Source organism: Lysobacter sp. Root916 (assembly GCF_001429785.1).
GTDB lineage: Bacteria > Pseudomonadota > Gammaproteobacteria > Xanthomonadales > Xanthomonadaceae > Lysobacter.
This window is the reverse complement of sequence record NZ_LMJF01000014.1, coordinates 57,672-111,354: the sequence shown is the minus strand read 5'-3', so window position 1 is coordinate 111,354 and position 53,683 is coordinate 57,672. Positions and strand designations below refer to the sequence as shown.

Genomic DNA, 53,683 nt, shown 5'->3' with positions numbered 1-53,683 from the left:
CACCGCAAGCGGCATGCCCGACACGGTGACGGTGCCGCTCCAATAGCCCAGAGGTAGGGGGTGCGTGGAAGTGCGCTGTCGGTAGGCGCTGGATTCGGGCCTGTTCAAGGGGCATCGCTCTGGAAATCCGGACGCGCGATTCGCGTGCGGAAACTTTATCAATCGCATGAATTTGCGCGCGTTTCTTATCGACAGCCGTTCACCGAGGGTCGTAAAATGAATCGTATGGGGAGCGAGAAACGCGGGCGCGTTTCCAGCAAACGAAAGCCCAGGCGGCGCAAGCGCGATGCGGCTCTTGTACGATTGAAATACCGAAGTTCGGCCGGGCAGTCGCCATGCGTAACGGAGTCTGTGTGAGATCCCGCAAGCTATCGATGCTGTGCGCGCTGCTCGCCCTCTGCGCGAGCCCGTTGCTGCACGCGGGCGACGACGATTGCAGTTTCGACCAGGGCTACCAGGTCAAGCGGTTGGCCGAGAGGGCGGCGCGCCATCCCGGCGGTCGAGTGAGCGCTGACAGACACGAAGTGTCTTGGCGCATGGCCGATGGCGGCGTGCTGAGCGTGGAATACGCGGGTTGCGTCGATCTGGCGGCGAACGTCACGCTCCGCTATCCCTCCGATCGACGTCCCGACAACCGGATCGCCTTGCGCCGATTGTTCGCGGCGGTATCGACGTATTGGTCGCCTGCCGACGCCGAGCGCATGGTGGCCGCGTTCGCGAGCCATGCGTTCAGCGTCCGAGCCGACAACCGCGACCTGGTCGAGCTGGACCTCACGCGCGATGAGGGCTCGCAGTTCCCGCTGGGCTTGACCCTTTCGATCACGCCTACAGAGCTTGCGGTCACTTGGAGTGATGGTTGATGCACTCGTTCGCGATCCAGGCACGCACATGAGCGTCGCATCGGAACGCGACTACCCTCAGCTGGTCGAGAAATCCATCCTGATCCAGGCGCCGCAGGCCGTGGTCTGGGCTGCCCTGACCGAAGCGCATGCGCTCGAAGCCTGGATGTCGGACGAGGAGTTCGCGGTGCAGACTGACTGGACACCAGGCGGTCCGGTGGTCTTCCGCGGCCTGCTACACGGCCGCCTGCGTTTCGAAAATCGAGGTGTGGTCCAGGCCTTCGAGCCGCCGCGCCTGCTGCAATACACTCACTGGAGTTCGCTGTCGCGGCGGGTGTTTCCCGATCTGCTTGAGCGCCATGTCGTGCTGCGCTTCGCGCTGGCTCCCTCGGGCGGCGCCACGCGCGTGGACCTGACCTTGAGCAACCTGGGCAACTACGCCGTGTACGGGCACATCAACTACTACTGGGAAATCGCGTTGCCGGCATTGCGGCGTTACTGCGAAGCCACGGTCTGCACGCAGACGCAGCCACCCTGATGCGCGGATTCGATTCGCTGCGGCGCGCCCTCAAGTCGATACGGTCTGCCGCTGCGCGGCCAGGAACGCGCGCAGCGAAGCTGGCTTGATCGGCTTGGTGAGCACGTGGCAACCGCGTTCGCGCGCGGCCAGCTTGAGCGCATCGCTGCCGTCGCCGGTGAGCAGCGCCGCCGGCAGGGTACGTCCGGCGCGCGCGCGCAAGGCATCGACCACGCCCAGGCCGTCGAGCCGGTCGTGCAGGTGGAAGTCGACCAACGCGACATCGGGTTTCTGATCCATCAGGGCCAAGGCCTCGTCGACCGTGGCCGCGATCAGCGCGGTGGCCTGCCAGCGGCTGAGCAAGGTGCGCATGCCGTCCAGGATCTCCAGGTCGTTGTCGACGCACAGCACGCGCAGGCCGGACAGCGAGTCGGCGATGGCCGGCGCGGCGGCGATGCGCGCGCGCGCGGTGCGCCCGCAAGGCACGGCGATCGAGAACACGCTGCCGCGTCCCACGCGCGAGCGCACGCGCAGCGGATGGTCGAGGGTGCGCGCGATGCGTTGGCAGATCGACAGGCCCAGGCCCAGGCCGCGCTCGCCGCCGACGCCGGGCTGATCGAAGCGCCGGAACTCGTCGAAGATCTGCTCGAGGTGATGCTCGGGTATGCCGGGGCCGGTATCCCAGACCTGCAGTTCGACTTGGCCCTGGCGCGCGCGCGCGGCCATCAGCACGCCGCCCTCGCGGGTGTAACGGAAGGCGTTGGCGATGAAGTTCTGCAGCGCGCGCCGCAGCAGGCGGCGGTCGCTGCGCACCGGCATTTCCTCCAGCGGTACGCGCACGCGCAGCTGCAGGCCGCGGCCGGCCGCGCTGGGCGCGTATTGCGCGGCCAGTTCGCGCAACAGTTCGCCGGCGTCGAAGTCGGTGGGCTCCGGGCGCAACGCGCCGGCGTCCAGGCGCGAGATGTCGAGCAGGCCGTCTAGCAGATCCTCGGCCGCGCGCAGCGAGGCATCGACGCGTTCGGCCAGGCGGCTCTGCTCGTCGGCGTCGGTGGTTTCGCGCAGCGCGGTGGTGAACAGGCGCGCGGCGTTCAAGGGCTGCAGCACGTCGTGGCTGACCGCGGCCAGGAAGCGGGTCTTGGATTGCTGCGCGGCCTCGGCTTCCTGGGTGCGTTGTTCGACGCGCTGCTCCAGGTTCTCGTTGGCTTCGCGCAGGGCCTGCTCGGCGCGCTTGTAGTCGGTGACGTCGCTGTAGCTGGTGACGTAGCCGCCGCCCAGCAGCGGGCGGCCGACCATCTCGATCACCTGGCCGTTGGCGCGCACGCGCTCGAACACGTGCGAGGCGCCCGCGCGCAGGTGGGCGAGACGGCGCCGCACTTGCGCGTCGATGTCGCCGGCGCCCATCTCGCCGCGCTCGGCGTTCCAGCGGATCAGGTCGCTGACCGGGCGGCCGACGTAGAGCATGCCGTCGGGGTAGTCGAACAATTCCTGATAGCGGCGGTTCCAGGCCACCAGGCGCATGTCGCGGTCGACCACGCTCACGCCCTGGCTGATGTTCTCCAGCGTGGTCGACAGCACCTGGCGGTTGAAGCGCAGTTCCTGATTGGCCTCGTCGAGCAAGGCCACGACCTCGCCCAACTCCATGCCCGAACCGCGCAAGGCGCTGGTCAGAGTGAGGCGCGCGGAGGCGGCGCCGATCGCCGAGGCCAGCAGGCGTTCGGTGAATTGCGCCAGCGCGCGGTCGGCGGGTTGGTCGGGCAGCCAGGTGCGGCCCTGCGCCTGCGCGTATTCCTCGAACGCGCGCCGCGCGTGGCGCTCGCCGACGATGCGTTCGGCCAGGGTCAGCAGTTCGCCGCTGCGCACGCTGCCGGCCCAGCCGCCCGGGCCCAGCGCGGGGCGCTGCACGTAAGGATCCAGATAGGTCGCGGCCAGCAGTTGGTCCTGCAGGCGCGGACGCTGGCGCACCGAAACGAACAGGAAGAAGCCGATGTTGAACAGCAGCGACCAGAAGGTGCCGTGGGTGAGCGCGTCCCAGCCGGTGAGCCCGAACAACTGCTCCGGACGCAGCCAGGACACGCCCAGCGGGCCGTGTTCGATCCAGGCGGTGTCGAGCCAGCCCACGCGCGCGAGCGCAGGCAGCAGCAGGGTGTAGAGCCACAGCAGCGCGCCCGCGAGCAGGCCCGCGAACGCGCCGGCGCGACTGGCGCCGCGCCAGTACAGGCCGCCGATCAGCGCGGGCGCGAACTGCGCGACCGCCGCGAACGCGAGCAGGCCGTGCTGGGCCAGGCTGTCGGCGCCGATCGAGGCGCGATGGTAGGCGTAGGCCATCATCGCCAGCACCAGGATGGTCGCGCGCCGCACCCACAGCACTTGGCGGTCGATGCCCTGGGTTTCGCGCAGGGCGCCGCTGCGCAGCAGCAGCGGCACGACCAGGTCGTTGCTGACCATGGTGGCCAAGGCGACGCTGGCCACGATCACCATGCCGGTCGCGGCCGAGAAACCGCCGATGTAGACCATCAGCGCCAGGGTTTCCTGCTTCAGCGCCAGCGGCAGGGCCAGCACGTAGGTGTCCGGCGATACCGAAGTGCCGCCCAGCACGGCCTGACCGGTCAAGGTGATCGGCACCACCAGCAGACTGATCAGGGCGAGATAGCCGCCGAACAGCCAGCGCGCGGGGCGCAGGTCGTTCGGGTCCTGGCACTCCACCACGGCGACGTGGAACTGGCGCGGCAGGCACAGGATCGCGGCGAAGGCCAGCAAGGTCTGGGCGACGAAGCCCGGCGGCAGGCCGGGCGCGGTGACCACGCGCGCGGCCTGGCCCACGCGCGCGGCCAGGTTGCCGTCGCCGGGCAGGTGGGCGAGCGCGAACACGCCGATGGCGACGAAGGCGACCAGCTTGACCAGCGATTCCAGCGCCACCGCCAACACCATGCCGTGGTGGTGTTCGGTGGCGTCGATCTGGCGGGTGCCGAACAGGATCGCGAACACCGCCAGCATCAGCGCGACATAGAAGGCCGGGTCGGCGAGCAGGCTGGCGTCGGAGGGCACGCCGGCCAGCACTTCCACGCTCATCGCCACGGCCTTGAACTGCAGGGCGACGTAGGGCACCGCGGCGGTCAGCGCGACCGCCGCCACCAGCGCGGCCAGGCCGGGCGCGCGGCCGTAGCGCGAGGACAGGAAGTCGGCGATCGAGACGATACGGTGCTCGCCGGAGATCAGCACCAGGCGTTCGAGGATGCGCCAGCCGAAGGCCAGCATCAGCAGCGGGCCCAGATAGATCGGCAGGAAGCCCAGGCCGGTGCGCGCGGCGGTGCCGACCGCGCCGTAGAAGGTCCAGGACGAGCAGTACACCGCCAGCGCCAGCGAGTACACGGCCGGACGCAGCCAACGCAGCTTCGGGGTACGCGCGGTGCGCTGGTCGCCGTAGTAGGCGACCGCGAACAGCAGGCCGACGTAGCCGGCCGACACCAGCAGCAATATCCAGCCTGGGATCACCGCAGGGCCCCTCTGCGTTCGGACAGTCGAGTGTACGGCGGTGGGGGCGGGGCAGGCTGGGGGGCTACGAAAGTCGTAGGTGGGCGCGGCCCTCACCCCAACCCCTCTCCCGCGAGCGGGAGAGGGGCTAAAAAGAGGCGGCTCGTCGAAGGCTCGTTGCGGGGCGGTGGTACCGCTTTATGTCGTCATTCCCGCGAAAGCGGGCGCCGCTTTACTTCGGCGTAGCCGAACCTCCAGCGACTTCAGCGAGAGGTTCGCTGGCCTAAATGCTGCGAGGAACTCAAATCGCGGACAAAAAGAAACCCGCCTTGCGGGCGGGTTTCTCGGAGGCCTGGATCCCCGCCTGCGCGGGGATGACCTTCCGGCAAAGCCGTTCGCGCGCTGCGCGAACGGGCCGGAAGGTCACTTGATCTTGCCTTCCTTATAAATCACGTGCTTGCGAACGACGGGGTCGTACTTCTTGACCTCCATCTTGTTCGGGGTGTTCTTCTTGTTCTTGTCGGTCGTGTAGAAGTGACCGGTGTTGGCCGAAGAGATCAGACGGATCTTGTCGCGCTTGGAAGCCATGATTCAGGTCCTCAGATCTTTTCGCCGCGGGCGCGGAGATCGGCCAGAACGGCGTCGATGCCGTTCTTGTCGATGGTACGCATGGCGTTGGCGGAAACACGCAGCTTGACCCAACGGTTCTCACTGGCGACCCAGAAGCGGCGCTCGTGCAGGTTGGGGAGGAAGCGGCGGCGGGTTTTGTTCATGGCGTGCGAGACGTTGTTGCCGGTCGTCGTTCGCTTGCCCGTAACTTGGCATACGCGGGACATGTGCACCTCGAAAGGATTGGATGCTTCCCTTGGCCAGGGAGGCGGCGGCCCCGCCGTCGGCGCGGAAATCCGCGGACAGCGCGCGATACGGGTGGAAACCTCAGCCGATCGAGGCGGCCGGAATCGCGCTTCCGGAACCGCTCGGACCTGCCCCTAAGGGTGGGTCGGACACAGCGAGCCGCGCATTATGCCGGCAAATTCGAGCCCAGACAAGCACTTGGGCGCCGGGCAGGGGCGTCCGGGCCGGCCGTCGCGGTATCTTTGCGCCGTAGCCCCCTCCCAGACCGACCCGAGGCGCCCATGATCCGTCTAGCCACCTGTTCCTGCGGTCAGCTGCGCGTGGCCTGCGAGGGCGAGCCGGTGCGGATCTCGGTCTGCCACTGCCTGGAGTGCCAGCGCCGTACCGGCAGCGTGTTCGCGGTGCAGGCGCGCTACCCGCGCGAGCGGGTGCGGCGGCTGGAGGGCGAGTCCGGGCGTTTCGAGCGCACCGGCGACAGCGGCACCACGGCCCGCTTCCACTTCTGCCCCGCCTGCGGCTCGACCGTGTACTGGGAGCCGCAGTCGATGCCGGACTCGATCTCGGTCGCGGTGGGCGCCTTCGCCGATCCGGGGTTTCCGCCGCCGCGCCACTCGGTCTACGAGGTCCGCCGGCACGCCTGGGTCCGGATGCCGGACGAGATCGAGCACTACGACTGAGGGGCGCGCGATGGCGCGGTAAGCCGTAAGCCCCCCGCGCCGGCGGGGCTCGCCGAACTCAGTGCCCGGCGCGGTCGCGGTGCCAGCCGCGGTGCTTGATGTCCAGGTACAGGCTGTAGGCGGCGGTGAAGGCCGGGAACAGGTTCTGGATCACGCCCACCGAGTCCTGCTTCTGCGAGAACACGAAGTAGCTCAATGTCATCGCGCTGCCGACCAGGCTCATGTACCAGAACGCGCGCGGGATCACCGGCTTGCCGTGGCGCTTGCTGGCCACGAACTGCACCAGCCAGCGGCCGCCGAACATGAAGGCGCCGGTCAGGCCGATCAGCTTCCATGGCGACATGTGCAGGCCGGTCCAGGCCAGCCACTCGATCGGCGAATTCATGAAGTCCATATGGCTCAGACCTCTTCGGTGGCGGTGACCTTGCCGCGCTTGATCAACCAGGCGACGCCGCGCAGGTCGCTGATGCCGACCAACGCGCGGTTGAGATTGTTGTACTTGGACACACCGGTGGAGCGCGCGCGATGGTTTACCGGCACGCTCACCGTCTTCCAGCCCGCGCGCTGCATCAGCGCCGGCAGGTAGCGGTGCATGTGGTTGAAGTGCGGCAGATCGAGGAAGGCCTCGCGCTCGAACAGCTTGATGCCGCAGCCGGTGTCGGGGGTGTCGTCGCGCAGCATGCGGCTGCGGATCGCGTTGGCCCACTTCGAGGCCCAGCGCTTGCTGCCCGAGTCCTGGCGGTTCACCCGCCAGCCCGCGAACAGCTTGATATCGGGCGCCGATTCGGCGCGCTTGGCCAGCAGCTTGGGGATGTCGGCCGGGTCGTTCTGGCCGTCGCCGTCCAGGGTGGCGATCCAGCGCCCGCGCGCGGCCTTGACGCCGTTGCGGATCGCGGTGCTCTGGCCGCTCTGGGTGACGTGATGGACCACGCGCAGCTCGGGCACCTGCGCCTTCAGCGCGCGCAGCGCGTCCAGGGTGCCGTCGCGCGAACGGTCGTCGACGTAGACGATCTCGAAATCGCCGCCGTCCTCGGGCGCGCGGCCGCGCAGCGCGGCGGTGATCTCGTGGATCAGCGGGGCGACGTTGTCCTGCTCGTTGAACACGGGGACGACGACGGACAGGTGCGGCGTGTGGCTTGCGGTCATCTAACGGACTCGTCGCGGCTCACCGGAGCCGGGATTGGCGGTGCGAACCCCTCGCGCGGAGGGGTGGAAAGAGCGTACGGCGCCTGCGCGGGAGCGCAAGCGTCCTGGCGGGGCCGCCGCGAGGGTTCAGGCCCTGGCGCCGAAATAATCCCGGCACCAGGCGACCACCTGCGGCAGCCCGGTCTCGATCGAGGTGGTCGGCTCGAACCCGAACGCCGCCTTGGCGCGCGCAGTATCGGCCATCGTCTCGACCATGTCGCCCGGCTGCATCGGCTTGTAGACCTTTTCGGCCGCCTGGCCGGCCGCGGCCTCGATCACGCCGATGAAATGCTCCAGCTCGACCGGGGTGTGGTTGCCCAGGTTGAACACCCGGTGCGGCGGATCGTCCTGGGCCGGATGCGCGAGCGCGCCGAGCACGCCGGCGACGATGTCGTCGATCCAGGTGAAGTCGCGGCGCATGCGGCCGTGGTTGAAGACCTCGATCGGGCGCCCCGCCAGCACCGCGCGCGAGAACAGCAGCGGCGCCATGTCGGGGCGGCCCCAGGGGCCGTAGACGGTGAAGAAGCGCAGGCCGGTGGCGTGCAGGCCGTAGAGGTGGGCGTAGGTGTGCGCCATCAGCTCGTTGGCGGCCTTGGTGGCCGCGTACAGCGAACGCGGCCGGTCCACGCGCTGGTCTTCCGAGAACGGCGCCACCGCCGAATCGCCGTAGACCGAGGATGAGCTGGCGTAGACCAGATGCTGCACGCCGCGGTGGCGGCACAGCTCCAACAGGTTCACGAAGCCGACCAGGTTGCTGTCGACGTAGGCGTGCGGATGGGTGAGCGAGTAGCGCACGCCGGCCTGCGCGGCCAGGTGGATCACCTGGGTCGGCGCGACCTCGTCGAACAAGGCAGCCAGGCCGTCGCGGTCGCCCAGGTCGAGGACGCGGATGTCGACGTCCGCGCACAGCGCGGCGACGCGGTCGCGCTTGAGCTGCGGGTCGTAGTAGTCGTTGTAGTTGTCCAGCCCGACCACGGCCTGGCCGCGGGCGCGCAGGGCGCGGCAGACGTAGCTGCCGATGAAACCGGCGGCGCCGGTGACGAGGATGGTCATGGGGCGATGGTGACGGGTTCGGAGGCGGAAAGCATGCGCGGGCGGAGGTTACCGTTTCGACAGCGTCCGCGAACCCGTGTCGGAATCGCGTGCGCGCATCGGCGGCCGCACGCGTCCTGGACGCAGCGCGGGCGACAGCTTGGCCGCCCGCGCCTGAAGCGCAGCAGACTCCGCGCCTGCGCCGGAGTCCGCCGCGCCGCGCGCGATCACTTCACCGCGAGCTGCTTGGCCAGGCCGAAAGCCTCGTTGAGCTCGGCCTGGCTGGCCGCGTCGATCCAGACGTAGACCCGGACCTTGCTCTTGGGCTTGTCGCCCGGCAGCGCGACGATCGCCTCGCGCGAGAACGGACGCGTGGCGCTGGCCTTCTTGTACCAGACCACCTGCTGGGTGCCGACCGTGCCCTTCTCGGCGCGGTTGTTCTTTTCGGGCTTGAAGCTGCGCGTACCCAGGTACACGCCCAGGCCCTTGCCGGCGGCGACCGCCGAAGGCAGCTCCAGGTAGCACAGGGTGTAGTCGTCGCCCTGGCGCTGGGTCCAGGCCAGGTCGGCGTTGTTGAGGGTGGGGCAGTTCGCGCCGGCTTGGGCGAACGCCAGGGACGGGGCCAGCAGCAGGGCCGCGAGGGCTATCCGTTTCATATGCATCTCCTTCGGTGGGGTACGGTTGATTAAAGCGGTGGAACGTGGCGGCCGTGAAGCCCGAGCTTATCGCGCCTGCGCGTCAGAACAGACCGAAGCGCTTTTTGGCGACGTTGCGCCGGTTCGGGGCGATGAGGTCGTCGAGATCGGCGAACTTGTCCAGCAGGCCGTCGGTGCCCTTGCGCAGCTTGAGTTCGCGTTCCTCCGGGTACAGCGGCACCACGGCGAGAAAGTGGATCTCCTTGTCCTCGTCGATGCGCAGGCGGTGGAAGCCGTCTGGCACGGTGACCGAGGGCAGCAGGATCGCCGAATCCAGGCGCGTGTTGGCGGCGTAGGCTTCGGGCGGATCGCCGTTGGCGATGGAATGGCCCCAGCCCAGCCAGGTGCGCTGCTTGTGCGGAAAGCGCGCGAGCATCTTCAGCAGCCGCACCGGCCAGTACCAGCGTTCGTCCTGCATCGATTCCTGATCCAGCCGCCAGTCCGCCGGCAGGGTCGCGATCAGTTCCAGATGGCGCGGCGCGTCGGAGCCGGCGGGCACCGTCATCGCCAGATCGCTCATGCCGGAGGTCACCAGCCGGGTATAGGGGTAGGCGTCGTTGGCCGACAGGAAATGCACGTCGATGTGGACCAGGTCCGAGACCAGCTCGTGGAAGACGCTGCCGATCGGGCCCAGATGGGCTTCGATGTGATCGGAAATCCGCTCCAGGCAGATCTCGCCCTGGACCGGTTCCCACCCGGGCGCCTGATCGTAGTGGTAGATCGGGCTACCGCTGAGGCTGACCACCTCGGCCTTCTTGTCCGTCATCCCCGCCTCCCCCTGAGGCTGGTCCGCGCCGCGGCGCGTCCGTCATTGCGTATCCGTCATTCGACCTTGCCGCGCAGCTTTTCCAGCACGCCGTCCAGCGAGTCCAGGTCGCTGTAATGGATCACCAGGCGGCCCTTGCCGCCGCGGCCGTGCAGCACGTTGACCTGGGTGTTGAGCGATTCCGACAGCTCGCGCTCGAGCGTGGCGATGTCGGCCTGCGGCTTGGCCTTGGCCGGTTTGGGTTTGCCCGTGGTCGGGACCTTGCCGGCGGCCAGCTGCTGCACGCGGTGTTCGACGTCGCGCACCGACCAGCCCAGTTCGGCGGCCTGGCGCGCCAGCGCGATCGCGGCTTGCGGGGCCAGGGTCAGCAGGGCGCGCGCGTGGCCCATGTCCAGGGCTCGGGTCTCGACCAGCACCCGGATCTCGGCCGGCAGTTCCAGCAGGCGCAGCAGGTTGGACACCGCCACCCGCGAACGGCCCACCGCTTCGGCGGCCTGGGCGTGGGTGAGGTCGAATTCGTCGATCAGGCGCTGCAGCGCGTTGGCCTCTTCCAGCGGGTTGAGGTCCTCGCGCTGGATGTTCTCGATCAGCGCCATCGCGACCACGGTGCGGTCGTCGACTTCGCGGATCACCACCGGAATTTCGGTCAGCCCGGCCAGTTGGGTCGCGCGCCAGCGGCGTTCGCCGGCGATGATTTCGTAGCGCTTGCCGCCGATGTCGCGCACCACGATCGGCTGGATCACGCCCTGGGCCTTGATCGACTCGGCCAGCTCGGCCAGCTTGTCGTGGTCCCAGGTCTTGCGCGGCTGGTACTTGCCGGCGATCAGCGCGTCCACCGGCAGCTTGCGCATCACGTCGGATTCGGTGGCTTCCAGGATCGGCGCCTCGGCGGCCGCCTTCGGGCCGAGCAGGGCTTCCAGCCCGCGGCCGAGGCCGCGCTTCTTCGCCGCGCTCATGCCACGGTCTCCTTGTGGTCGCGTTGCGCCGTCTTGGCGGCCTGCTCGCGCTCGCGCTGGCGGCGCAGCACTTCGCCGGCCAGGCCCAGATAGGCGATGCCGCCGCGGCTGGCCTTGTCGTAGCCGACGATGCTCTGGCCGTGGCTGGGCGCCTCGGCCAGGCGCACGTTGCGCGGCACGATGGTGCGGAACACGCGGTCGCCGAAGTGGTTGGTCAGCTCGGCCGAGACCGCGTTGGCCAGGTTGTTGCGCACGTCGAACATGGTGCGCAGCACGCCTTCGATCTCCAGCTCCGGATTGAGCTTGGCCTTGAGCGCGTTGATGGTGTCGAGCAGGGCGCTGATGCCTTCCAGCGCGTAGTACTCGCACTGCATCGGCACGATGATCGAATCGGCCGCGGTCAGCGCGTTGAGCGTGAGCAGCGACAGCGCCGGCGGGCAGTCGATCAGGATGTAGTCGTAATTGGCGCGCAGCGGCGCCAGCGCGGTCTTCAGACGCTGCTCGCGCGCGTCCTCGCCCATCAGGCGGATTTCGGCCGCGGTCAGCTCGATGTTGGCCGGCAGCAGGTCGAAGTCTTCCGGCGCGCGCAGCAGGATCGAAGCGGCGTCGGCTTCGCCCAGCATCACATCGCAGATCGAGTCCTCGATCGTGCGCTTGTCGATGCCGCTGCCCATCGTGGCGTTGCCCTGCGGGTCCAGATCGACCAGCAGCACGCGCTTGGGCGTGCGCGCGAGCGCGGCGGCCAGGTTGACCGCGGTGGTGGTCTTGCCGACCCCGCCTTTCTGATTGGCGACGGCGATGATGCGGGCCATGCGGCTCGTCCCCTGGCTATACGGGCTGTGAAAAGTGGCCGCTCGGCGCCGGGCGCCGGTCGGACTGGGGATTATGCCCGGACGGGGCGCGTTCGCGCTCCGTCATGCGGGAATTGGGTCCGCGTCCGGGCTCGTGTCCGGATCGGGACCGGCCCCGGCGCGGGCGACCACGACCAGGTGGCGCTCGGCGTCCAGCCCAGGCACGGCCAGCGGATGCGAGGCGCGCACGCGCCAGCCCTCGGGCAGCGCGGCGATTTCGTCGGCCGGGTGGGCGCCCTTCATCGCCAGCAGCACGCCCTCGGGCTTGAGCAGGTGGCCGCCCAGTTCCAGGATCAGCGGCAGGGTCGCCAACGCGCGCGCGGTGATCGCGTCGTAGGCGCCGGGCTCGTCGAAGGCCTCGATCCGCGACTCGGCCACGCGTGCGTCCTTCAGGCCCAGGGTGCGCAGGGCTTCGCGCATGAAGCGCGCCTTCTTGCCGGCGCTCTCCACCAGGGTCACGCGCAGCCCCGGCTTGACGATCGCCAGCGGGATCCCGGGCAGGCCGGCGCCGGTGCCCAGATCGGCCAAGGCCCCGCCGCGCTGGGCGATCGCATCGACGTAGCGATGCATGGCCAGCGAGTCGAGCAGGTGCTTGGTCACCATCTCCTGCGGGTCGCGCACGGCGGTGAGGTTGTAGGTGCGGTTCCAGCGCGCGAGCAGGGCCAGGTAGTCCAGCAGCGGCGCGGCCAGGGCCGGATCCAGGGCCAGCGCGGACAGGCCCGATTCGAGCTCGCGACGGAGCCCGGGCGGAAGGGGAGCGGGTGCGTTCATTGGCGACAGTATCGCCGATGGCGGCGATGGGCTCAGCGCGGGTCGCCGATGGAATCCGCGGGCGCGCCCGGGCGCGGGCGCCAGGCCAGCGCGCCGACGTAACCCGCGGCGGGCGCCAGTTCCTGCAGCCGCCACTCCTCGGGCGCACCCAATTCGGGGTCGCTGTCGACCAGGCGCAGCGCGCCCGCGCGCTCCTCGAAGCGCAGCCGGTGCAGGCCGAAGGACAGCCCGTGCCCGTGCGCCTTGAGCACCGCTTCCTTGGCGCACCACAGGCGCAGGAAGGCGCGGTCGCGCTCGGCCTGGGCGTCCAGCCAGGCGGTCTCGGCGGCGGTGAAGTAGCGTTCGGACACCGCCAGCGCGCGCGGCCGCGCGCGCAACCGTTCCAGATCGACTCCGACCCGGCCCTGCCCGGTCAAGGCGATCAGCAGGCTGTCGCCGCTGTGGCTCCAGTTGCAGTCCCAGCCCTGGTACGGCGGTTGCAACGTGGGGCGCTGGCGGCCGTCGCGGACCAGCGGCAGGGCCTGCGCGCTGGTGCCCAATTGCGCGGCCAGCCAATGGCGCGCCTGCGCCTCGGCGGCGCGACCGGGCGTGTGCGGCTGCCAGGTCCAGCGCGGCATGGGAGGCGGATCGGGCGAAGTCATGGCGAACTCAGGGACATGAACGAGGCGTTTGGCGGAACGCCGGCGCGCCAGCGTAAGCTAAAGCAGGGGACGCGGCGCTGGCCGCGATCGATGCCGCGGCCGTAGGGCCGGCGCTCAGGGGAAGGCGGCCGATGCCGTCGGCGCCGGGTCATGCGCGCGCGGCCGGAGTAACCAATGGCGAACGATGTCAGCAGTTGTTGATCACGATGCGGTACCGGGCGGCGAGCGCGTCGCCTTAGTGGCCGGCGCGCAGGCGCGCCTGCTCGCGTACGCGCACGACGATGCGATCGCGCAGTCGCGTTTCGAACGCGAGGTGCGCGCGCTGGCCGCGGCGCTGCCGGCGGCGCGCTATGCGATCAATCTGTGCGAGGACCGTTACCGCTTCCTGGTCGCGTTCTGCGCGGCCGCGCTGCGCGGGCAGACCACGCTGCTGCCGTCCTCGCGCGCGCCGGCGGTGATCGGCGACGCGCTCGCCCAGCACGCCGACAGTTATTGCCTGGGCGACATCGCCCTGGATCCGCCGCCGCCGCAGTACTGGCGCCTGCCCGAGACCCTGGCGCAGGCCGAGGGCGCGCCGCCGACGATAGCGAACGACGCGCTGGTCGCGATCGGTTTCACTTCCGGCAGCACCGGCCAGCCCAAACCCAATCCCAAGACCTGGCGTGCGTTCCGCGCCAGCACCGCGCAGAACCTGGCCGCGCTGGCCAACCTGCTCGCGCCGAACCGGGTTACCCCGCTGGTCGCGACCGTGCCGCCGCAGCATATGTACGGCATGGAGATGTCGGTGCTGCTGCCGCTGCTGGGGCCGATCGCGGTGCATGCGGCGCGGCCGTTCTTCCCCAGCGATGTCGCCCAGGCCCTGGCCGACGCACCGGCGCCGCCCTTGCTGGTGACCACGCCCGTGCACCTGCGCGCGCTGGTCGAATCCGGCATCGCGCTGCCGCCGCTGGCCGGCATCGTTTCGGCCACCGCGCCGCTGGCGCAGGATCTGGCCCTGGCCGCGGAAACGCGCTACGGCTGCGAGGTCCGCGAAGTGTTCGGTTCCACCGAAACCTGCGTGATCGCGCGCCGCCGCACCGCGCATGAATTGGCTTGGACACCGCTGCCTGGCGTGCGCGTGTTGCCGCAGCCCGACGGCACCGCGGTGTACGCCCCGCATCTGCCCGAGCCGGTGGTGCTGGCCGATCTGATGGAAGTCGGCGCCGACGGCCGCTTCGTGTTGCGCGGGCGCAGCGCGGATCTGCTGGAGATCGCCGGCAAGCGCGCCTCGCTGGGCGATCTCACCCGCAAGCTGCTCGCGATCGAGGGCGTGGAGGACGGCGTGGTGTTCCAACTCGACGCCGCCGAGGGCGCGGTGCGCCGGATCGCGGCGCTCGCGGTCGCGCCCACCCTGGACGAAGCCGGCATCCTGCACGCGCTGCGCGCGAGCATCGATCCGGTCTTTCTGCCGCGCCCGCTGCGCATCGTCGAGGCCTTGCCGCGCAACGAAACCGGCAAGCTGCCGCGCGATCGCCTGCTGCGATTGCTGCAGGGCGACGCCGGCTGAGTCAGCGCTGTGAATTCGCGCGCGGCGTGTCTACGTTGCGTGAAGCGCACCGGGTCTGCGCTGACATCTCCGTCACGAAGCCACGCCCAGACTGCCTGCGTCCCGAGGCGGCAGAGGCTGCGTATTCGTCGGTGCGAATGCGTATCGGGCGTCATTGGAACGGACAGGAGACAGCATCATGATGGGCATCATTATTTGGTTGGTCGTAGGCGGCGTTATCGGTTGGCTCGCAAGCATGATCATGAAAACCGACGGCCAGCAGGGCATTTTCCTGAACGTGATCGTCGGCATCGTCGGCGCCTTCCTCGGTGGTTGGCTGGGCGGTTTGCTGGGTCTGGGCGCGGGCGACATCAACGACGGCAATTTCAGCCTCAACGGGCTGCTGCTTTCGCTGGTGGGCGCGATCGTGCTGTTGGGCATCGTCAATTTGTTCCGGCGCGGCCGCGTGCGCTGATCCGCTCCATGTTCGACGAAAAAGCCCGGCGATGCCGGGCTTTTTTTTATGGGCCGGGCGGACGTGGAGCCGTGTTGCTTACTAGCCACAGGCTCGTGCGTCGCTGAACGCCAGTAGGCTCTTGCTCTTAGCCCCCTCCTTTGAAAAAGGGTGAAGCCGCGCAGCTTACGAACCGCAGGTTCGTGCGCGGCTGAACGCCGGCAGGCTATGCCTGCTGGCCGGGCGGGTTGGGGAGTCCGCCTGCTGCGCATGCGGGTCACTTTCTCTTGCTAGCCCAAGAGAAAGTAACCAAAGAGAAGGGCTAGCGTGACCAACCCTCCCTTGCGAGTTCGGTGCGTGCGCCGGGATTTTTCGATAGGACATCCTTGTCCTATCGAAAAACGGCGCGCGTCCTGCGCGCCGCCCTTCGGGTCTACGGCTGATCGGCGAGTGCGTTGCAATGGATTCCAATGCCGGGGCAACTGCAACGGCGTCTGCCTGATCTTGCTGCGCGCGGAGCTTTAACCCGATGTGGCGGTCGGAGATTCGACTGCGGGATTGAGCCCGCTTGCGTCTACGTCGAAGGACCGAGGCGGTCTCGCTCGTTTCTCATTGCTCCAGGCTTACTTCAGCCTCGCTCAGCCCAACTCCACCCAAGCCGGCGCGTGATCGCTGGGGCGCTCCCAAGTGCGGGGTTCGCGGTCGATGCCGGCGCCGGTGCAGCGGGCGCGCAAGGCGTCGGAAATCAGGGCCAGGTCGATGCGCAGGCCGAGGTTGCGGCGGAACGCCGCCTGGCGGTAGTCCCACCAGCTGAATTCGCCGGCGGCATCGTGGTGCATGCGGTAGCTGTCGTGCAGGCCCAGCGCGTACAGGCGCTGCAGGGCGTCGCGTTCGGCGGTGGAGGTGAGTATGTGCGTCTCGTTCCACACTGCCGGGTCGTACACGTCGCGCTCGTCGGGGGCGATGTTGAAATCGCCCAGCACCACCAGCTGCGGATGCGCGCGCAGTTCCTCGGCCAGCCAGGCGTGGACCGCGTCCAGCCAGCGCAGCTTGTAGGCGTACTTGTCGGTGCCCACGTCCTGGCCGTTGACCACGTACAGGTTGACGATGCGCACGTCGCCGACGGTGGCCGCGATCACGCGCTTTTGTTCGTCGTCCAGGCCGGGCACGCCGATCTGCACGTCTTGCGCCGGTTCGCGCGAGAGGATGGCCACGCCGTTGTAGGTCTTCTGCCCCGCGAATACGCTGCGGTAGCCCAGCGCCGACAGCTCGGTGTCGGGGAAGCGGTGGTCCTCCAGCTTGGTTTCCTGCAGCGCGACCACGTCCGGCGCGCGCAGGCCCAGCCAGGTTTCCAGGTGCGGCATGCGCACGTTGAGCGAGTTGACGTTCCAGCTGACGATTTTCATGGCCGCGAGTGTAACCACGGCCGCCGCGTTTTGGCCTGTGCCGGGCTTGCGCGCCGGCGCCGGCTCACTTGGACAGCAAGCGGATCAGGCGGTCGATCTTTCCGGTGTACGGCGGCTTGAGCCAGTCGCTGGCGGCCATGCGGCGCTGGCGGAACACCGGCAGCAGCTTGCTGAAGGTGTCGAAGCCGTTGCGGCCGTGGATCGCGCCGATGCCGCTGGGGCCGATGCCGCCGAAGGGCAGGTCGTGGGCGCCGAAGTGCAGCAGGGTGTCGTTGACGGTGACGCCGCCGGCCAGGGTCTGGCCGAGGATGCGCTCGACCTGGGCGCGGTCGTAGCCAAACGGGTACAGCGCCAGCGGCCGGTCCAGGGCGTTGATGCGCGCGATCGCTTCGTCCAGGTTGCGGTAGGACAGCACCGGCAGGATCGGGCCGAAGATCTCGTGCTGCATGACCTGGGCGTCGGCGCCGGGTTCGATCACCAGGGTCGGCGCGAACAGGCGTTCGCGCGCGGCGGTGTCCGGATCGATCGCGAAGGGTTCGATCACCTGCAGGCCGCGTGCGCGCGCGTCGTCGAGGTAGCCGCGCAGGCGCGCGTACTGGCTGTCGTTGATGATGCGGGTGTAGTCCTGGGGCGCGTCCAGTTGGCCGTAGCGCCTGCGCAGTTCGGCCTGCAGCGCGGCGACCAGGGCGTCGCGGCGGGCCGCGTCGACCAGCACGTAGTCCACGCCGATGCAGGTCTGGCCGGCGTTGAACCATTTGCCGCTGGCGATGCGCGAGGCCGCCAGTTCGATCGGGAAATCGTCGCAGATCACCGCCGGCGCCTTGCCGCCTAGCTCCAGGGTGACCGGGGTCAGGTTGGGCGCGGCCGCGGCCATGACCTTGCGCCCGACCGCGGTCGAGCCGGTGAACAGCAGGTGGTCGAAGGGCAGGGCCGAGAACGCCGCGCCGACTTCGGCGCCGCCCATCGCCACCGCGACGCGGTCGGCCGGGAACACCTCGGCCAGCAGCTCGCGCAGGTAGGCGCTGGTGCGCGGGGTGTGTTCGGAGGGCTTCAGATAGACGTGGTTGCCCGCCGCGATCGCCGACACCAGCGGCACCAGGGCCAGGTTCACCGGGTAGTTCCACGGCGACAGGATGCCGACCACGCCGACCGGCTCGGGCCGGATCTCGGCGCGCGCGGGCCAGAAACGCCAGCCCACCGCGGCCCGGCGCGGGCGCATCCAGCGGCGCAGGTGGCCGATCGCGTGGTCGATCTCGGCCAGGGTGATCATGGCCTCCGACAGCAGGTTCTCGTGGCTGGAGCGGTGGCCGAAATCGGCTTGGATCGCCGCGTCCATTTCCGTCACCCGGGCCCGAAACGCGTCGCGCAGGCGCAGCAGGTCGGCGCGGCGCTGGGCGTAGTCGGGCTTGCGCGCGCGCCAGGCCGAGCGCAGACGCTCGCGGGTGGCGGCCAGTTCGCTGGGGGTGGTGTCGGCGGTGATGTCCATACGCCGCAGTGTAGTCGCGCCGGGGGCGCCAGGGGGCGTCGCCGGTGGGGCGGAACAGGCCAGGCGTGGGGGGCGACGCGGCCGTCCTTGGCGCCGGGGCCGGCACGGTGCCGGGATCGGCCGGGCGCGCGAGCGCCGGCGCCGATGCGTGCCGGAACGGACGCGCGCGCGGCCAGGTCGGCCTGCGCCGCCATGGCCATCGATGCGTGCGTGTTCGCCCGCACGCGCAGCCAGCATCGCGCGACGGCAAGCGTTGAAACGACCGCGCTTGCGCCCAGCCGTGGCCATGGCGTCGGCGCGCGCGGCTTACAATCCGGGCATGAGCCTGCGTCCCTATCTTGAGCACACCCCCGAACTCGGCGAGCGCGTCTACGTCGATCCCGCCGCCACCGTCATCGGCCAGGTCGCCCTGGGCGACGATGTGTCGATCTGGCCCGGCTGCGTGGTGCGCGGCGATGTGAACTTCATCCGCATCGGCGCGCGCACCAACATCCAGGACGGCACCATCGTCCACGTCACCCACGAGGGGCCGTTCACGCGCCCGGGCGGGCTGCCCACCCTGATCGCCAACGACGTCACCATCGGCCACGGCGCGATCGTGCACGCCTGCCGGATCGAGGAATTCGCCCTGATCGGCATGGGCGCCAAGATCCTCGACGGCGCGACCGTGCAGCGTTTCGGCTTCGTCGGCGCGGGCGCGGTGATCGCGCCCGGCAAGACGGTCGGCGAGGGCGAGCTGTGGCTGGGCAATCCGGCACGTTTAGCGCGCAAGTTGAGTGAGCGCGAGATCGAACAGCTGCAATACAGCGCCCAGCACTACGTGCGCCTGAAGGATCGTTACCTGGGTATGGCGGACGCGGGCTAGGCACGGCCCTGGGCCGCGTTTACAGTCGTCGCAGGGGAGAAGCCGGAAACCGCATGGACGAGTTGCACCGAACACAGGCCGCGCGCTGCCCGACGCGACCGACGCCGCCCGCAGGCGCCGCGCCGCTGTGATGCTGGATACCTACCGCGAAGTGGTGACGCCCGAAGGCGTCGCCCTGCGACTGCCCGCGGCCGGGCCGGTGCCGCGCGCGCTGGCCTGGACCATCGATTTCTGCATCCGCCTGGCCTTGCTGTTCGTCGGCTCGCTGGCGTTCGGCCTGCTCGGCAAGGGCGGCATGGGGTTTTATCTGGTGCTGATGTTCGTGCTGCTGTGGTTCTACCACGTCGCCTTCGAGGCGATGTGGGACGGCCGCACGCCGGGCAAGCGCGCGCTGGGTCTGCGCGTGGTCGCCGAGAACGGCGCGCCGGTGGGCTGGATGCAATCGTTCGTGCGCAACCTGCTGCGGGTGGTCGACATGCTGCCGTTCGGCTACGCCTTCGGCCTGATCGCCAGCTACGCCGATCCTTACGGCCGGCGCCTGGGCGACATGGTCGCCGGCACCCTGGTCGTGCACGAGGCGCGCCGCCACGAAGCGGCGGCCGCGCCGGCCGGGGCGGCGAGCGCGCCGGCGGTGCCGCTGCTGCCTTACGAACAGGCGGCCATGGTCGCCTTCGCCGAACGCGCGCCGCGCTTGGCCGCCGCGCGCCAGATCGAACTGGCCGACCTGGTGCAGCCCCTGACCGGCGCGCGCGGCGAAACCGCGGTCGCGCGGGTCTACGGCATCGCCAACTGGCTGCTGGGGCGCAGATGAGTCAGGTCTCCGTGGTCAAGCAGGAACGTTTCGTCGAGCGCCACCAGGCCGAATGGAACCAGTTGGAGGCGTGGCTGGACGCGCGCGGCGACAGCGCCAAGCGCGCGCGCGCCGATCGCCGCAGCTGGCAAGGCCTGCCCGACTACGAAGTGCCGGCGCGCTATCGCCGCCTGTGCCAGCAGCTCGCGCTGGCGCGCCGTCGCGGTTACAGCGCGGCGGTCACCGATCGCCTGCAGGATCTGATGCAGCGCGGTCACGGCCTGCTGTACCGCGCGCCGCGGCCGCGTTGGCGGCGCGCGCTGGAATTCCTGTTCGCCGGCTTCCCGCGCCTGGTGCGCGCCGAGCGTGGCTGCATGGCCGCCGCCGCGGCCCTGTTCTGGCTGCCGCTGATCACCATGTTCGTGGCGATCCAGATCCAGCCCGAGCTGGCCAGTGCGCTGTTTCCGCCGGAGCAGCTGGCCGAATTCGAGCACATGTACGACCCCAACAGCCCGCTGCAGAAGCTCGGCCGCGGCGCCGAGACCGATCTGGCGATGTTCGGCTACTACATCCTCAACAACGTCAGCATCGGCTTTCGCACCTTCGCCAGCGGCTTCCTGTTCGGCCTGGGCTCGATCGCGGTGCTGATCATGAACGGCGTGGTGATCGGCGGCGTGGCCGGCCATCTGCAGGCGGTCGGTCACGGCGATCCGTTCTGGCGCTTCGTCGCCGGGCACTCGGCGCCGGAGCTCACCGCGATCTGGATCGCCGGCGGCGCCGGCCTGCGCCTGGGCTTGAACCTGGTCGCGCCCGGCCAGCGCCGGCGCATCGACGCCCTGATCGAAGGCGGCAAGCGCGGCGCCAAGATCTGCGTGGGCGTATTGGCGATGCTGGTGTTCGCCGCGTTCGTGGAAGCGTTCTGGTCGTCGATCGCGACCATACCGGCGGCGGTCAAATACGGCGTGGGCGCGTTGCTGTGGGCGGCGGTCGGCGGCTGGCTGTGGTTCGGCGGCCGCAACCAGAACGTCGCGATCGAGGACCGGATCGAGTCATGAAGATCGAGTCGCTCACCGTCGCGTTGCGTCCGCGCACGGCCTGGGAAGCGGTCGAGTTGGGCACCGCGCTCACGCGTCGGCATGCCGTCGCGATCTGGAAGCCCTACCTGCTGCTGACCCTGCCGCTGTTCGTCGCGCTCAACGCCGCGGCCTGGGCGCTGGACATGCTGTGGCTGGCCGCGCTGCTGATGTGGTGGCTCAAGCCGGTGTTCGACCGCATCCCGCTGTACGTGCTGTCGCGGGCGGTGTTCGGCGACGTGCCCAGCACCGGCCAGACCGTGCGCGCACAGCTGCGTTGGGGCGCGCGCTGGGCCCTGCCTTATCTGACCTGGCGTCGGCTCAGTCCGGCGCGCTCGCTGTACCTGCCGGTGGATCTGCTGGAAGGCGGGCGCGGCGCCGAGGCGCGCCAGCGCCGCAGCGCCCTGGGCGCGCCGGTGTACGGCGTGGCCGCGCTGCTGACCCTGGTCTGCTTCCATTTCGAAGGCGCGCTGTACCTGGGCATCGCGGCCGGCGCGGCGATGTTCATTCCCGCCGAATACCTGTCCGAATCCGCGCAGAGCATCTGGCAGGCGCTGTTGGCGGAAGCGACCTGGGTGCAGCTGGCCGGCAACATACTGGCCTGGGCCGCGACCTGTCTGATCGAGCCCTTCTACGTCGGCGCCGGTTTCGGCCTGTATCTCAACCGCCGCACCGAGATCGAGGCCTGGGACATCGAGATCGTGTTCCGGCGCCTGCGCGCGCGCCTGAGCGCCGCCAGCGCGCCGCTGCTGCTGGCGCTGTGTTTCGGCTTGGGCGTGTTGCCGGACGCTTCGGCGCAGCAGGCCGCGCCCAGCGCGCCGAGGGCGCCTTCGGCCGAGGCCGCCGCGATGGACGACGCGGCCGTCGACGAAGAGGCCGTCGACGAAGAGGCCGTCGACGAAGAGGCGGCGGACGAGTCGAACGAGGAATTCGTCGAGGCCGCGGATGCGGCTTCGATCGGCGCACCGCTGCGCGATCCGGTGGGGTCGGACGATGTCGAGGCATCCGAGGACGGTGAGGAGGCACTGCAGAAGGCCGTCGCCGCCAAGGAAGCGCAGGCGCCGCCGACCCTGGACGAGGTGTTCGGCGACGCGCGCGCCGAGGAGGCCGACTTGCGCGAGGCGGTCGATCAGGCCTATCGGGATCCGACGGTCACGCCCAAGCGCAAGGTCACCACCTGGAAAGCGCGCAACCCGGATAAGCCCCGCGAACCCAAATCGCCGCCGGCGCTGGAAGGCCTGGGCGTGGTCCTGGCGCTGATCGGCAAGTACGGCCTGTGGCTGCTGCTCGGTACGCTGGTGGTGCTGATCCTGGTGACCGCGCCGCGTTGGCTGCGTTGGCTGCGCGACAGCGCGCGCGCCGAGGAGCGCGAACCCAAGCCGGTACAGACCGGCGTGGTGATCGAGGTGGAACCGCTGCCCGACGACATCCCCACCGCCGCGCGCCGGCTGTGGCAGTCCGGCCGGCAGCGCGACGCCCTGTCCCTGCTGTACCGCGCCAGCGTCGAAGCCATGGTCGCGCGCGCCCAGGTCGTGCTGGTGCCCGGCGCGACCGAGGCCGAATGCCTGCGCGCCTCGCGCAAGATGCCGCTGGCCGAGGACCGCGAAGTCTTCGCCAGCGCTGTGCGCACCTGGCAGTACGCGGCCTATGCCCAGCGTCTGCCCGCGCTCGATGAGTTCGACGCCTTGCTGCGCACGCTCAGCCAACGTTTCGGGTGGGCCGCATGAATCTGCGTACCGCATTGGCGACCGCGCTGGTGGTCCTGCTGTTGGCGGGCCTGGGCTATTGGTGGTGGCGCACTCACGAGCGGGTCGAGGAATGGATCGATCTGCCGCGCAGCGGCGAGGCCGCCAGCAATCCGCTGTACGTGCTCAAGCTGGCCCTGAAGAAGGATGGGGTGAAGGCGCTCTCGCGCCAGCGCCTGCAGCCGGATCGGTACCCGCTGGGCGCGCGCGACACCGTGCTGCTGCTGCGCGATCCGCGCCAGCTGTCGGCGTCGGACGCCAAGGCCCTGTTGGCCTGGGTGCATGGCGGCGGCCACCTGATCGTGCGGACGCCGCCGCTGGGCGAGCTCAGCGCGGCCGCGTCGATCCCGGTGCTGACCGAGCTGGGCGTGAAGTTCTTCCCGCAGCGCGAGACCGACTGCGTGGCGATGTACGTCGAGCACCAGGATTCGCACGTCGAGTTCTGCCAGGGCCGGCGCTTCCTGTTGATGGAGCGCGCGCCGGTGCCGCTGCGCGCCTGGGGCGCGGACGACACCGGGTATGTGTTCGCGCGCCTGCCGCAGGGGCGCGGCAGCGTCGACGTGATCGCCGACCTCGACTTCGCGATCAACGCCGCCGGCGAGGAGCACGAGGAAGCGATCAAGGACGCACCGCACATCGCCCTGCTGCGCCAGCTGCTGGCGCCGAACTATCGCAGCGGCGGCACCGTGCACCTGATCTACGCGGCCGACGTGCCGTCCCTGTGGATGACCCTGCTGACCCGCAGCTGGATGGCCTGGGGCCCGATGCTGTTGGCCCTGCTGCTGTGGCTATGGCGGCGCGCGCAGCGCTTCGGGCCGCTGCTGCCGTCGCCGGCCAGCGAGCGCCGGTCCTTGCTCGAACACGTGCTGGCCAGCGGCGAGCATGTCTACCGCTACGGCTACGGCCATCTGCTGCACGCGGCCGTGCGCAATGCCTTCCTGCTGCGCCTGCGCCGCCGCGACCCGCAGGCCGCCGCGCTCGACGGCGAGCCGCAGGCGGCCCTGTTGGCCGAACGTTTCAAGCTCACGCCCGCGGAAATCCGCGAAGCGTTGGCCACGCCGGTCGCGCGCGATCACGCCGCGTTCCGTTCCCGCATCGCCACTTTGATCCGACTGAGAAACTCGCTATGACCACGCCCGCGAACGTGCCCGCACCGATCACCGGTACCGAACTGGCGCAACGCGCCGCCGCCGTGCGCGACGAGGTCGGCAAGGCCTTCATCGGCCAGGCCGAGGCGCTGGATCAGATCCTGATCGCCCTGCTCGCCGGCGGCCACGCCCTGATCGAGGGCGTGCCCGGCCTGGGCAAGACATTGCTGGTGCGCGCCCTGTCCAAGGCGCTGGACTGCGGCTACGCGCGCGTGCAGTTCACGCCCGACCTGATGCCCAGCGACATCAGCGGCCACGCGGTCTACGACCCCAAGACCGAAAGCTTCAACATCCGCCGCGGCCCGGTATTCACCAACCTGCTGCTGGCCGACGAAATCAATCGCGCCCCGGCCAAGACCCAGTCGGCGCTGCTGGAGGCGATGCAGGAACTGCAGGTCACCATCGAAGGCCACAGCTTCGAGCTGGCGCCGCCGTTCCTGACCTTGGCCACGCAGAACCCGGTCGAGCAGGAAGGCACCTACCCGTTGCCGGAAGCGCAGCTCGATCGTTTCCTGCTCAAGGTGTTGATCGGCTACCCCAGCCGCGCGGATGAGAAGCGCATGGTGACCGCGGTCAGCCAGGGCCGCAGCGCCTCGGACTTCGATCTCTCGCAGGTGCAGCGCGTGCTCGGGCCGGAGGAGATCGTGGCCATGCAGCACGGCACCTCCCTGATCACGGTCGACGACGCGGTGATCGACTACGCCGTGCGCATCGCCGCGGCCACCCGCGAGTGGGCGGGCATCGCGCTGGGCGCCGGCCCGCGCGGCAGCCTGGCGCTGGTGCGCGCGGCGCGTGCGCAGGCGGTGCTGTCGGGCCGCGACTTCGTCACTCCCGACGACGTGCGCGAGATCGCCAAGCCGGCCCTGCGCCACCGCATCGCGCTGTCGCCGGAAATGCAGATCGAGGGCCAGTCGCCCGACGACGTGCTGCACGCCTTGCTGGCCAAGGTCGAAGCGCCGCGGCAATGAGCGCCGTCGTCGCCCCGGTTCCCGCCACGCCCGCGCGCAGTCTGCCGCGGCCGGCGCCGGCCTTGCTGGCGCTGCTGGTGCTGTGGGGCGCGTTCGGCCTGGTCGCGAGCATCGGCTGGGCGCCGACGCGCGCCTGGTGGATCGCCGGTGCGGCGCTGGCCGCGATCGCCTTGTTCGATGCCTGGCGCGTGACCCTGGTGGCGACCCCGCGCGTGCAGCGGCACATGCCCGATACCTGGCCGATCGGCCTGGAGCGCGAGGTCGGCCTGACCCTGGACGGCGATGCGCGCCAGCAACCGCTGGACGTGTTCGACCTGCATCCGGGCGGCTGGTCCATGCAGGGCCTGCCGCGTCGCCTGACCCTGCGCCGCGGCGAGAGCAGCAGCATCGACTACCGCCTGCGCGCCAACGCGCGCGGCGATTTCGCCTTCGAAGGCGTGCAGTTGCGCCTGCATTCGCCGTGGCGGCTGTGGTGGCACTCGCGCGTGGCCGGCGCCGCGCAGCCGGTGCGCGTGTTCCCCAATTTCGCGCCGCTGGCCAAGTTCGCGATGTTCAGCGCCGAACAGGCCTCGCGCCTGGTCGGCGCGCACCTCAAGCGCCGTCGCGGCGAAGGCACCGACTTCCATCAGATGCGCGAGTACCGCGTCGGCGACAGCCTGCGCCAGATCGACTGGAAGGCGACCGCGCGCGCGCGCCGCCTGATCTCGCGCGAGTACCAGGACGAGCGCAACCAGCAACTGGTGCTGATGCTGGACACCGGCCGACGCCTGCTCGCGCGCGACGGCGAGTTCTCGCATTTTGATCGCGTGCTCGACGCCGCGCTGGTGGTGGCCTATCTGGCGCTGCGCCAGGGCGATGCGGTCGGCCTGCTCGCCAGCGGCGGGGCCTCGGCCTGGGTGCCGCCGCGTCGCGGCGTGGGCGCGATCGACAGCTTGCTGCGCGCGAGCTACGCGCTGCAGCCGAAGCCCATCGCCACCGACTTCCTCGCCGCCGCCACCGAGCTGTCGCTGCGCCAGCGCCGACGCTCGCTGGTGATGCTGGTCACCAATCTGCGTGACGAAGACATGGACGACGTGCTGACCGCGGTGCAGATGCTGCGCAAGCGCCATCTGGTGTGCGTGGCGTCCCTGCGCGAGGATTCGCTGGACACCGCCTTGGCCGGCGAGGTCCACGACCTGCGCGACGCGATCCGCGCCGGCGCCACCGCGCAATACCTGGAACAGCGCGCCGCCGCCCACGACGCCCTGCGCAACCACGGCGTGATGGTGCTGGACGTGTCCTGCGATCAGCTCGCCGCGTCGCTGGTGGAGAAGTACCTGGCGGTGAAGCGCGACGGCTTGTTGTAACGGCCGCGCCACTTCGGTGCCGCGCTCGTACTCCGCGTTCGCGTCGCCGGCACCTGTGGAGCGACCTAAGTCGCCATTGGAGCCAGACGCGCAAGCGAATCGTCGAATCCAGGTGGAGTTCGATCGCGACTTAGGTCGCTCCCACAGAAGGCGGCGCCGCCGCGTCGGGTTGGGTGGCGAGCTCCAGGGCCGACAGCAGCGCCATCGCTTCGCTGCGACTGGCGCCGCACATGTCGGCCGATGGCCGCAGCGAGGCGCAGAACGCGGGGCGTTCGGGCCGGCCGAACAAACGGCAGCGCAGCTGATCGTCCAACTGCACGCAGGGCATGCCGGCGGGCTTGCCGTGCGGCATGCCGGGAATGGGCGAGGCGATCGAGGGCGCGGTGCAGCAAGCCGCGCAGCCGCCGCGGCAGCTCAGCGCGCTCACTGCGGTGCCTGGAACGGTTCGGCCGTGCGCACCGCCGTCAGCGGGATCGGTCCGTAGACATGCGGATAGGCTTCGCCGCTGCGAGGGCTGAGGTCGTAGCGCAAGGCGTCGCCGAGTGCGACCGCATCGAGGTGCAAGAGGACCAAAGCGCCGCGTCCGCGCTGATGGCGTTGGATCACGCCCGCCAGTTGCGCGGCGGTAGCGCAGTGCAGGAAGCCTTCGCGTTGCAGGCCTGGGTTGCGGTACGCGCCGGTGTCCTGCGCGCGCGCCCAATCGGCCGGATCGGCGAAGTGATAGACGGTGTGCGGATGCGTCGCGTCGTGGTGGCTGGCGGTCGACATGGCTTCAATCGGATGCGGCGTGTTCGGCCGCGCTCAGGCCGCGCGCGCCGGCCGCCGCACCAGGATCGCGGCGATCAGCAGCCCCATCGCGATCGTGTGCAGCAGGGTCGCGAACGCACTGAACATGCCCATGCTCATCGCGATGGAAGCCGCCGAGGGATCGCCGTTCTGGCGCATCCACAACAGCCAGGCATGGCCGCCCAAGCCCAGCAGCGAGCCGAAGATGAACAAGCCGAAGCCCGCGCAGGCGTAGGTGCCGGCCGCGCCCAACGCGGGGCGACGCATCAGGCACAGCACCAGGCCGACCGCGCACACCAGCAGATGCGGCGTGGCGTACAGCACGGGGCCTAGCAGCATGGCGAACAGAGCACTGGAATCCATCGGCGTTCCCGTTGCGTGCCCGCACGTCGACACGGCCGCGCAACGCGGCCGCACGCCGTGCGCGGCGGATCAGTCGGCGGTGACCAGGGCGTCGTCGCGCTCGCGCAGGGCGGCGTACACGGGGTCGGTTTCCGGACGCACGCGGTGCCAGCGTTCGAAGCTCTCCGCCGCCTGTTCGACCAGCATGCCCAGGCCGTCGATGCGGTCGTGGGCGCCGGCCGCCTTGGCCCAGGCCAGGAATGGGATCGCGACTTCGCCGTAGCTCAGGTCCACCGCCGCGGTGCGCTGGGTGACCAGGCCCATCGGCAGCGACGGCAGCTGCGCGTCGCGCGCGGCCGAGGTCGCGTTGACGATCAGGTCGAAGGCGCCCAGCGCGACCGCGTCCTTGAAATAACGCGGATGCACGCGGCCGGGCTGGCCCAGCGCGTCGGCCAGGGCGTCGGCGCGCTCCGGGGTGCGGTTGACGATGTAGAGGTCGCCGATGCCGGCGTCGAGCAGGGCCGGCGCCACGCCGCGCGCGGCGCCGCCGGCGCCGATCAGCAGGGTGCGGCGTTCGCGCAGGTCCAGGCCGTGGCGCTCGGTGAGATCGCGCACCAGACCGACGCCATCGGTGTTGTCGCCTTCCCAGCCGGTGGCGCTGCGGATCAGCGTGTTGGCGGCGCCGGCGCGGCGCGCGCGTTCGCTCAAGTGGCTGCAGATGCCGGCCGCGCGGGTCTTATGCGGCAGGGTGATGTTGGCGCCCAGGCCGCCCTCGGCGGCGAACTCGGCCAGCAAGGCGTCGAACTGCTCCGGGGCGGCGTCGATGGCGACGTACTCCAGGGCGATCCCGAGCTGGCGTCCGAATGCGGCGTGGATCCGCGGCGACAGCGAGTGCGCCACCGGGTGGCCGATCACCGCAAAACGTGGAATGGACATGGGCAGCCTCGTTGGTGATGCTGATAGGGAATACTCAAGGGAGACGCACTATGCGGCGCGCCGCGGCCTGGTCTGGCCTCAGTCTACTCTCCGGCCTGCTGCTGGCCATGCCCGCATCGGGCTTTCTGTCGGAGTTCGGCATCGAGGGCATGGGCGTGGTGTCCACCCCGCACTCGGAGGTGCGCGCCAGCGTGAGTCCCGACGGGCAGCGCATCGTCTGGGGCAGCACCGACCGTCCCGGCGGCGCGGGCGGTTGGGATCTGTGGCAGGCCCGCCTGAAACAGGGGCGCTGGCAGGACCCCACGCCGCTATCCCTGAACACCGGCGCCAAGGAGTTCGACCCGGCCTTCAGCGGCGACGGCCGTTGGCTGTACTTCTTTTCCAACCGCCCCGGCGGCCGCGGCGGCGACGACCTGTACCGCGCGCCGGTGCTCGCCGACGGCGGCATCGGGCCCGCCGAACACCTGGGCGGGGGCGTGAACGGCCGCGGCGACGAGTGGGCGCCCACGCCCAGCCGCGACGGCCGCCACCTGCTGTTCGCCAGCGACAGTTTCGGCGGCGCCGGGCGCCACGATCTGTTCGTCGCGACCTGGAACGGCAAGGCCTACGTCGATCCCAAGCCGGTGGCGGGCGTGAACACCGCCGCCGACGAATTCGATGCGGCCTGGCTGGGCGACGGTCGCGCGATCGTGTTCGCGCGCTCGCAAGACGTGGAGCAACAGCCGATCCGGCTCTACCTGGCCCAGTGCGACGGCGCCAAGTACGCCGCCGCCACGCCGCTGGCGCTGTCGTTCAACGGCGAGGACGGCACCACCCTGGGCCCGGCGATCGACTGGAACAAGCCCGGCGAGCTGTTGGTCACCGGCAGCGCTAAATCGCCGAAGGCCGGCAAGCTGGACCTCTATCGCATGAAGGCGCCGGCGGCGACGGGGCAAGGCGGTTGCGTCGCGCCATGAGCGGTGAGAAGAAGATCGTGTTGCATTCCTTGAGCGGTTATCGGCCCGAACTGAACGTGATGGTCCAGGAATGGATCGACGAGGGCGTGGTCTACGTGGGCGTCGTGGGAGTGAGCGCCGCGCACCTGGAGGACTGGATCGACGAGTGCTGCGTCGAGCGCGAGTACTTCATGCTCACCGCTTCGCACGAAGGCGAAACGCTCGACGATGCGAATCCCTCGCATCCATGTTGACCGGCGAGTATGCGGGGCCGTTTCGACTGGTCGAGTTCTAGTCGTTGGAACTGCCAGCGATCACGGTTGGTATGGGCCTTTGGTGCGTTGCGGCGATGTGATTCACCGTCGATTCACCGCGCCCTGCGAAGCCATGCGGCGCAAGGGTGCTCGAGATCGATGCGCTGAATGTTATCGATAAGGGTTTGGCGGTGAATGCAAGAAAAGCCTGCTTTTCAGCGCTTTTCTCTTAATTATCGATAAATTCCGTCGGTCTGTTCCGAGTCGCCGGGCATCCGAAAGCCCGTGACAGCACGCAACGCGGCTTGCTTATCTGCGCGAGCTACATGACGTAGCGAAAAAAAGGAATTCACCATGCGTATGGATCGCAAAGCAAGCCTGCTGCTTTCTTCGTTGTTGTTGGTCGTTGCCTTGCCGCTCAATGCCACTCAGGTTGGCGGGCCTCGCCCGTCCTTGCCCCCGTTGCAGCCTCTGGAAGGCGTGTGGGAGGCCACCGTTCGATCCTGGCAATACAACTCGGTCACTGGGGGCTACATCGAAGTATTTACGCCCATCAGTGCGTCGACCAGAGAGGGCTGCGAAGCGCAGCTCAGTAATATCGATTCCAGCGCGACGATAGTGAAGTTCTGTACGTTCAGGGCCTACTGATGCAAGCGGCCGCGAGGCTCATCGAGCCTCGCGGCCGTCACCGTAGGATGCGGCCAGCGCAGCGAACCGCATCGCGGTCCGCGCCGGTTATTTCGCTTCGCGCAACCAGCGCGCGGCATCCAGCGCGAAGTAGGTGAGGATGCCGTCGGCGCCGGCGCGCTTGATCGAGGTCAGCGCTTCCAGCACGCAGCCGCGCTCGTCCAGCCAGCCGTTCTGGATCGCCGCGCGCAGCATCGCGTACTCGCCGCTGACCTGGTAGACGAAGGTGGGCGCGCCGAACTCGTCCTTGGCGCGGCGCACGATGTCCAGGTAGGGCATGCCCGGCTTGACCATGATCATGTCGGCGCCTTCGTCGAGGTCGAGCGCGATCTCGCGCATGGCTTCGTCGCTGTTGGCCGGGTCCATCTGGTAGGTGTACTTGTTGCCTTTGCCCAGCGCGCCCGCGCTGCCGACCGCGTCGCGGAACGGGCCGTAGAAGCTGGACGCGTACTTGGCGCTGTAGGCCATGATGCGGGTGTGGATGTGGCCGTCGAGCTCCAGCGCTTCGCGGATCCGGCCGATGCGGCCGTCCATCATGTCGCTGGGCGCGACCACGTCGGCGCCGGCGACCGCGTGCGACAGCGCCTGCTTGACCAGGGCCTCCACGGTCTCGTCGTTCATGACGTAACCGCTGTCGTCGATCAGCCCGTCCTGGCCGTGGGTGGTGTAAGGGTCCAGGGCGACGTCGGTGATCACGCCCAGTTCCGGGAAGCGCTGCTTGAGCGCGCGCACCGCGCGCTGGCACAGGCCGTCGTCGCGCCAGGCATCCTCGGCGGTCAGCGATTTGGCGTCCGGCGCGGTGACCGGGAACAGGGCCAGGGCCGGCACGCGCAGTTCGCTGGCCTGTTCGGCCACGCGCAGCAGCTCGTCGATCGACAGACGCTCGATGCCGGGCATCGAGGCGACCGCGGCGCGGCCCCGCAGTTCGTGCACGAACACCGGATAGATCAGGTCGTTCGCGGTGAGGACCGTCTCGCGCATCAGGCGGCGCGAGAACTCGTCGCGGCGCATCCGCCGCGGGCGTACGTAGGGATAGCTCATGGGCGCTAGTTTACTCCCGGCTGCGCGCGGGCCGGCTGCTGAGGGCACGGGTGGGACGTTTTGTCATAGGCGGCAAGGCGGCGCTGCCTTTAGCCCCTCTCCCTTCGGCGTGAGGGCCGGGGTATGGGTTGGGGTGAGCGTCCGGCGCGAGCATGTAGCTCCAACCTCATCCCGGACCCTCATCCGGCCCTAGGGCCACCTTCTCCCGGTGGGAGAAGGGAAAAGCCGCAGCACTACTTATGCCGAATACACCCGGTACCGCAGCGGCCGCACCCCGACCGTCCCGCCGATCGCCGGCACCACCGCATCCGGCGTCGCCACCAGGTCCAGTTCCAGCGCGCGCGCCTGCCCGTCCAGCTGCAGTTCCACGGTGATGCGGTCGGCCAGACGGTGCAGCGCCAGCACGCGTGCGGACAGCCCGTCGCCGGCGGCGGTCAGGGCCAGGTCGTGCGGACGCAGATACAGCTTGGCCGCGCCGTCGGCGATGCCGTCGGCCGGCAGGCGCAGGGCGTGGCCGTCGATCGCGAACTGGCCGCGCTCGACCCGGCCTTCCAGGGTGTTGGCGCGACCGATGAAATCGAACACGTAGGCCGACGCCGGCTCGCGGTAGATCTGCTCGGGCGTGCCGACCTGCTCGATGCGCCCGTCGCGCAGCACGACGACGCGGTCGGCCAGCTCCAGCGCTTCTTCCTGGTCGTGGGTGACGAACAGCGTGGTCTGCCCGGTCTGCTCGTGCAGGCGCCGCAGCCAGCGCCGCAGCTCGACCCGGACCTTGGCGTCGAGCGCGCCGAAGGGTTCGTCCAGCAGCAGCACGGTGGGATCGATCGCCAGCGCCCGCGCCAGGGCGACGCGTTGCTTCTGGCCGCCCGACAGCTGCTCGGGATAACGGCCGCCGAGTTCCGGCAACTGGATCAGGCTCAACAACTCCTGCACCCGGCGCGCGATCGTGGCCTTGTCCGGGCGCCGGCTGCGCGGGCGGCTGCGCAGGCCGAAGGCGATGTTCTCGGCCACGGTCATGTGCTTGAACAGCGCGTAATGCTGGAACACGAAGCCGACGTTGCGCTCGCGCAGGCTCAGCCGCGTCGCGTCCTCGTCGCCGAACAGCAGGCGGCCGCGGTCTGGGTGGAGCAGGCCGGCGATCACGCGCAGCAGAGTGGTCTTGCCCGAGCCCGACGGACCCAGCAAGGCGACCAGCTCGCCGGACGCGATATCCAGGTCGACCGCGTCCAACGCGGCGACGTTCGCGTACTGCTTGCTGATGCCTTGGATATGCAGGTCCATACCCTTGCCCTGAACCGTTCCGCGGCCATCATGACCCAAGGCCGGTGTCGAGGGTACGGCCTCGACCGGCAGGGCCGTGTCCAGGTCGGCCGAGCGCCACAGCGCGGGATCGTTCACTCTCGCAAGATTCATATCAATGCCGCCTGTGTGATTGCGCCAGGGCGTCGCCATGACGCGCTTCCAGCCAGAACTTGATCACCAGCGTGACCAGGGCCAGGCCGGCCAGCAGCGACGCGGCCGCGAAGGCCGCGGTGCTGTCGAATTCGTTGTAGAGGATCTCGATGTGCAGCGGCAGGGTGTTGGTCAGGCCGCGGATGTGGCCGGACACCACCGACACCGCGCCGAACTCGCCCATCGCGCGCGCACCGCACAGCAGCACGCCGTACAGCAGGCCCCATTTGATATTGGGCAGGGTCACGCGGCGGAACATGGTCCAGGCGCCGGCGCCCAGCGAGCGCGCGGCCAGCTCCTCGTCGGCGCCCTGCTGCTGCATCAGCGGGATCAGCTCGCGCACCACGAAGGGGAAGGTGATGAACAGCGTCGCCAGTACGATGCCGGGGCGCGCGAACAGGATCTTGATGTCGTACTGCGCCAGCAGCTCGGCGAACCAGCCGTGCGAGCCGAACAGCAGCACCAGGCACAGGCCCGCCACCACCGGCGAGACCGCGAACGGCAAGTCGATCAGGGCCAGCAGCACGCGCTTGCCGGTGAACTCGAAGCGGGTGACCGCCCAGGCCGTGAACACGCCGAACACCGCGTTGAGCGGAATCACGATCGCGGCGGTGAACAGGGTCAGCTTGAGCGCGGCGACCGCATCGGGTTCCTTGAGCGCGGCGAACCAGACGCCGACGCCCTTGGCGAAGGCCGCGCCCAACACCATCAGCAGCGGCATCACCACCAGCAGCGCCATCACCAGCACCGCCGACAGGATCAGCAGCCAGCGCAGCCATGCCGGTTCCTGCAGGTCGTCGCGCTCATGGGCCATGGCGGCGCTCCCGGCGTTCGTGCGCGAACAGCGACGGAATCGCGTTGATCGCCAGCAGGCAGATGAAGGACGCCGCCAGCAGCAGCGCGGCGATCGCGATCGCGCCGTTGTAGTCGTATTCCTCCAGGCGGATCGTGATCAGCAGCGGCGCGATCTCGGTCTTGTAGGGCAGGTTGCCGGCGATGAAGATCACCGAGCCGTATTCGCCCAGCCCGCGCGCGAACGCGAGCGAGAAACCGGTCAGCAGCGCCGGCAGCAGTTCGGGCAGGATCACCCGGCGCAGCGTGGTCAGGCGCGAGGCGCCCAGCGAGGCGGCGGCCTCTTCCTGTTCGCGCCCCAGCGCTTCCAGCACCGGCTGCACCGTGCGCACCGCGAACGGCAGGCCGATGAACACCAGCGCGATCACGATGCCGGCCGGCGCATAGGCGATCTTGAAGCCGGCCGGTTCCAGCCAGCGCCCGACCCAACCGTTGGAGGAATAGATCGCGGTCAGGGCGATACCGGCCACCGCGGTCGGCAGCGCGAACGGCAGATCGACCAGGGCGTCGAGCAGCCGCCGGCCCGGGAAGCGATAACGCACCAGCACCCAGGCGATCAGCGCGCCGGCGAACAAGGCCAGCACCGAGGCCGCGAACGCGGCGCCGAAACTGAGCTTGAGCGCGGCCTGCACGCGCGGGTCCTGCACCGCGCGCAGCCAGCCTTCCGCGCCCAGTCCGGCGGCGCGGATGGTCAGCGCCGCCAGCGGCAGCAGCACCACCAGGCTCAGCCAGGCCAGGCCCAGGCCGATGCTGAGGCCGAAGCCCGGCAAGGGGCGTCGCCAGCGCGAGGCGGTTAGGGGTGGGAGGGCGATGGTGCTCATGGGTGGCGTGTATTCGTCTGCTTCGGTATGCGTGTTTGCGTCTGCTCTTTCTTGCTCGTCATTCCCGCGAAAGCGGAGCCCGCTTTCGCGGGAATGACGGTGACGGAGATGCGATAGGTCGGATGCATTCGTCCGTATCGGGTTCGACTGGCTTCGCAACCATCGCGCCTCACTTCACCGCACCACTGGTCATCGATCCGCGCTGGGTCCAATAGCCCAGCGCGGCATGCCATCCACCAACCCTCACTTCGGCTGATAAATCCGATCGAAGAACCCGCCGTCGGCGAAATGCTCCGCCTGCGCCTTCTTCCAACCGCCGAAGGCACCGTCGATCGTCACCTGCTTGACCTGGGCGAACTGGCTCAGCTCGGCGGCCGGCACCTTGTCCGGCTCGGCTGGGCGGTAGTGGTGCTTGGCGGCCAGGCGCTGGCCCTGCGGCGTGTACAGGAAGCGCAGGTAAGCCTCGGCCTGCTTGCGCGTGCCGTGCTTGGCCACGTTCTTATCGACCCAGGCCACCGGCGGTTCGGCCTTGATGCTCAGGCTGGGCACGACGATTTCGTACTTGCCGCGATTGCCGGGCTCGTCCAGGGTCAGCAGGGCTTCGTTCTCCCAGGCCAGCAGCACGTCGCCGATGCCGCGCTCGACGAAGGTGGTGGTGGCGCCGCGTGCGCCGGTGTCCAGCACGGGCACGTTCTTGAACAGGCGGGTGAGGTAGTCGACGACCTTGCCGCCGTCGCGGTACTGCTGCGAGGCCCAGGCCCAGGCCGCCAGATAGTTCCAACGCGCGCCGCCGGAGGTCTTGGGGTTGGGCGTGATCACCGCCACGCCCGGCTTGACCAGGTCGCCCCAGTCGCGCACGCCCTTGGGGTTGCCCTTGCGCACCAGGAACACGATGGTCGAGGTGTAGGGCGAGCTCTGGTGCGGCAAACGCGACTGCCAGTTGGCCGGCAGCAGCTTGCCGTTGGTGGCGATGGCGTCGATGTCGGCGGCTAGCGCCAGGGTGACCACGTCGGCTTCCAGGCCGTCGATCACCGAGCGCGCCTGCTTGCCCGAACCGCCGTGCGAAGCGCGGATCTTCAGGGTCTCGCCGGTGTCTTGTTTCCACTGCGCGGCGAAGGCGGTGTTGACCTCGGCGTAGAACTCGCGCGTCGGGTCGTAGGAGACGTTGAGCAGTTCCACGTCCTTGGCCACGGCCGAGCCGGTGACCAGGGACAGGGCGACGACGAGGGAGGAGAGTAGGGTTTTCATGTGGGGGTCTCTTTGCGTCGTGACGGGCGCGGTCTAAGCGCCGGTGAGGAGCATGCTCAGAAGGAGAATTGCGCCCGCGTGAAGAAAGCCTTTTCGTCTTCGCGATCGGCGCCGGCCGGCGCGCCGCCCTCGAAGTCGGTCTGGGTGTAGTTGGCGACCAGCTTGAAGTTGCTGGTCAGATACCAGTTCAGGCCCAGGCCCCAGCTGTTGGCCTCGGACGCGACCGCGGCCGGATCGGCGTAGCGCGGGAAGGCGTCGTCGTCGATATCGAGGCGGCCGTAACGCGCGACCAGTTCGAACGCGCCCCAACCGGCGCCGCCGGGCGTGAACGGCTGACTGGGCTTGACCACGCCCTTGTAGCTGGCGTCCTCGCCGGTGAGCACCCAGCCGGCGGTGAGCTGCCAAGCCTCGTGATCGAGCGCGGCGCGCGCGCCGCTGGCCGGCAGCAGCAGTTCCTGGCGCGAGCGGATGTATTCGCCGAGCAGGCCCAGGCGGTTGCGGTAGTAGTAGGCCTGCGGCGACCAGCGCGTGTGTTCGCCGTCGGCAACCACGGTGCTGCGGTAGTTGAAGAACTGCGCCTGTCCGGGCGTGCGGTAGCGCGGCAGGAAGTTGTTGCCGGTGCCGCGCTTGTCGCCCTGGCTGGCGCCGACGCCGAAACCCAGGCCCGACAGCGCAGTGCCGCTGTTCTTCCACGGCTCCACGAACACGCGGCCGATCAGCTCGAATTCGTTGTCGGGATTGGTGGTGGCGCCGTCGCGGCCGTCGGGCGCGCCGTTGAAGGCGCCCACCGCATAGCTGAGCGCGCCGTCGGCGAATTCGCCTTGCAGCTGCACGCCCAGGTCGCGCACCGGCGCCAGTTCGCTGGCGAAACCGCCTTCGACCATCGCGCCGGCGCTGCTGGACTGCAGGCGCTCCAGGCCCAGCGGCACCTTGTAGCGGCCCACGCGCACGGTCGCGCGCGGGCTGAAGCGCACGTCGACATAGGCGTCGTTGACGGTGGCGCTGTCGCCGGCCAGCTGGGCGCCGAGGCGGAACGCGAACAGCGAACCCCAGGTGCCTTCGATGGTGGGTTCGACGCGGCGGAACAGGAAGGTGTCGTTCTGCGGCGCGCGCTGGTCGTCGATGAAGAAACGGCCGTCGGCCTGGATCAGGCCGCGGAACTTGATTTCGAGATCGCCGGGCGGTGCCGATTTCACCGACAGGCCCTTGGCCGCGCTCAGCGTCACCACGGGCGTGGAGGCCACGCGCGCGCTTTCGGCTTCGGCCTGCAGTTCCAGCTTGCGTTCGATCACGCGCAGGCGCTGGTCGAGGTCGGCCGGATCGACCGCGGCGGTGCCGGCGTCGGCGGGCGCGGTGCCCAGGCGTTGTTCGATCGCCTGCAGACGGCGCGCCAGGTCTTCGACGCTGACGCCGGAGGACTGCGCCTGCGCGGGCAGGGCCAGCGCGCAGGCCAGCGCGCCCAGCAGGCGGGCGGAGGAGGCGGTCGCGGTGCCAGGTCGCCGATGTCGATGGGGCATGGCGGGTTCCTTGGTAAAGAGTAGGTGGGAGAGAGAGTAGGGCGTGCGCGGCGTAAGGCCTCAGTCCGTCGAAGCCGGGAGCGGGCGTCGACAGCGGCAAGCGGGCCGGCGTGGCGACGCGCTCACAGCGGCCGGCTCCGCGGCTCTTCCACCCGCACGCGCTCGCTGCGCGTGATCTGCACGATCCGCGAGCCGTGCACCACCACTTCCACCTGACCGTAACCGATCTCGCGCAGCGCGGTCAGCACCGCGAATTCGCTGTCGCTGAGGTTGACGATGTTGACCGCGGGTTCGAACTCGCCCACGGGCGTATCGCCCGCGGCCTGTCCGCGCGATTTGCGCCGGGCCGCGTTCATGCCGTGTCTCCCGCCAGCAACGCGGCGCCTTGGCCGCGCGCGAGCTCGCCCAGGCTGCAGCCGTCCAGCACCCGCGACAGCGCATCGCGCGCCTCGCGCATCAGCGCGCGCAGTTCGCACTGCGCCGGGTCCGGGCAATCGGCGCAGGCGCGGTAGGCGCTGACGCTGGCGCAGCGCACCGGCGCCAGCGGCCCGTCGATGGCGCGGATCAGATCGCCGACCCGGATCTGCTCGGCCGGACGCGCGAGCGCGTGCCCGCCCTTCTGGCCGCGGCGGCTGTGGATGAAGCCGGCCTCGCGCAGGTCGACCAGGATCGATTCCAGGAATTTTTCCGGCGTGCGGCTGTGTTCGGCGATCGCCCGGGCTTGCAGCCGGCCGTCGTCGGCGCGCGCCAGCGCGCACATCGCGCGCAGTGCGTATTTCGCCTTCATCGTCAGCATTTCCTATTCGCCATGTAGGGAATAAGGCCGCAAAGGTCGCCACGACGGAAAAGGCGATGCGTCATCTGCATATGCCCAGGTGGCATGTGCCCGTTAGGATGCGCGCATGCGATCCCTGCGACCCCTCCCGCCCGTGGCCCGCGCCTGCCTGATCGCGCTGGCCGCGTTGGCCGCGCTGTGCTGGCTGGGCCCGTGGCTGAGCGCCTACGACCCGCATACGCCCGATTGGGAGGCCCTGTCGGTCGCGCCCGGCACGGCCGGGCACTGGTTCGGCACCGACGCGATCGGCCGCGACGTGTACGCGCGCACCCTGGCAGGCGGGCGTCTGTCGTTGACCATCGGCCTGCTCGCCAGCGTGGTCGCGCTGGCGATCGGCCTGGGCTACGGCGCCATCGCCGGGCTCGCCGGCGGCCGCGTCGAACGCGCGCTGCTGCGCGTGCTGGACGTGTTCTCGGCGCTGCCGTTCCTGTTGGTGGTGATCCTGCTGCTGACCCTGTTCGAGCGCTCGCTGGGCCTGTTGCTGGCGGCGATCGGCGGCTATGTCTGGATCGACCTGGCGCGGGTGATGCGCGCGGAGGCCGCGCGCCTGCGCGAGGCGCCGTTCGTGCTGGCCGCCCAGGCCGCCGGCGCCGCGTTCGGCCAGCGCTTGCGCTGGCACGTGCTGCCCAACCTGCTGCCGCTGGCCTTTGTGTATCTGGGCCTGATCCTGCCGCAGGCGATCCTGGTCGAGAGCTTCCTCGGTTTTCTCGGTCTGTCGGTGGACGAGCCCTCGGCCAGTTGGGGCACCTTGCTGTCGGAAGGCGTGCAGGAACTCGACAGCGCGCCCTGGACCCTGCTGTTTCCGGCCGGCTTCCTGGTCGCGACCCTGGCCACCTTCCAGTTCCTCGGCGACGGCCTGCGCGATTGGCTGGACGTGCGCGGCGAACACGAGTCCGCGGCCGCATGAGCGCGACCCTGGCGCTGCACGGGTTGGTCGTGGACGCGGGCGCGCGTCGCTTGCTGGGGCCCTTGGACCTGGAACTGCAGGCCGGGCAGTGCCTGGGCGTGGTCGGCGAAAGCGGCAGCGGCAAAAGTCTGAGCGCCTTGTCCCTGCTCGGCCTGCTGCCGCCGGGCCTGCGCGCCGAGGGCCGGCTGAGCGTGGACGGCGAGACGGTCGCGCTGGGTTCGCGCGCGCATGCGGCGCTGCGCGGGCGCGTGTTGGGCTGGGTGCCGCAGGATCCGTTGGCGGCGCTGCATCCGCTGCGCAGCGTCGGCAGCCAGCTGCTGGAAACGCTGCGACGGGTGCGCGGCCTGGCGCGCGACGCCGCCCAGGATGAGGCGCGCGCCTTGCTGGCGCGCGTGCAACTGCCCGATCCGGACGCGGCCTTGCGCCGCTATCCGCACCAGTTCTCCGGCGGCCAGCGCCAACGCATCGCGATCGCGCTGGCGTTGGCGACGCGGCCGCGGCTGTTGATCGCCGACGAACCGACCTCGGCCCTGGATGCGCGCATCGCGCGCGAGATCCTCGACCTGCTCGACGCGCTGCGGCGCGAGGACGGTCTGGCCTTGCTACTGATCAGCCACGATCTGCCGCTGGTGGGCGCCTACGCGCAGCGCCTGGTGGTGCTGCAACGCGGGCAGGCGATGGAACGCGGCGATACCGCCACGGTGTTCGCCTCGCCGCAACACGCCTACACGCGCGAGCTGCTGGCTGCCGATGCGATCGCGCCCGCACCGGCCGACCCCTTGGCCGCGGATGCGCCGGTGCTGCTGCGCGGCGAGGGCCTGGGCATGCGGTATCCGCGCGCACCGCGCCCCGCCTTGGACGAGGTGTCGATCGAGCTGCGTCGCGGCGAGGGCCTGGCCCTGGTCGGCGAAAGCGGCAGCGGCAAGAGCTCGCTGGGTCGCGTCTTGTTGCGGCTCTTGCGCGGCGCGCAGGGCCGCGTGCTGCTGGACGGCATCGATCTGAGCGCCGCGTCGCCGCGCGCCTTGCGCCAGCTGCGCGCACGCACCGGCGTGGTGTTCCAGGACCCCTATGCCTCGCTGGACCCGCGCATGCGCGTGGCCGAGATCGTGGCCGAACCCTTGCGCATCCACGCGCGCGGCGATGCCACCGCGCGCCGCGTGCGCGCGGGCGAGCTGCTGCGGTCAGTGGGCCTGGACGCGTCCATGCTGGACCGCTACCCGCACCAGTTCTCCGGCGGCCAGCGCCAGCGCATCGCGATCGCGCGCGCGCTGGCGACCGATCCCGACCTGCTGGTCTGCGACGAGGCGGTATCGGCGCTGGACGCGCACCACCGCGGCGCGATCCTGGCCCTGTTGGCGCAGCTCAAACGCGAACGCGGCCTGGCCCTGCTGTTCGTCACCCACGACCTGGCCGCGGCGGCCGCGGTGTGCGAGCGCATCGCAGTGCTGGAGGCCGGACGCATCGTCGAGACCGGCGCGACCGCCGAGGTGTTGCGCGCGCCCAAGCATGCGCATACACAGGCGCTGCTGGCGGCGCGGCCGAAGACGGCTGTGGGGGTAGGAGCGGCGTAAGCCGCGACCGCGCTCCTTCGGCTACGACGTGGACGCGGCTTACGCCGCTCCTACTCCAAAGCTGAAGCCGTCGCGGCATCACACAGGGCGGCTGCGAAACCACCCTGTGCGGATCACGGTGCTACGTGCGAACTCAGATGATGCCGCCGCCCATCGACAGGCGGATCACGCCGACCACGATCACGATGGCGTTGAGCACCAGGCCGGTCTTGGCGCGGCCGCGGTTCTGCTCGCGCGTGAACAGGATGCCGATCGCGGCGATGATGGCGCCGACCGCCGCGAACGGGATCAGCAGCCAATTGCCCCAGCCCAGCAGCGGAATCAGGGCGATCACCATCCAGATCATCGCGAGGATGCCCCAAATCAGGCTGATCAATCCCATCGTGCGTTCTCCCATGCGGGCGCGGATGCGCTCGCGACCATGATGCTGCCGAATCGCGGCGATTCAAGGGCTGGAGGGGGTGTCTTTCGGCACCCCTGGCGGGTGTGGGCGGCGACACGGGTGGCGTGAGGGCACGCTGGGGCGGTTCGCCGTTGGCTCACCGCACCCTACGCTTCGCGCCGGCGACGCTCAGAGGTCGTGGACGCCGTCGATTTCCACGCGCAGTTCGCGCCGGCAGACCGCCGCCTGCAGCACGATGCGCTGGATGCCGGGCAGGCGCGCGTCCATCGCCGCCATCACCGCCGGCACTTCCTCGCGGTCGCGCACGTAGACCTTCAGGCGCGCGCCGGCGCCGAAGCGCGCCGGCAGCGACGGCCGTTGCGCGCGCGCGGCGGCGATCAGGCTGTCGAAGTTGGCCAGGGTCTCGTCGAGCTGGGTGTCGACTGAGTCGATGTGGCGCGACTCGTGGCCGACGATGGCCGCGGTGCCCGACAGCAGCAGCGGCATCGCGCTGCCCAGCGGCGGCAGCATCGCGCGCGCGAAGCTGGGCGGCTGCGGACCGTATTGGCGTGGGTAGCGGTAGGCGCTGATCTGGCGCGGGTTCTCCAGCGGCGTGCCGGGCGTGCGCGAGGCCAGCCAGTACACCAGCAGGCGGCGGCTTGCGCCGGCCTCGCTGACCTTGCCGATCGCGGTCGCGGCCGGCAGCTGGCCCGGTTCGAAATCGCCCAGGCCGGCGGCGCGGCCGACGCAGAACACGCGGTAGCGCTCGGCGTCGCCCTGGCCGACGGTGATGCCGTCGAGGTAGTTCCAGATCCGCAACAGGTGCGGGTAGCCGCGCGCGCGGGTGAATTCGACCATGCGCGCGTAGATGGTCTCGGCGACCGCGGCGATGCCGTCGTTGACGTGCAGGCCCGGCGGTTCGTCCAGTTCCAGCGCGCCGAACTGCAGCGCGCCGTCCTCCGACCAGGCCAGGTCGCCGTCGCGGCCGCAGGCCACCGGCGCCGAACCGCGCCAGACTTCCAGCTTGGCCTCGCCGTAAGGCTCCAGCGCCACGCGCAGATAGCGCGGGTCGTCGTGATGCGGGGCGTTCGCGCCGAAGCCGAACACCGCCAGCACGTCGTCGCCGGCCAGCGCCTGCGCGGGCGTGGCGTCGGTGTAGTCGACGCTGTAGCGCGGCGTGGCGGCCACCAGGGTCGCGGCCGCGCTCACGGGTTGCCCTGCTGCAGCGTGTCGCCGCGGAAATCGACGCCGACCTGGCGCTTGCGCCGCAACCAGCCGCGCAGCGCCTGCGGCGCCATGCGGATCGCGGTCATCGCATAGATGAAGCGGAACATGCGCAGGCGGCGCAGCACCGCCGGGTTGTCGAACACGTCGCCGGCCAGCATCGAGATCACCGCCTGTTCGACCTGCCAGTAGTTGCGCGGCGCGCTGAACAGCGCGCGCATCACCGGCGTGGTGAAGCGGTAGATGAACCACTGGAAGTGCTTGAGGCCGCGCTTGAGGCGCTTGACCATCGCGCGCTGCAGCTCGGCCTCGCGCGCGGGATCGCGCAGCGCGCCGTCGACCACCTCGGCCGCCTGCTCGCCGCTGTTCATGCCCAGGTAGACGCCGGAGGAGAACACCGGATCGACGAAGGCGTAGGCGTCGCCGACCATGACCCAGCCCGGCCCGGTCATCCGGGTGCAGGTGTAGGAGTAGTTGCCGGTGACGTGGACCGCGCCGACGCGCTGGGCGCCCTGCATGCGCGCCCACACCTGAGGCTCGGACTCCAGGGTCTTCATCAGGAACGCCTCGGTCTCGCCGCGGCGCTGCTTGAGGTATTCGGGGAAGCACACCGCGCCGACGCTCATCACGTCCTTCTGCAGCGGAATCAGCCACATCCAGCCGTGCGAGAAACGCTGCACGGTGATGTTGCCGGCGTCCTCGCCGTCGCGGCGTTCGACGCCGGTGAAGTGGCTGAAGATCGCCGCCGACTGGTGCAGCGGGTTTTTCTTCTTGAGCTTGAGTTGGCTGCCGAAGAACGCGTCGCGGCCGCTGCCGTCGACCACGTAGCGCGGCCGCACGGTCAGGGCGGCGCCGTCGGCGTCGCGCGCGTGCACCAGCGACGGACGCCCGTCGGCGCCGAACTCCACCTTCTCGACCTTGACCCGCTCGCGCGCGTCCACGCCGTTGGCCTGGGCGTTGCGGAACAGCAGCTGGTCGAATTCCTCGCGCTTGACCTGGTAGGCGTAGCCGAACTTGGGATCCAGCGCGCGCTCGAAGCGGAAGGTGTTGTAGTTGCGCTCGTCGATCGGGAACTCGGCGCCCGGCTTGTGGGTGCCGATGGCCTTGACCTGCTCGAGCACGCCCAGGCGCTCGAGGATGGGCAGGTTCATCGGCAGCAGCGATTCGCCGATGTGGAAGCGCGGGTGCGCGTCCTTCTCCAGCAGCAGCACCTTCCAGCCCTTGCGCGCGAGCAGGGTCGCGGCGGTGGTGCCGGCGGGGCCGCCGCCGATGACCAGGACGTCGGGGCTGAGTTCCGAGGTGGAGGCGGGGCTGTTCAGGTTTGCGTCCGGCGGGGCGTCGGCGGGGCCGGGCGCGGGGATGGTTGAGCTCATCGGAGAATGATAGCTCGCCGTTCGTGATCGCTGTCCGGGTCGGACCGGACCTGGGGACGGTTGCGCGCGGCCGCCCGATGCCGGATCGTGGCGCACCTTGCCGCCCGCCGTTGGATCGACCCGATGTCCGAACAGAACCCCGCCGAACGCGAACTCGCGCAGCTCCTGGTCGAAAGCCTGAACCTGGAGGATGTCGATCCGGCCCAAATCGACCCCGAGGCGGCGCTGTTCGGCGACGGACTGGGCCTGGACTCGATCGATGCCCTGGAGCTGGCCCTGGCGGTGTCCAAGCAGTACGGCTTCCAGCTGCGCTCGGACAGCGAGGAAAACCGCCGCATCTTCGGTTCGCTGCGCGCGCTGTCGGCCCACATCGAACAAAGCCGGGCCGCCTGAGCGCGCCCGCGCCCGGCCGCCGCTCGCGCGCACGGACCGTCCAGCCATGACCGGCGCCGTGCTGCGGCTGCTGCTGGCGATCGCCTACCCCCTGCTGGCGCACTGGGCCAGCCACGACGGCGGCGGCTGGCCGGCGGCGATCGCCCTGATCGACCTGGCCCTGATCGTGCAGATCGAGGCCCTGCTGCACCTGCGCGTGGGCGCCTGGCTGCTGTTCGCGGCGATCGTGGCCGGCTTGGCCGCGATCGCCCACACGATCTATCCGCAGCTGTTGCTGCTGACCCCGCCGGTGCTGTTCACCGGCGCCCTGTCGTGGTGGTTCGCGCGCAGCCTGCGCGCGCCGCGCGAGGGCCTGATCACCCGCATCGTCGCCGCCCTGGACGCCTGCACGCCCAGCCAGTTGCGGGCCGATGTCTACCGCTACTCGCGCCAGCTCACCGCGATCTGGGCCTGGCTGCTGGGCGGGCTGGCGCTGGCCAACGCCGCGCTGGCGATGATCGCCGTGCCCGGCGGCGTGCTCGCGCGGCTGGGCCAGACCCCGCCGATCGCGATCAGCCAGGACCAGTGGTCGCTGTTCGCCAACCTGCTCAACTACGGCATCGTCGGCGGCTTCTTCATCGGCGAGTACCAGTTCCGCAAGCGCGTGTTCCAGGACCGGCCCTACCGCAATTTCTGGGATTTCCTGCGCCGCATGGGCGGGTTGGGCCCGGCGTTCTGGCGCAGCCTGTTCGACTGACGCCAGGATCGGCATGGCGTCACCGGCCGTGGCTTATCCTGTCGCCGGACCACCGCCGAACGCCTCCCGCATGGAATTCCGCATCGCCGCCGACCACCCCAGCCTGCCCGGGCATTTCCCCGGCCGGCCGGTCGTGCCGGGCGTGGTCGTGCTGGACCGGGTGCTGGACGCGATCGAAGCCGGGCACGGTCCGCTGAACGGGCTGCGCCTGCCGCAGGTGAAGTTCGCCCAGCCGCTGCTGCCCGAGCAGACCGCGCGCATCGAGCTGGACGGCGCCGCGCCGCGCTGGCGTTTCCGGGTGCTGCGCGGCGACACCCTGCTGGCCAGCGGCGAAGTGGTCGCGGACGCGCCGGCATGAGCGGCGAGCACTGGAAGCAGCGCCCCGAGGGCGGCAGCCCCTTCGCCCTGCGCGTGTTGCGCGCGATCGCCCGCCACGGCGGACGCGGCCTGGCGCGGCTGTGCCTGTACCCCATCGCCGCTTACTTCGTGCTGGTGCGTGGCCCCGAGCGGCGCGCCTCGCGCGCTTATCTGGCGCGCGCGCTGAATCGCGCGCCGGGCCTGTGGGACGTGGCCCGCCACATCCACACCTTCGCTGCGACCATCCTCGACCGCTTGTTCATGCTCGGCGGGCAGATGCATTACTTCGACGTGCGAGTGAGCGGGCTGGAGGAGCTGCGCGCCCAGCACGCGCGCGGCGGCGCGCTGATCTTCGGTTCCCATCTGGGCAGCTTCGAGGCCCTGCGCGTGCTCGCGCGCAGCGCGCCGGAGGTGCAGGTGCGGGTGGTGTTCGACAAGTCGCACAACCCGGCCATGACCCAGTTGCTGGATTCGCTGGACCCGCGCATCGCCGCCGGCGTGATCGACGCCGGCCAGGACGGCCCGGCGATCGTGCTGGCGGTGAAGCAGGCCCTGGACGAAGGCGCGCTGGTGGCCTTGCTGGTCGATCGCGCGCGCCCCGGCGAGCCCTGGCTGCGCACGCCGTTCCTGGGCGCGCCGGCGCCGTTTCCGCTGGCGCCCTGGCTGGTCGCTGCGACCCTGAGGGCGCCGGTGCTGCTGGCGTTCGGCGTGTACCGCGGCGGCGCCCGCTACGATCTGGTGTTCGAGCCGTTCAGCGACGGATCGGCGATCGCGCGCCAGGATCGGGCGCGGGTGCTGGCGACGATGGTCGAACGCTATGCCGCGCGCCTGCAGCACCACGCCTGCGACGCCCCCTACAACTGGTTCAACTTCTACGACTTCTGGCATGCCGATGACGCGGTTCAAGACAGCACAGCGCAAGACAGCGGCGCCCACGAAGGCAGCGCACCCGACGATCCGGCCGCGCCGCTGGGCCTGGGCGCTGGCGCTGGCTTGCGCCGCCGGCTCGCTGAGCGCCGCTCCGCCTGAGCCGGTCGCGGGCAGCGCGCCCGGCGCGGCGGTGGACCCGGACTGGATCCTGGCGCGCCTGGCCCAGCCGGCGTCGATGCGCACCGCCTTCGTCGAGATCCGCGGCTCGGCCCTGCTAAAGGCGCCGCTGCGCCTGAGCGGCGAGTACCAGCGCCTGGAAGACGACACCCTGGTGCGCGAGGTGCGCGCGCCCTATGCCGAGACCACCACCATCCGCGCCGGCGAAGTGAAGATCCAGCGCGCCGGCAAGGCCGCGCGCACGTTCTCGCTGGCGCGCGCGCCGGAACTGGCCGGCCTGCAGGCCAGCTTCGGCGCCCTGCTGGCCGGCGACCGCAAACGCCTGGAGCAGCAGTACCTGGTCGCCGCCGAAGGCACGCGCCAGCAGTGGACCATGACGCTCACGCCGCGCAGCAGCGCGGTCGCGGCCAAGCTGCAGGGCATCACCCTGCGCGGGCGCGGCGCCGAGCTGCGTTGCATCGAAGCGCGCCCCGCGCGTTCGGACGCCAGCGGCGGCATCGAACTGCAGCGCACCTTGCTGGCCGGCGCGGCGCGCGAAGCGGCCAACGTCACCGACGCCAGTCAATTCGCGGCGCTGTGCCGCGGCCACGGCGCCGCCCAGCGATGACGCCGACGCGTCGTCTCGCCCTCGCGCTGCTGTGGCTGGCCGCGCTGGCGCTCGCGGGCTGGGCGATCAGCGGGCACCTGGAGCTCAGCGGCGATCTGCGCCGCTTCATGCCCAGCGCGCGCACGCCCGCGCAGAAGCTGTTGATCGACGAACTCGGCGAAGGCCCGGGCTCGCGTCTGCTGTTGGTGGCGCTGTCGGGCGACACGCCGCAAACGCTGGCGACGCAGTCGCAGGCGATGCGCGCGGCACTCGCGACCAAACCGGAATTCAAGCTGGTCGCCAACGGCGCCGACCTCGGCCTGGACGCGATCCCCGAACGCCTGCGCCCGTACCGCTATCTGTTGTCGCCGACCTTGGACAGCCAGGCCTTCGACGCCGCCTATCTGGGCGAAGAGCTGCAGGCGCGCGTGCAGGATCTGGGCTCGCCGGCCTCGGCGATGCTGGAGCCGCTGCTGCCGAACGATCCCACCCTGGAAACCCTGAAGCTGGCCGAGGCCTGGCAGCCGGCGAACGCGCCGCAGCGCTTGCATGGGGTCTGGTTCGACCGTGCCGGGCGCGAAGCGCTGCTGGCGCTGGAAACGCGCGCGGCGGGCTTCGATCCCACCGGCCAGCAGGCCGCGGTGGACGCGATCCGCGCCGCGTTCGCGCAGGCCCGCGGCGCGTCCAAGGCGCAGCTCACCCTGAGCGGGCCGGGCGCGTTCTCGGTCGAGATCGGCGGCCGCACCGCGCGCGAGGCCAGCCTGATCGGCACCATCGACAGCCTGGTGTTCGTGCTGCTGCTGTGGCTGGCCTATCGCAGCTGGAAAGCGCCGCTGCTGGGCGGCCTGCCGCTGGCCAGCGCCGGTCTGGCCGGCCTGGGCGCGGTCGCGCTGATGTTCGATGGCGTGCACGGCATAACCGTCGCGTTCGGTTTCACCTTGATCGGCGTCGCCCAGGACTATCCGATCCATCTGTTCAGCCATCAGCGGCCGGGCCTGTCGCCCTGGGCCAGCGCGCGCGCGCTGTGGCCGACCCTGGGCACCGGCGTGGCCTCGACCTGCATCGCCTATCTGACCTTCCTGGTCTCGGGCGTGGACGGGCTCAAGCAGTTGGCGGTGTTCACCATCGTCGGCCTGGGCACGGCCGCGCTGACCACGCGCTTCCTGCTGCCGGCGCTGATCGATCCCTCGCCGCGCGACGCCGCCGATTCGGCCTGGCTGGCGCGCGCCTGGGCGGCGCTGGCGCGGCTGCCGCGTCTGCGCGTGCCGGCGATGCTGGCGCTGGCCGCGCTCGCGCTGGGCGTGGCCTGGCTGGCGCCGGGCGCGTTCTGGCAGAACGATCTGGCCAAGCTCACCCCGGTGCCGGCCGACGCGCTCGCGCGCGACGCGCAACTGCGCGGCGAGCTGGGCGCGCCCGACGTGCGTTACGTGATCGCGCTGGAGGCCGGCGACGCCGAAGCCGCGCTGCGCGCGTCCGAACGCCTGCTGCCGGCGCTGCAAACCTTGCGCGCGCAGGGCGCGGTCGCCGGCTACGACCTGGCCGCGCGCTATCTGCCCAGCGCGGCCACCCAGCGCGCGCGCCAGATCAAACTGCCGGGCGCGGCAACGCTGGATGCGGCGCTAGCCTCGGCGGTCGTCGACAGCCCGTTCCGCGCCGATGCCTTCGCCGGTTTCGCCGCCGACGTCGCCGCCGCGCGTAGCGCGCCGCCGCTGATCGCGGCCGACCTGGACGGCATGCCGCTGGCGGCCAGCGTCGCCGGCCTGCTGCTGCAGCGGCCCGGCCACGCCACCGCGCTGGTCTCGCTGAACGGATTGAAAGACCCGGCCGCGGTCGCGCGCGTGGCCAGCGCGCACGGCGCCCAGCTGCTAGATCTCAAGCAGGCCTCCGAGTCGCTGGTCGCCGCCTACCGCGGGCGCGTGCTGTTGGCCCTGGGCCTGGCGGCGGTGCTGCTGACGCTCACGGTATGGATCGCGCTGCGCTCGCCGCGGAGGGTGCTGCGGGTGCTGGCGCCGATGGCGCTGACCACGCTGTTGATTCTGGCGGTGCTGCGCGGGCTGGGCATCGAGCTCAATCTGTTCCATCTGGTCGCGCTGATCCTGGCCGCCGGCCTGGGCCTGGATTACGCGCTGTTCTTCGACCACGCCGGCGACGACTACGCCGAACAGCTGCGCACCCTGCACGCGGTGATCGTCTGCAGCCTGACCACCTTGCTGGTGTTCGCGCTGTTGGCGTCCTCGTCGATTCCGGTGCTGCGCGCGATCGGCGCCACGGTCGCGCTGGGCGTGGCCTTCAACTTCGTGCTCGCGCTGTTGATCGTGCGCGAGCCGGCGAGCATGCGGGAGCGCGCCGATGCGCAGCCGTGAGGACATCGCCGCGCTGATCCCGCACCAGGGCACGATGTGCCTGTGGGAGGAGGTGCTGGACTGGGACGCCGACGCCATTCGTTTGCGCAGCCACGGGCATCGCGATCCCGCGCATCCGCTGCGCAGCCACGGCCGTCTGCGCGCGCTGCACCTGTGCGAGTACGGCGCGCAGGCGATGGCGGTGCATGGCGGCCTGCTCGCGCGCGCGTCCGGCGGCGCGGCACGCCCCGGCTTTCTGGTGGCCTTGCGCGGCGTCGAACTGCGCGTGGCGCGCATCGACGATCTGCCCGGCGCGATCGAGGCGCAGGCGCGCAAGCTGGTCGACGGCGGCGACAGCTGGCAATACGAGTTCGACCTGCATCACGACGGCGTCGTGCTCGCCCGCGGCCGCGCCGCGGTGATGCTGCGCCCGGACTGAGCGTTCACAGCGCCGGCGGCGGCGCGTTCCAGGTAGATGTCGCGCGGGTTCGCGCCGCCGCTACCGGAGAACCGCCATGAGCCTCGAGTTCGAATTGCTGAGCGTGGAGCCGTACCAGGCCGACGGCCAGTTCGGCCATCGCTTCACCTTGCGCATCGCCCTGCAGGAGCGCGACAACGCGCGCCTGAACTGGATCGAGCGCACCGACCGCCCCTACGTCGAGGGCATGGCGCCGGATACCTGGACCGACCTGTTCCAACTGGTGCACGGCCAGTCGATGGTGTTCAACGGCTGGAACCAGAGTCAGGACGACAGCGGCGCGGTCACGGTGAGTTTCGTGGATCCGCCCTCGATGCGGATGGAGCCTTACGCGCAGCGCACGCTGCAGTTCTGGATCGTGGTGCTGGACGGCAACGGCGAGGACTGGGCGGTGTGGGAAGGCAGCCAGCAGTTGGCTTGCAGCGATACCGGCGCGATCGTCACCCAGACCCTGGCGCAGACCGCCAACAGCAACGGCGACGACGGCGATCCGCCGTATCCGGAAGGTTTCGCGCCGTACTGAGCCGGCGCACACCCGGCCGCCGCGCCCGGTCGCGACGCTAGCGCGCACGCCACCGTGTCCGCGCAGGGCGCTTTCGCCGCAGCCGCGCTGCGGGGACAATCGCGGTTTCCGCCGCCGCGAGCCCTGCGCATGAGCCAGTCGTCCTCCACCGCCCGCCGCGCCCTGGTCACCGGCGGCAGCGGCGATCTCGGCGCGGCGATCTGCGCGCGCCTGGGCGCCGATGGCCTGCACGTGATCGTGCACGCCAACGCCAATCCCGAACGCGCCCAGGCCACGGTGGCGGCGATCCGCGAAGCCGGAGGCAGCGCCCAGGCGGTGGCCTTCGACGTCGCCGACGGCGAGGCCGCGCGCGCGGCGATCGAGGGGCTGTTGGCCGACGGCCCGATCCAGGTCGTGGTCAACAACGCCGGCGTGCACGACGATGCGCCGATGGCCGGCATGAGCGATGCGCAGTGGAAGCGCGTGATCGACATTTCGCTGCACGGCTTCTTCCACGTGACCCAGCCGCTGCTGCTGCCGATGGCGCGCACGCGCTGGGGCCGGATCGTGAGCGTGTCGTCGGTGGCGGCGGTGCTGGGCAACCGCGGCCAGACCAACTACGCCGCGGCCAAGGCCGGCCTGCACGGTGCCTCGATGTCGCTGGCGCGCGAAATGGCCTCGCGCGGGATCACCGTCAACGTGGTCGCGCCGGGCGTGATCGAAGGCCGCATGGCCGCCGACGCGTTTCCGCCCGAGACCCTGCGCCAGCTGGTGCCGGCTGGCCGCGCCGGCCGCCCGGACGAGGTCGCGGCCCTGGTCGGCTTTCTGTGCTCGGACGCGGCCGGCTACATCAACGGCCAGGTGATCGGGATCAACGGCGGCATGGGTTAGGGGCCGGGAATCGGGAATCGGGATTCGGGATTCGGGAATCGGGAATCGGGATTCGGGAATCGGGATTCGGGATTCGGGATTGGGGATACTGGAAGGGCTACGGCCACCAGCATGGTTTCGATCCGTCATCCCCGCGAAGGCGGGGATCCAGTGACTTGGTTCTCCTCCGCTCGCGACGACAGCCGATCGAAGCCGTGCACTCCCGTCGTCGTCGCACCCGCCCCATCACCCCACCCGTCGGCCCGCGACGCCCGTTCGGCGCGCCGTCACCCCACCTCCCGGGGTCGGGGGTAGCATGGACGCAACTGTCCACCCGCGGAGTCGCGCCATGCGCCGTCGTCTCGCTATCGCCCTGCTGATTCCGATGCTGGCCGCCTGCGCCAGTTCGCACGTCCTGGTCGGCTCGCCGCGGCCGCCGATCGATCCGGCCCAGGTGCGCGTGTACTTCGCGCCGCCGCCGGGCGGTTACGAGCAGATCGCCACGCTGCAGAGCAACAGCGGTGCGTTCACCTACGGCGAACAGAACAAGATGAACTCGGTGATCGGCAAGCTGCGCACCGAGGCCGCCAAGCTCGGCGCCAACGGCGTGCTGTTCCAGGGCACCGAGGACGGCTACGGCGGCGGCGGGGTCAGCGTCGGCGCCGGCGGCGGCCGTTACGGCGGCCGCAGTTTCAGTTCCGGCGGCGTCGGCATCGACATCACGCCGCGCCAGAAGTACGGCCACGGCGTGGCGATTTGGGTCGCCAATCCGCCGCCGCTCGGCGATCCCGGCCCGAGCGCGCCGCCGCCGCCGGTGCCGCCGCGCAACTGAGTCGCGCGCGTCCTAGCGCCGCGTGCCTTGCGCGCGTGGCGCGTCGGGCCGCGCCGCGCTGCCGGCGAACAGGCTCAGCAGCGGCGAGGTCATCACCGTGGTCGCGATCGCCATCGCCAGCAGCATGGTGAACAGCTCCGGCCCGATCAGGCCTGCGTCCAGGCCGACCTTCATCACGATCAGCTCCATCAGCCCGCGCGCGTTCATCAGCGCGCCCGTGGCCAGGCTGTCGCGCCAGCCGTAGCCGGCGATGCGCGCGCCCAGCGCGCCGCCGGCGATCTTGCCGGTCACCGCCACCACCAGGATCAGCGCCAACGCGCCCAGGCCGGCGCCGACGAAGGCCTCGGCGCGGGTGTTGAGGCCGGCCAGGGCGAAGAAGATCGGCATCAGGATCACCACCGCCGCGTATTCCAAGCGCTCGGTCAGGGTGCGCAGCAGGCGGTCGTCGCGCGGCAGGCAGGCGCCGAACACGAAGGCGCCGAACACCGCGTGCAGGCCCAGCCATTCGGTCAGCGCGGCGCAGGCGAGCAAGCCGATCACCAGCGCGGCCAGCATCGCCACCGAGGGATGGCCGTCGGGCGCGTAGCGGCGCAGCAGGGCCGCGTAAGCGGGCTTGAGCACGCCGAAGGCCAGGGCCAGCAGCGCCAGCAGGCCGATGCAGATCTTGGCGAAGCCCCAGGCGCCTTCGCCGCTGCCGACCAGGGCCACCACCAGCGCCAGCACGATCCAGGCGAACACGTCGGCGATCGCGGCCGAGCCCAGCGCCAGCCGGCCCAGGCGGGTCTGGCTGAGGCCGCGGTCCTTGAGGATGCGCGCCATCACCGGGAAGGCGGTGATCGACATCGCCGCGGCCATGAACAGCGCGAACGGCCAGAAGCCGACGCCGGCCGGCGCCAGCGGATGCAGCCAGGGCGACACCGCGATGCCCAGGACCACCGGCAGCAGCACGCCGAACAAACCGACCGCGCCGGCCTCGCGCAATTGCGCGCGCACGCCGTCGGGCGCGCGCAGCTCGGCGCCGACGATGAACATGAACAACACCAGGCCCAAGGTCGACAGCGAGCCCAGCGCCGGCAGCGAGGCCGGCGCGAACAAGGCCGCGTGCGCTTCCGGCAGCACCGCGCCGAACACCACCGGGCCGAGCACGAAACCGGCGGCCATCTCGCCGACCACCGCGGGCTGGCCGAAGCGCTTCAGCACCGCGCCGCAGGCGCGCGCCACCACCAGGATCACCAGCAGTTGCAGCAGCAGGGTATGGGTCATCGGCGCGGCTTCCGGTGTCGTGCGTGGCTCGCGCGTTCAGCGCGGTTCGGCGGGCAGGTCGCGCTCGCGGCCGCCGGCGAATTCGCCGCTGGGGTCGTCGATCACCGGCGCGGCCGCGCGCGTGCGCCGGTACTCCTCCATCACGTCGCCATGGCCCCAGACCTGCGCCACCACGTGCGAGGTGATGCGGTACAGATCGCGCAGCGGGCGGAAGTGGCTCTTGCGGAACCGCACCTCGTCGTTGGCCTGCTGATAGCGCGATTCGATCGGCACCGAGACCACGCCGGTGCCGAGCCGGCGCGCGGCCGAGATCAGGATCTGCGCCTCGAACACGAAGTCCTCGCCGGGCACCTCGTCCAGCGCGCACACCGCCGCCGGGTAATAGCGTTGGCCGCTCTGGCTGTCGGCGATGCGGTAACCGCAGCCCCAGCCGATGCCCCAGTCGCCGAACTCGTTGGCCAGACGCCGGTACACCGGTGCCGACGCGCGCTTGCGCAAACGCGCGCCGATCACGATGCAGCCGGGGTGGCGCTGCGCGCTGGCCAGCAAGCGCGGCAGATCGGCGGGGTCGTGCTGGCCATCGCCGTCCAGGGTCAGCACGCCGGCGTAGCCGCGTCGCAGCGCCTCACGGAAGCCGTCGCGCAGGCTCGCGCCCTTGCCCATGCGCCGCGGGTGGCGCAGCACGGTCGCCGGCAGGTCGGCGATGCACTCGGCGGTGCCGTCGTCGGAACCGTCGTCGATCACGATCACGTTCGGGCAGTGCGCGAGCGCGCCGATCACGGTCTCGCGGATGCGCAAGGATTCGTTGAGCGCGGGGATCACCACCGCGACGTTGTCGCGTTCCGGGCGCCCGGGCTCAGTCATGCGCAAGCTCCAGTTCCAGCACGCGATCGGCGCCCGCGCTCAGGCGCACCTGCGCGCTGGCGTCGGCCAGCGCATCGAACAAAGGCAGCATCGCCGCCATCGCATTGCCCTGCGAGCGCTGCGTGAGGGCGCCGCCGGCGTCGGCCGCGCCGTCGCGCAGCCGCGCGCGCACGCCCACCGCGCCCGCG

General features: G+C 70.4%; 59 protein-coding genes and 1 pseudogene (2 of these 60 only partly in view). 27 read left to right on the top strand and 33 right to left on the bottom strand.

All coding sequences use genetic code 11. From position 1 onward, the window contains the following. Positions 1–15: the 5' end (the start) of an alpha/beta fold hydrolase gene (locus tag ASE35_RS15350; RefSeq protein ID WP_057164397.1), read on the bottom strand. 1,281 nt of this gene lie to the left of the window's left edge; only the first 15 of its 1,296 coding nucleotides appear in the window; the start codon lies at positions 13–15; its stop codon lies beyond the left edge, outside the window. A gap of 338 nt (positions 16–353) precedes the next feature. On the opposite strand from ASE35_RS15350, the gene ASE35_RS15345 reads away from it, so the two are divergent. Beyond that, positions 354–860, top strand: coding sequence for a hypothetical protein (locus tag ASE35_RS15345; RefSeq protein ID WP_157489504.1), 507 nt, complete (start codon positions 354–356; stop codon positions 858–860). A 28-nt stretch (positions 861–888) separates the two neighbouring features. After that, a complete protein-coding gene (locus ASE35_RS15340; RefSeq protein ID WP_057164395.1) occupies positions 889–1,377 on the top strand; it encodes an SRPBCC domain-containing protein in 489 nt (162 codons plus the stop codon). A gap of 30 nt (positions 1,378–1,407) precedes the next feature. Here ASE35_RS15340 and ASE35_RS15335 read toward each other — a convergent pair whose 3' ends face one another. The 3 genes from ASE35_RS15335 to rpmB form a co-directional block, all read right to left on the bottom strand. Then, positions 1,408–4,848, bottom strand: a complete 3,441-nt coding sequence (locus ASE35_RS15335; protein ID WP_057164394.1) for a PAS domain-containing hybrid sensor histidine kinase/response regulator — start codon at positions 4,846–4,848, stop codon at positions 1,408–1,410. A gap of 402 nt (positions 4,849–5,250) precedes the next feature. Further along, positions 5,251–5,415, bottom strand: a complete 165-nt coding sequence (gene rpmG, locus ASE35_RS15330; protein ID WP_036168663.1) for a 50S ribosomal protein L33 — start codon at positions 5,413–5,415, stop codon at positions 5,251–5,253. A gap of 11 nt (positions 5,416–5,426) precedes the next feature. Beyond that, on the bottom strand, positions 5,427–5,663 hold the full coding sequence (rpmB, locus tag ASE35_RS15325; protein WP_056177711.1) for a 50S ribosomal protein L28: 237 nt from the start codon (positions 5,661–5,663) through the stop codon (positions 5,427–5,429). A 300-nt stretch (positions 5,664–5,963) separates the two neighbouring features. On the opposite strand from rpmB, the gene ASE35_RS15320 reads away from it, so the two are divergent. Continuing rightward, complete coding sequence (locus tag ASE35_RS15320) at positions 5,964–6,359, top strand: GFA family protein (protein WP_056177712.1); 396 nt, start codon at positions 5,964–5,966, stop codon at positions 6,357–6,359. A gap of 58 nt (positions 6,360–6,417) precedes the next feature. Here the strand turns inward: ASE35_RS15320 and ASE35_RS15315 are convergent, their stop codons facing one another. From ASE35_RS15315 to ASE35_RS15275, 9 genes are all read right to left on the bottom strand, one after another. Further along, positions 6,418–6,753, bottom strand: a complete 336-nt coding sequence (locus ASE35_RS15315; RefSeq protein WP_057164393.1) for a lipid-A-disaccharide synthase N-terminal domain-containing protein — start codon at positions 6,751–6,753, stop codon at positions 6,418–6,420. Positions 6,754–6,758: 5 nt separating this feature from the next. After that, complete coding sequence (locus ASE35_RS15310; protein WP_056177715.1) at positions 6,759–7,505, bottom strand: glycosyltransferase family 2 protein; 747 nt, start codon at positions 7,503–7,505, stop codon at positions 6,759–6,761. A gap of 126 nt (positions 7,506–7,631) precedes the next feature. Then, positions 7,632–8,597 (bottom strand): NAD-dependent epimerase/dehydratase family protein, encoded by a 966-nt coding sequence (locus ASE35_RS15305; RefSeq protein WP_057164392.1) that lies wholly within the window; start codon positions 8,595–8,597, stop codon positions 7,632–7,634. A gap of 206 nt (positions 8,598–8,803) precedes the next feature. Continuing rightward, a complete protein-coding gene (locus ASE35_RS15300; protein WP_056177719.1) occupies positions 8,804–9,232 on the bottom strand; it encodes a hypothetical protein in 429 nt (142 codons plus the stop codon). An 82-nt stretch (positions 9,233–9,314) separates the two neighbouring features. Beyond that, positions 9,315–10,037, bottom strand: coding sequence for a suppressor of fused domain protein (locus ASE35_RS15295; RefSeq protein ID WP_056177722.1), 723 nt, complete (start codon positions 10,035–10,037; stop codon positions 9,315–9,317). A 56-nt stretch (positions 10,038–10,093) separates the two neighbouring features. Next, positions 10,094–10,993, bottom strand: a complete 900-nt coding sequence (locus ASE35_RS15290) for a ParB/RepB/Spo0J family partition protein (protein ID WP_056177723.1) — start codon at positions 10,991–10,993, stop codon at positions 10,094–10,096. After that, positions 10,990–11,805 (bottom strand): AAA family ATPase, encoded by an 816-nt coding sequence (locus ASE35_RS15285; protein ID WP_056177725.1) that lies wholly within the window; start codon positions 11,803–11,805, stop codon positions 10,990–10,992. The genes ASE35_RS15290 and ASE35_RS15285 overlap by 4 nt, the downstream gene beginning before the upstream one ends. A gap of 102 nt (positions 11,806–11,907) precedes the next feature. Then, positions 11,908–12,615 carry a 16S rRNA (guanine(527)-N(7))-methyltransferase RsmG gene (gene rsmG / locus ASE35_RS15280; protein ID WP_057164391.1) on the bottom strand — a complete coding sequence of 236 codons (708 nt, stop codon included), beginning with the start codon at positions 12,613–12,615 and terminating at the stop codon, positions 11,908–11,910. A 32-nt stretch (positions 12,616–12,647) separates the two neighbouring features. Further along, positions 12,648–13,256 (bottom strand): 4'-phosphopantetheinyl transferase superfamily protein, encoded by a 609-nt coding sequence (locus tag ASE35_RS15275; protein ID WP_057164390.1) that lies wholly within the window; start codon positions 13,254–13,256, stop codon positions 12,648–12,650. Positions 13,257–13,440: 184 nt separating this feature from the next. Here ASE35_RS15275 and ASE35_RS15270 point away from each other — a divergent pair, with 184 nt between their 5' ends. Both ASE35_RS15270 and ASE35_RS15265 read left to right on the top strand, forming a co-directional pair. Then, positions 13,441–14,802 (top strand): AMP-binding protein, encoded by a 1,362-nt coding sequence (locus ASE35_RS15270; protein ID WP_057164389.1) that lies wholly within the window; start codon positions 13,441–13,443, stop codon positions 14,800–14,802. Between the two features lie 181 nt (positions 14,803–14,983). Then, positions 14,984–15,256 (top strand): GlsB/YeaQ/YmgE family stress response membrane protein, encoded by a 273-nt coding sequence (locus ASE35_RS15265; protein WP_056179815.1) that lies wholly within the window; start codon positions 14,984–14,986, stop codon positions 15,254–15,256. A 617-nt stretch (positions 15,257–15,873) separates the two neighbouring features. Here ASE35_RS15265 and xth read toward each other — a convergent pair. Then, positions 15,874–16,641 (bottom strand): exodeoxyribonuclease III, encoded by a 768-nt coding sequence (xth, locus tag ASE35_RS15260; RefSeq protein WP_057164388.1) that lies wholly within the window; start codon positions 16,639–16,641, stop codon positions 15,874–15,876. Positions 16,642–16,705: 64 nt separating this feature from the next. Beyond that, positions 16,706–18,127 carry a coniferyl aldehyde dehydrogenase gene (locus ASE35_RS15255; RefSeq protein WP_057164387.1) on the bottom strand — a complete coding sequence of 474 codons (1,422 nt, stop codon included), beginning with the start codon at positions 18,125–18,127 and terminating at the stop codon, positions 16,706–16,708. A gap of 319 nt (positions 18,128–18,446) precedes the next feature. Here ASE35_RS15255 and ASE35_RS15250 point away from each other — a divergent pair, with 319 nt between their 5' ends. From ASE35_RS15250 to ASE35_RS15220, 7 genes are all read left to right on the top strand, one after another. Continuing rightward, positions 18,447–18,992: a gamma carbonic anhydrase family protein gene (locus ASE35_RS15250; protein WP_056179821.1), complete on the top strand. Its 546-nt coding sequence runs from the start codon at positions 18,447–18,449 to the stop codon at positions 18,990–18,992. A gap of 130 nt (positions 18,993–19,122) precedes the next feature. Then, on the top strand, positions 19,123–19,803 hold the full coding sequence (locus tag ASE35_RS15245; protein WP_057160096.1) for an RDD family protein: 681 nt from the start codon (positions 19,123–19,125) through the stop codon (positions 19,801–19,803). Beyond that, positions 19,800–20,837, top strand: coding sequence for a stage II sporulation protein M (locus ASE35_RS15240; RefSeq protein WP_057164386.1), 1,038 nt, complete (start codon positions 19,800–19,802; stop codon positions 20,835–20,837). Before ASE35_RS15245 ends, ASE35_RS15240 begins: the two co-directional genes overlap by 4 nt. Then, positions 20,834–22,582 carry a hypothetical protein gene (locus ASE35_RS15235; protein WP_057164385.1) on the top strand — a complete coding sequence of 583 codons (1,749 nt, stop codon included), beginning with the start codon at positions 20,834–20,836 and terminating at the stop codon, positions 22,580–22,582. The genes ASE35_RS15240 and ASE35_RS15235 overlap by 4 nt, the downstream gene beginning before the upstream one ends. Further along, positions 22,579–23,730: a DUF4350 domain-containing protein gene (locus tag ASE35_RS15230; RefSeq protein ID WP_082611333.1), complete on the top strand. Its 1,152-nt coding sequence runs from the start codon at positions 22,579–22,581 to the stop codon at positions 23,728–23,730. The genes ASE35_RS15235 and ASE35_RS15230 overlap by 4 nt, the downstream gene beginning before the upstream one ends. Next, positions 23,727–24,716, top strand: a complete 990-nt coding sequence (locus tag ASE35_RS15225) for a MoxR family ATPase (protein ID WP_056177744.1) — start codon at positions 23,727–23,729, stop codon at positions 24,714–24,716. Before ASE35_RS15230 ends, ASE35_RS15225 begins: the two co-directional genes overlap by 4 nt. After that, on the top strand, positions 24,713–26,062 hold the full coding sequence (locus ASE35_RS15220; protein WP_057164383.1) for a DUF58 domain-containing protein: 1,350 nt from the start codon (positions 24,713–24,715) through the stop codon (positions 26,060–26,062). Before ASE35_RS15225 ends, ASE35_RS15220 begins: the two co-directional genes overlap by 4 nt. Positions 26,063–26,192: 130 nt before the next feature. On the opposite strand, the gene ASE35_RS15215 is transcribed toward ASE35_RS15220, so the two are convergent. From ASE35_RS15215 to aroE, 4 genes are all read right to left on the bottom strand, one after another. Next, entirely contained in the window at positions 26,193–26,480 is a 288-nt protein-coding gene (locus tag ASE35_RS15215) for a YkgJ family cysteine cluster protein (RefSeq protein ID WP_235568711.1), read from the bottom strand. Positions 26,481–26,485: 5 nt separating this feature from the next. Further along, positions 26,486–26,830, bottom strand: coding sequence for a DUF952 domain-containing protein (locus ASE35_RS15210; protein WP_057164382.1), 345 nt, complete (start codon positions 26,828–26,830; stop codon positions 26,486–26,488). A 33-nt stretch (positions 26,831–26,863) separates the two neighbouring features. After that, positions 26,864–27,211, bottom strand: coding sequence for a hypothetical protein (locus ASE35_RS15205; protein ID WP_056177753.1), 348 nt, complete (start codon positions 27,209–27,211; stop codon positions 26,864–26,866). Between the two features lie 69 nt (positions 27,212–27,280). Further along, positions 27,281–28,126 (bottom strand): shikimate dehydrogenase, encoded by an 846-nt coding sequence (gene aroE, locus ASE35_RS15200; RefSeq protein WP_057164381.1) that lies wholly within the window; start codon positions 28,124–28,126, stop codon positions 27,281–27,283. 50 nt (positions 28,127–28,176) lie between these two features. Here aroE and ASE35_RS15195 point away from each other — a divergent pair, with 50 nt between their 5' ends. From ASE35_RS15195 to ASE35_RS15185, 3 genes are all read left to right on the top strand, one after another. Continuing rightward, the gene (locus tag ASE35_RS15195; RefSeq protein ID WP_057164380.1) at positions 28,177–29,082 is read left to right on the top strand and encodes a PD40 domain-containing protein; all 906 of its coding nucleotides are present in this window, start codon (positions 28,177–28,179) and stop codon (positions 29,080–29,082) included. Beyond that, entirely contained in the window at positions 29,079–29,315 is a 237-nt protein-coding gene (locus ASE35_RS15190) for a hypothetical protein (RefSeq protein ID WP_235570083.1), read from the top strand. The genes ASE35_RS15195 and ASE35_RS15190 overlap by 4 nt, the downstream gene beginning before the upstream one ends. A 354-nt stretch (positions 29,316–29,669) precedes the next feature. Further along, on the top strand, positions 29,670–29,963 hold the full coding sequence (locus tag ASE35_RS15185; RefSeq protein WP_057164379.1) for a hypothetical protein: 294 nt from the start codon (positions 29,670–29,672) through the stop codon (positions 29,961–29,963). An 87-nt stretch (positions 29,964–30,050) separates the two neighbouring features. Here ASE35_RS15185 and hemB read toward each other — a convergent pair whose 3' ends face one another. The 8 genes and pseudogenes from hemB to ASE35_RS15145 form a co-directional block, all read right to left on the bottom strand. Further along, positions 30,051–31,043: a porphobilinogen synthase gene (gene hemB / locus ASE35_RS15180; protein ID WP_057164378.1), complete on the bottom strand. Its 993-nt coding sequence runs from the start codon at positions 31,041–31,043 to the stop codon at positions 30,051–30,053. 441 nt (positions 31,044–31,484) lie between these two features. After that, a pseudogene (locus ASE35_RS15175) lies at positions 31,485–32,324 on the bottom strand (sulfate/molybdate ABC transporter ATP-binding protein); the annotation flags it as partial. A gap of 133 nt (positions 32,325–32,457) precedes the next feature. After that, complete coding sequence (gene cysW / locus ASE35_RS15170) at positions 32,458–33,309, bottom strand: sulfate ABC transporter permease subunit CysW (RefSeq protein WP_057164376.1); 852 nt, start codon at positions 33,307–33,309, stop codon at positions 32,458–32,460. Next, entirely contained in the window at positions 33,299–34,168 is an 870-nt protein-coding gene (gene cysT / locus ASE35_RS15165; RefSeq protein WP_057164375.1) for a sulfate ABC transporter permease subunit CysT, read from the bottom strand. The genes cysW and cysT overlap by 11 nt, the downstream gene beginning before the upstream one ends. Positions 34,169–34,411: 243 nt before the next feature. Further along, the gene (locus tag ASE35_RS15160; RefSeq protein ID WP_057164374.1) at positions 34,412–35,416 is read right to left on the bottom strand and encodes a sulfate ABC transporter substrate-binding protein; all 1,005 of its coding nucleotides are present in this window, start codon (positions 35,414–35,416) and stop codon (positions 34,412–34,414) included. Positions 35,417–35,472: 56 nt separating this feature from the next. Continuing rightward, positions 35,473–36,933, bottom strand: a complete 1,461-nt coding sequence (locus tag ASE35_RS15155; protein ID WP_057164373.1) for a porin — start codon at positions 36,931–36,933, stop codon at positions 35,473–35,475. Between the two features lie 122 nt (positions 36,934–37,055). Next, a complete protein-coding gene (locus ASE35_RS15150; RefSeq protein ID WP_056177772.1) occupies positions 37,056–37,289 on the bottom strand; it encodes a DUF2292 domain-containing protein in 234 nt (77 codons plus the stop codon). Continuing rightward, the gene (locus ASE35_RS15145; RefSeq protein WP_200957041.1) at positions 37,286–37,720 is read right to left on the bottom strand and encodes an Rrf2 family transcriptional regulator; all 435 of its coding nucleotides are present in this window, start codon (positions 37,718–37,720) and stop codon (positions 37,286–37,288) included. Before ASE35_RS15145 ends, ASE35_RS15150 begins: the two co-directional genes overlap by 4 nt. A gap of 115 nt (positions 37,721–37,835) precedes the next feature. On the opposite strand from ASE35_RS15145, the gene ASE35_RS15140 reads away from it, so the two are divergent. Together ASE35_RS15140 and ASE35_RS15135 are read left to right on the top strand one after the other, a co-directional pair. Then, the gene (locus tag ASE35_RS15140) at positions 37,836–38,675 is read left to right on the top strand and encodes an ABC transporter permease (protein ID WP_056177776.1); all 840 of its coding nucleotides are present in this window, start codon (positions 37,836–37,838) and stop codon (positions 38,673–38,675) included. Next, complete coding sequence (locus ASE35_RS15135) at positions 38,672–40,246, top strand: ABC transporter ATP-binding protein (protein ID WP_057164371.1); 1,575 nt, start codon at positions 38,672–38,674, stop codon at positions 40,244–40,246. The genes ASE35_RS15140 and ASE35_RS15135 overlap by 4 nt, the downstream gene beginning before the upstream one ends. A 133-nt stretch (positions 40,247–40,379) precedes the next feature. On the opposite strand, the gene ASE35_RS15130 is transcribed toward ASE35_RS15135, so the two are convergent. The 3 genes from ASE35_RS15130 to ASE35_RS15120 all read right to left on the bottom strand — a co-directional run bounded on the left by ASE35_RS15130 (position 40,380) and on the right by ASE35_RS15120 (position 43,225). Continuing rightward, entirely contained in the window at positions 40,380–40,628 is a 249-nt protein-coding gene (locus ASE35_RS15130) for a hypothetical protein (protein WP_056177780.1), read from the bottom strand. A gap of 189 nt (positions 40,629–40,817) precedes the next feature. Further along, the gene (locus ASE35_RS15125) at positions 40,818–41,837 is read right to left on the bottom strand and encodes a hypothetical protein (protein ID WP_056177782.1); all 1,020 of its coding nucleotides are present in this window, start codon (positions 41,835–41,837) and stop codon (positions 40,818–40,820) included. Continuing rightward, positions 41,834–43,225: an NAD(P)/FAD-dependent oxidoreductase gene (locus ASE35_RS15120; protein WP_082611305.1), complete on the bottom strand. Its 1,392-nt coding sequence runs from the start codon at positions 43,223–43,225 to the stop codon at positions 41,834–41,836. Before ASE35_RS15120 ends, ASE35_RS15125 begins: the two co-directional genes overlap by 4 nt. Positions 43,226–43,348: 123 nt before the next feature. On the opposite strand from ASE35_RS15120, the gene ASE35_RS15115 reads away from it, so the two are divergent. From ASE35_RS15115 to ASE35_RS15070, 10 genes are all read left to right on the top strand, one after another. After that, positions 43,349–43,618 (top strand): phosphopantetheine-binding protein, encoded by a 270-nt coding sequence (locus ASE35_RS15115; protein ID WP_056177784.1) that lies wholly within the window; start codon positions 43,349–43,351, stop codon positions 43,616–43,618. A 46-nt stretch (positions 43,619–43,664) separates the two neighbouring features. Beyond that, complete coding sequence (locus ASE35_RS15110) at positions 43,665–44,354, top strand: hypothetical protein (protein ID WP_056177786.1); 690 nt, start codon at positions 43,665–43,667, stop codon at positions 44,352–44,354. A gap of 70 nt (positions 44,355–44,424) precedes the next feature. Further along, entirely contained in the window at positions 44,425–44,712 is a 288-nt protein-coding gene (locus tag ASE35_RS15105) for a dehydratase (protein WP_057160111.1), read from the top strand. Then, the gene (locus ASE35_RS15100) at positions 44,709–45,740 is read left to right on the top strand and encodes an acyltransferase (protein WP_057164370.1); all 1,032 of its coding nucleotides are present in this window, start codon (positions 44,709–44,711) and stop codon (positions 45,738–45,740) included. Before ASE35_RS15105 ends, ASE35_RS15100 begins: the two co-directional genes overlap by 4 nt. After that, positions 45,667–46,365: a LolA-related protein gene (locus ASE35_RS15095; RefSeq protein WP_082607245.1), complete on the top strand. Its 699-nt coding sequence runs from the start codon at positions 45,667–45,669 to the stop codon at positions 46,363–46,365. The genes ASE35_RS15100 and ASE35_RS15095 overlap by 74 nt, the downstream gene beginning before the upstream one ends. After that, positions 46,362–48,707 carry an MMPL family transporter gene (locus tag ASE35_RS15090; RefSeq protein WP_057164369.1) on the top strand — a complete coding sequence of 782 codons (2,346 nt, stop codon included), beginning with the start codon at positions 46,362–46,364 and terminating at the stop codon, positions 48,705–48,707. The genes ASE35_RS15095 and ASE35_RS15090 overlap by 4 nt, the downstream gene beginning before the upstream one ends. After that, positions 48,694–49,125, top strand: coding sequence for a hypothetical protein (locus ASE35_RS15085; RefSeq protein WP_057164368.1), 432 nt, complete (start codon positions 48,694–48,696; stop codon positions 49,123–49,125). Before ASE35_RS15090 ends, ASE35_RS15085 begins: the two co-directional genes overlap by 14 nt. Before the next feature lie 76 nt (positions 49,126–49,201). Continuing rightward, complete coding sequence (locus tag ASE35_RS15080) at positions 49,202–49,687, top strand: hypothetical protein (RefSeq protein ID WP_057164367.1); 486 nt, start codon at positions 49,202–49,204, stop codon at positions 49,685–49,687. 129 nt (positions 49,688–49,816) lie between these two features. Continuing rightward, positions 49,817–50,557, top strand: coding sequence for a 3-oxoacyl-ACP reductase FabG (gene fabG, locus ASE35_RS15075; RefSeq protein WP_057160116.1), 741 nt, complete (start codon positions 49,817–49,819; stop codon positions 50,555–50,557). Between the two features lie 328 nt (positions 50,558–50,885). Further along, the gene (locus ASE35_RS15070; RefSeq protein WP_235570082.1) at positions 50,886–51,368 is read left to right on the top strand and encodes a DUF4156 domain-containing protein; all 483 of its coding nucleotides are present in this window, start codon (positions 50,886–50,888) and stop codon (positions 51,366–51,368) included. A gap of 12 nt (positions 51,369–51,380) precedes the next feature. On the opposite strand, the gene ASE35_RS15065 is transcribed toward ASE35_RS15070, so the two are convergent. The 3 genes in view from ASE35_RS15065 to ASE35_RS15055 are tightly spaced (at most 36 nt apart) and all read right to left on the bottom strand, a layout consistent with a single transcriptional unit that may run on beyond the window. Then, entirely contained in the window at positions 51,381–52,631 is a 1,251-nt protein-coding gene (locus tag ASE35_RS15065; protein ID WP_057164366.1) for a cation:proton antiporter, read from the bottom strand. Between the two features lie 36 nt (positions 52,632–52,667). Continuing rightward, a complete protein-coding gene (locus ASE35_RS15060; protein ID WP_056177803.1) occupies positions 52,668–53,495 on the bottom strand; it encodes a glycosyltransferase family 2 protein in 828 nt (275 codons plus the stop codon). Then, a protein-coding gene (locus ASE35_RS15055) for a beta-ketoacyl synthase chain length factor (RefSeq protein WP_057164365.1) crosses the window boundary here: on the bottom strand, positions 53,488–53,683 show its final stretch. Its footprint extends 584 nt past the window's final position; only the last 196 of its 780 coding nucleotides appear in the window; its start codon lies beyond the right edge, outside the window; its stop codon occupies positions 53,488–53,490. Before ASE35_RS15055 ends, ASE35_RS15060 begins: the two co-directional genes overlap by 8 nt.

Bases quoted from the DNA above. Each gene is read 5' to 3' on its own strand.
- ASE35_RS15145 (WP_200957041.1), bottom strand. From the start codon at position 37,720: ATGAAGGCGAAATACGCACTGCGCGCGATGTGCGCGCTGGCGCGCGCC.
- xth (WP_057164388.1), bottom strand. From the start codon at position 16,641: ATGAAAATCGTCAGCTGGAACGTCAACTCGCTCAACGTGCGCATGCCG.
- rsmG (WP_057164391.1), bottom strand. From the start codon at position 12,615: ATGAACGCACCCGCTCCCCTTCCGCCCGGGCTCCGTCGCGAGCTCGAA.
- cysT (WP_057164375.1), bottom strand. From the start codon at position 34,168: ATGAGCACCATCGCCCTCCCACCCCTAACCGCCTCGCGCTGGCGACGC.
- ASE35_RS15245 (WP_057160096.1), top strand. From the start codon at position 19,123: ATGCTGGATACCTACCGCGAAGTGGTGACGCCCGAAGGCGTCGCCCTG.
- ASE35_RS15140 (WP_056177776.1), top strand. From the start codon at position 37,836: ATGCGATCCCTGCGACCCCTCCCGCCCGTGGCCCGCGCCTGCCTGATC.
- ASE35_RS15155 (WP_057164373.1), bottom strand. From the start codon at position 36,933: ATGCCCCATCGACATCGGCGACCTGGCACCGCGACCGCCTCCTCCGCC.
- ASE35_RS15120 (WP_082611305.1), bottom strand. From the start codon at position 43,225: ATGAGCTCAACCATCCCCGCGCCCGGCCCCGCCGACGCCCCGCCGGAC.
- ASE35_RS15255 (WP_057164387.1), bottom strand. From the start codon at position 18,127: ATGGACATCACCGCCGACACCACCCCCAGCGAACTGGCCGCCACCCGC.
- ASE35_RS15235 (WP_057164385.1), top strand. From the start codon at position 20,834: ATGAAGATCGAGTCGCTCACCGTCGCGTTGCGTCCGCGCACGGCCTGG.
- ASE35_RS15285 (WP_056177725.1), bottom strand. From the start codon at position 11,805: ATGGCCCGCATCATCGCCGTCGCCAATCAGAAAGGCGGGGTCGGCAAG.
- ASE35_RS15150 (WP_056177772.1), bottom strand. From the start codon at position 37,289: ATGAACGCGGCCCGGCGCAAATCGCGCGGACAGGCCGCGGGCGATACG.
- ASE35_RS15190 (WP_235570083.1), top strand. From the start codon at position 29,079: ATGAGCGGTGAGAAGAAGATCGTGTTGCATTCCTTGAGCGGTTATCGG.
- ASE35_RS15240 (WP_057164386.1), top strand. From the start codon at position 19,800: ATGAGTCAGGTCTCCGTGGTCAAGCAGGAACGTTTCGTCGAGCGCCAC.
- ASE35_RS15065 (WP_057164366.1), bottom strand. From the start codon at position 52,631: ATGACCCATACCCTGCTGCTGCAACTGCTGGTGATCCTGGTGGTGGCG.
- ASE35_RS15220 (WP_057164383.1), top strand. From the start codon at position 24,713: ATGAGCGCCGTCGTCGCCCCGGTTCCCGCCACGCCCGCGCGCAGTCTG.
- rpmB (WP_056177711.1), bottom strand. From the start codon at position 5,663: ATGTCCCGCGTATGCCAAGTTACGGGCAAGCGAACGACGACCGGCAAC.
- ASE35_RS15225 (WP_056177744.1), top strand. From the start codon at position 23,727: ATGACCACGCCCGCGAACGTGCCCGCACCGATCACCGGTACCGAACTG.
- ASE35_RS15250 (WP_056179821.1), top strand. From the start codon at position 18,447: ATGAGCCTGCGTCCCTATCTTGAGCACACCCCCGAACTCGGCGAGCGC.
- ASE35_RS15160 (WP_057164374.1), bottom strand. From the start codon at position 35,416: ATGAAAACCCTACTCTCCTCCCTCGTCGTCGCCCTGTCCCTGGTCACC.
- ASE35_RS15310 (WP_056177715.1), bottom strand. From the start codon at position 7,505: ATGACCGCAAGCCACACGCCGCACCTGTCCGTCGTCGTCCCCGTGTTC.
- ASE35_RS15105 (WP_057160111.1), top strand. From the start codon at position 44,425: ATGGAATTCCGCATCGCCGCCGACCACCCCAGCCTGCCCGGGCATTTC.
- ASE35_RS15315 (WP_057164393.1), bottom strand. From the start codon at position 6,753: ATGGACTTCATGAATTCGCCGATCGAGTGGCTGGCCTGGACCGGCCTG.
- rpmG (WP_036168663.1), bottom strand. From the start codon at position 5,415: ATGGCTTCCAAGCGCGACAAGATCCGTCTGATCTCTTCGGCCAACACC.
- fabG (WP_057160116.1), top strand. From the start codon at position 49,817: ATGAGCCAGTCGTCCTCCACCGCCCGCCGCGCCCTGGTCACCGGCGGC.
- ASE35_RS15265 (WP_056179815.1), top strand. From the start codon at position 14,984: ATGGGCATCATTATTTGGTTGGTCGTAGGCGGCGTTATCGGTTGGCTC.
- ASE35_RS15135 (WP_057164371.1), top strand. From the start codon at position 38,672: ATGAGCGCGACCCTGGCGCTGCACGGGTTGGTCGTGGACGCGGGCGCG.
- ASE35_RS15110 (WP_056177786.1), top strand. From the start codon at position 43,665: ATGACCGGCGCCGTGCTGCGGCTGCTGCTGGCGATCGCCTACCCCCTG.
- ASE35_RS15195 (WP_057164380.1), top strand. From the start codon at position 28,177: ATGCGGCGCGCCGCGGCCTGGTCTGGCCTCAGTCTACTCTCCGGCCTG.
- ASE35_RS15275 (WP_057164390.1), bottom strand. From the start codon at position 13,256: ATGACTTCGCCCGATCCGCCTCCCATGCCGCGCTGGACCTGGCAGCCG.
- ASE35_RS15085 (WP_057164368.1), top strand. From the start codon at position 48,694: ATGCGCAGCCGTGAGGACATCGCCGCGCTGATCCCGCACCAGGGCACG.
- ASE35_RS15090 (WP_057164369.1), top strand. From the start codon at position 46,362: ATGACGCCGACGCGTCGTCTCGCCCTCGCGCTGCTGTGGCTGGCCGCG.
- cysW (WP_057164376.1), bottom strand. From the start codon at position 33,309: ATGGCCCATGAGCGCGACGACCTGCAGGAACCGGCATGGCTGCGCTGG.
- ASE35_RS15080 (WP_057164367.1), top strand. From the start codon at position 49,202: ATGAGCCTCGAGTTCGAATTGCTGAGCGTGGAGCCGTACCAGGCCGAC.
- ASE35_RS15185 (WP_057164379.1), top strand. From the start codon at position 29,670: ATGCGTATGGATCGCAAAGCAAGCCTGCTGCTTTCTTCGTTGTTGTTG.
- ASE35_RS15270 (WP_057164389.1), top strand. From the start codon at position 13,441: ATGTCAGCAGTTGTTGATCACGATGCGGTACCGGGCGGCGAGCGCGTC.
- ASE35_RS15340 (WP_057164395.1), top strand. From the start codon at position 889: ATGAGCGTCGCATCGGAACGCGACTACCCTCAGCTGGTCGAGAAATCC.
- ASE35_RS15320 (WP_056177712.1), top strand. From the start codon at position 5,964: ATGATCCGTCTAGCCACCTGTTCCTGCGGTCAGCTGCGCGTGGCCTGC.
- ASE35_RS15070 (WP_235570082.1), top strand. From the start codon at position 50,886: ATGCGCCGTCGTCTCGCTATCGCCCTGCTGATTCCGATGCTGGCCGCC.
- aroE (WP_057164381.1), bottom strand. From the start codon at position 28,126: ATGTCCATTCCACGTTTTGCGGTGATCGGCCACCCGGTGGCGCACTCG.
- ASE35_RS15300 (WP_056177719.1), bottom strand. From the start codon at position 9,232: ATGAAACGGATAGCCCTCGCGGCCCTGCTGCTGGCCCCGTCCCTGGCG.
- hemB (WP_057164378.1), bottom strand. From the start codon at position 31,043: ATGAGCTATCCCTACGTACGCCCGCGGCGGATGCGCCGCGACGAGTTC.
- ASE35_RS15060 (WP_056177803.1), bottom strand. From the start codon at position 53,495: ATGACTGAGCCCGGGCGCCCGGAACGCGACAACGTCGCGGTGGTGATC.
- ASE35_RS15290 (WP_056177723.1), bottom strand. From the start codon at position 10,993: ATGAGCGCGGCGAAGAAGCGCGGCCTCGGCCGCGGGCTGGAAGCCCTG.
- ASE35_RS15305 (WP_057164392.1), bottom strand. From the start codon at position 8,597: ATGACCATCCTCGTCACCGGCGCCGCCGGTTTCATCGGCAGCTACGTC.
- ASE35_RS15295 (WP_056177722.1), bottom strand. From the start codon at position 10,037: ATGACGGACAAGAAGGCCGAGGTGGTCAGCCTCAGCGGTAGCCCGATC.
- ASE35_RS15230 (WP_082611333.1), top strand. From the start codon at position 22,579: ATGAATCTGCGTACCGCATTGGCGACCGCGCTGGTGGTCCTGCTGTTG.
- ASE35_RS15130 (WP_056177780.1), bottom strand. From the start codon at position 40,628: ATGGGATTGATCAGCCTGATTTGGGGCATCCTCGCGATGATCTGGATG.
- ASE35_RS15115 (WP_056177784.1), top strand. From the start codon at position 43,349: ATGTCCGAACAGAACCCCGCCGAACGCGAACTCGCGCAGCTCCTGGTC.
- ASE35_RS15100 (WP_057164370.1), top strand. From the start codon at position 44,709: ATGAGCGGCGAGCACTGGAAGCAGCGCCCCGAGGGCGGCAGCCCCTTC.
- ASE35_RS15205 (WP_056177753.1), bottom strand. From the start codon at position 27,211: ATGGATTCCAGTGCTCTGTTCGCCATGCTGCTAGGCCCCGTGCTGTAC.
- ASE35_RS15210 (WP_057164382.1), bottom strand. From the start codon at position 26,830: ATGTCGACCGCCAGCCACCACGACGCGACGCATCCGCACACCGTCTAT.